Source organism: Thalassotalea sp. Y01, from assembly GCF_012932945.1.
GTDB lineage: Bacteria > Pseudomonadota > Gammaproteobacteria > Enterobacterales > Alteromonadaceae > Thalassotalea_A.
Window position 1 is genome coordinate 57,672 of the sequence record NZ_JABBXG010000004.1, and the last position, 57,671, is coordinate 115,342.

The 57,671-nt window shown below is 44.0% G+C and carries 54 protein-coding genes (2 of these 54 cut by a window edge); 36 read left to right on the forward strand and 18 right to left on the reverse strand.

Annotated elements, in window-relative coordinates:
• Window positions 1–825, reverse strand: partial view of an alanine racemase gene (locus HII16_RS06815; protein WP_169128682.1) — the 5' portion only. It extends 393 nt beyond the left edge of the window; the window shows 825 of its 1,218 coding nt (coding positions 1–825); it begins with the start codon at window positions 823–825; its stop codon lies off the left edge, out of view.
• Between the two features lie 277 nt (window positions 826–1,102).
• Between HII16_RS06815 and HII16_RS06820 the strand changes: the two genes are divergently transcribed.
• From HII16_RS06820 to HII16_RS06835, 5 genes are all read left to right on the forward strand, one after another.
• A complete protein-coding gene (locus tag HII16_RS06820; RefSeq protein WP_169128684.1) occupies window positions 1,103–2,629 on the forward strand; it encodes an aspartate aminotransferase family protein in 1,527 nt (508 codons plus the stop codon).
• A gap of 15 nt (window positions 2,630–2,644) precedes the next feature.
• A complete protein-coding gene (locus HII16_RS06825; RefSeq protein WP_169128686.1) occupies window positions 2,645–3,886 on the forward strand; it encodes an MFS transporter in 1,242 nt (413 codons plus the stop codon).
• 9 nt (window positions 3,887–3,895) lie between these two features.
• The gene (locus HII16_RS16885; RefSeq protein WP_248289532.1) at window positions 3,896–4,471 is read left to right on the forward strand and encodes an aminotransferase class III-fold pyridoxal phosphate-dependent enzyme; all 576 of its coding nucleotides are present in this window, start codon (window positions 3,896–3,898) and stop codon (window positions 4,469–4,471) included.
• Window positions 4,434–5,000, forward strand: a complete 567-nt coding sequence (locus HII16_RS16890; RefSeq protein ID WP_248289533.1) for an aminotransferase class III-fold pyridoxal phosphate-dependent enzyme — start codon at window positions 4,434–4,436, stop codon at window positions 4,998–5,000. Before HII16_RS16885 ends, HII16_RS16890 begins: the two co-directional genes overlap by 38 nt.
• Window positions 5,001–5,063: 63 nt before the next feature.
• Complete coding sequence (locus HII16_RS06835; RefSeq protein WP_169128688.1) at window positions 5,064–7,409, forward strand: penicillin acylase family protein; 2,346 nt, start codon at window positions 5,064–5,066, stop codon at window positions 7,407–7,409.
• Between the two features lie 30 nt (window positions 7,410–7,439).
• On the opposite strand, the gene HII16_RS06840 is transcribed toward HII16_RS06835, so the two are convergent.
• From HII16_RS06840 to HII16_RS06880, 9 genes are all read right to left on the reverse strand, one after another.
• Complete coding sequence (locus HII16_RS06840; RefSeq protein ID WP_169128689.1) at window positions 7,440–8,495, reverse strand: M48 family metallopeptidase; 1,056 nt, start codon at window positions 8,493–8,495, stop codon at window positions 7,440–7,442.
• 2 nt (window positions 8,496–8,497) lie between these two features.
• Complete coding sequence (locus HII16_RS06845) at window positions 8,498–9,574, reverse strand: YjgN family protein (RefSeq protein ID WP_169128691.1); 1,077 nt, start codon at window positions 9,572–9,574, stop codon at window positions 8,498–8,500.
• Window positions 9,575–9,740: 166 nt separating this feature from the next.
• Window positions 9,741–11,909 carry a DNA helicase II gene (gene uvrD / locus HII16_RS06850; protein ID WP_169128693.1) on the reverse strand — a complete coding sequence of 723 codons (2,169 nt, stop codon included), beginning with the start codon at window positions 11,907–11,909 and terminating at the stop codon, window positions 9,741–9,743.
• A gap of 147 nt (window positions 11,910–12,056) precedes the next feature.
• On the reverse strand, window positions 12,057–13,571 hold the full coding sequence (locus tag HII16_RS06855) for a carboxypeptidase (RefSeq protein WP_169128695.1): 1,515 nt from the start codon (window positions 13,569–13,571) through the stop codon (window positions 12,057–12,059).
• A 141-nt stretch (window positions 13,572–13,712) separates the two neighbouring features.
• Window positions 13,713–14,426 (reverse strand): HAD-IA family hydrolase, encoded by a 714-nt coding sequence (locus tag HII16_RS06860; RefSeq protein ID WP_169128697.1) that lies wholly within the window; start codon window positions 14,424–14,426, stop codon window positions 13,713–13,715.
• Between the two features lie 2 nt (window positions 14,427–14,428).
• Complete coding sequence (locus HII16_RS06865) at window positions 14,429–15,136, reverse strand: DUF484 family protein (RefSeq protein WP_211183438.1); 708 nt, start codon at window positions 15,134–15,136, stop codon at window positions 14,429–14,431.
• Between the two features lie 21 nt (window positions 15,137–15,157).
• Complete coding sequence (gene dapF, locus HII16_RS06870; RefSeq protein WP_169128699.1) at window positions 15,158–15,988, reverse strand: diaminopimelate epimerase; 831 nt, start codon at window positions 15,986–15,988, stop codon at window positions 15,158–15,160.
• Between the two features lie 25 nt (window positions 15,989–16,013).
• On the reverse strand, window positions 16,014–17,261 hold the full coding sequence (gene lysA, locus HII16_RS06875) for a diaminopimelate decarboxylase (protein WP_169128701.1): 1,248 nt from the start codon (window positions 17,259–17,261) through the stop codon (window positions 16,014–16,016).
• A gap of 67 nt (window positions 17,262–17,328) precedes the next feature.
• Window positions 17,329–17,475 (reverse strand): lipoprotein, encoded by a 147-nt coding sequence (locus HII16_RS06880; protein ID WP_169128703.1) that lies wholly within the window; start codon window positions 17,473–17,475, stop codon window positions 17,329–17,331.
• Window positions 17,476–17,637: 162 nt separating this feature from the next.
• Here HII16_RS06880 and cyaY point away from each other — a divergent pair, with 162 nt between their 5' ends.
• Genes cyaY through HII16_RS06910 form a run of 6 tightly spaced genes read left to right on the forward strand, consistent with a single transcriptional unit; the run spans window position 17,638 to window position 23,351 of the window.
• Window positions 17,638–17,958, forward strand: a complete 321-nt coding sequence (gene cyaY / locus HII16_RS06885; protein WP_169128705.1) for an iron donor protein CyaY — start codon at window positions 17,638–17,640, stop codon at window positions 17,956–17,958.
• A 25-nt stretch (window positions 17,959–17,983) separates the two neighbouring features.
• On the forward strand, window positions 17,984–18,913 hold the full coding sequence (gene hemC, locus HII16_RS06890; protein ID WP_169128707.1) for a hydroxymethylbilane synthase: 930 nt from the start codon (window positions 17,984–17,986) through the stop codon (window positions 18,911–18,913).
• Window positions 18,914–18,968: 55 nt separating this feature from the next.
• On the forward strand, window positions 18,969–19,652 hold the full coding sequence (locus HII16_RS06895; RefSeq protein WP_169128709.1) for a uroporphyrinogen-III synthase: 684 nt from the start codon (window positions 18,969–18,971) through the stop codon (window positions 19,650–19,652).
• Window position 19,653: 1 nt separating this feature from the next.
• Window positions 19,654–21,051 (forward strand): uroporphyrinogen-III C-methyltransferase, encoded by a 1,398-nt coding sequence (locus HII16_RS06900; protein ID WP_169128711.1) that lies wholly within the window; start codon window positions 19,654–19,656, stop codon window positions 21,049–21,051.
• A complete protein-coding gene (locus HII16_RS06905; protein ID WP_169128713.1) occupies window positions 21,051–22,223 on the forward strand; it encodes a heme biosynthesis HemY N-terminal domain-containing protein in 1,173 nt (390 codons plus the stop codon). The genes HII16_RS06900 and HII16_RS06905 overlap by 1 nt, the downstream gene beginning before the upstream one ends.
• Entirely contained in the window at window positions 22,224–23,351 is a 1,128-nt protein-coding gene (locus tag HII16_RS06910) for an MltA domain-containing protein (RefSeq protein ID WP_169128715.1), read from the forward strand. It abuts the gene before it with no gap.
• A gap of 443 nt (window positions 23,352–23,794) precedes the next feature.
• Here the strand turns inward: HII16_RS06910 and HII16_RS06915 are convergent, their stop codons facing one another.
• A complete protein-coding gene (locus HII16_RS06915; protein ID WP_169128717.1) occupies window positions 23,795–24,727 on the reverse strand; it encodes a hydrogen peroxide-inducible genes activator in 933 nt (310 codons plus the stop codon).
• 306 nt (window positions 24,728–25,033) lie between these two features.
• On the opposite strand from HII16_RS06915, the gene HII16_RS17115 reads away from it, so the two are divergent.
• From HII16_RS17115 to HII16_RS06965, 10 genes are all read left to right on the forward strand, one after another.
• A complete protein-coding gene (locus tag HII16_RS17115) occupies window positions 25,034–25,903 on the forward strand; it encodes a universal stress protein (protein ID WP_169128718.1) in 870 nt (289 codons plus the stop codon).
• Window positions 25,904–26,059: 156 nt separating this feature from the next.
• A complete protein-coding gene (locus HII16_RS06925) occupies window positions 26,060–26,503 on the forward strand; it encodes a Na+/H+ antiporter subunit E (RefSeq protein ID WP_169128720.1) in 444 nt (147 codons plus the stop codon).
• Complete coding sequence (locus HII16_RS06930) at window positions 26,500–26,766, forward strand: monovalent cation/H+ antiporter complex subunit F (RefSeq protein ID WP_169128722.1); 267 nt, start codon at window positions 26,500–26,502, stop codon at window positions 26,764–26,766. Before HII16_RS06925 ends, HII16_RS06930 begins: the two co-directional genes overlap by 4 nt.
• A 23-nt stretch (window positions 26,767–26,789) precedes the next feature.
• Window positions 26,790–27,119 (forward strand): monovalent cation/H(+) antiporter subunit G, encoded by a 330-nt coding sequence (gene mnhG / locus HII16_RS06935; protein WP_169128724.1) that lies wholly within the window; start codon window positions 26,790–26,792, stop codon window positions 27,117–27,119.
• Complete coding sequence (locus HII16_RS06940) at window positions 27,119–28,099, forward strand: DUF4040 domain-containing protein (RefSeq protein ID WP_169128726.1); 981 nt, start codon at window positions 27,119–27,121, stop codon at window positions 28,097–28,099. Before mnhG ends, HII16_RS06940 begins: the two co-directional genes overlap by 1 nt.
• Window positions 28,096–28,452 carry a cation:proton antiporter subunit C gene (locus tag HII16_RS06945; RefSeq protein ID WP_135438338.1) on the forward strand — a complete coding sequence of 119 codons (357 nt, stop codon included), beginning with the start codon at window positions 28,096–28,098 and terminating at the stop codon, window positions 28,450–28,452. Before HII16_RS06940 ends, HII16_RS06945 begins: the two co-directional genes overlap by 4 nt.
• Complete coding sequence (locus tag HII16_RS06950; protein ID WP_169128728.1) at window positions 28,452–29,969, forward strand: monovalent cation/H+ antiporter subunit D family protein; 1,518 nt, start codon at window positions 28,452–28,454, stop codon at window positions 29,967–29,969. The genes HII16_RS06945 and HII16_RS06950 overlap by 1 nt, the downstream gene beginning before the upstream one ends.
• Window positions 29,966–31,498 (forward strand): monovalent cation/H+ antiporter subunit D family protein, encoded by a 1,533-nt coding sequence (locus HII16_RS06955; RefSeq protein ID WP_169128730.1) that lies wholly within the window; start codon window positions 29,966–29,968, stop codon window positions 31,496–31,498. The genes HII16_RS06950 and HII16_RS06955 overlap by 4 nt, the downstream gene beginning before the upstream one ends.
• On the forward strand, window positions 31,499–31,753 hold the full coding sequence (locus HII16_RS06960) for a hypothetical protein (RefSeq protein WP_169128732.1): 255 nt from the start codon (window positions 31,499–31,501) through the stop codon (window positions 31,751–31,753).
• Window positions 31,746–33,470: a Na(+)/H(+) antiporter subunit D gene (locus HII16_RS06965; RefSeq protein ID WP_169128734.1), complete on the forward strand. Its 1,725-nt coding sequence runs from the start codon at window positions 31,746–31,748 to the stop codon at window positions 33,468–33,470. The genes HII16_RS06960 and HII16_RS06965 overlap by 8 nt, the downstream gene beginning before the upstream one ends.
• 164 nt (window positions 33,471–33,634) lie before the next feature.
• Here HII16_RS06965 and HII16_RS06970 read toward each other — a convergent pair whose 3' ends face one another.
• The 3 genes from HII16_RS06970 to plsB form a co-directional block, all read right to left on the reverse strand.
• On the reverse strand, window positions 33,635–35,659 hold the full coding sequence (locus HII16_RS06970; protein ID WP_169128736.1) for an alpha/beta hydrolase domain-containing protein: 2,025 nt from the start codon (window positions 35,657–35,659) through the stop codon (window positions 33,635–33,637).
• Between the two features lie 472 nt (window positions 35,660–36,131).
• Window positions 36,132–37,232 (reverse strand): galactose oxidase, encoded by a 1,101-nt coding sequence (locus HII16_RS06975; protein ID WP_169128738.1) that lies wholly within the window; start codon window positions 37,230–37,232, stop codon window positions 36,132–36,134.
• 94 nt (window positions 37,233–37,326) lie between these two features.
• Window positions 37,327–39,753, reverse strand: a complete 2,427-nt coding sequence (gene plsB, locus HII16_RS06980) for a glycerol-3-phosphate 1-O-acyltransferase PlsB (RefSeq protein ID WP_169128740.1) — start codon at window positions 39,751–39,753, stop codon at window positions 37,327–37,329.
• Window positions 39,754–40,209: 456 nt separating this feature from the next.
• On the opposite strand from plsB, the gene HII16_RS06985 reads away from it, so the two are divergent.
• From HII16_RS06985 to HII16_RS07015, 7 genes are all read left to right on the forward strand, one after another.
• A complete protein-coding gene (locus HII16_RS06985) occupies window positions 40,210–41,736 on the forward strand; it encodes a hypothetical protein (RefSeq protein ID WP_169128742.1) in 1,527 nt (508 codons plus the stop codon).
• A 169-nt stretch (window positions 41,737–41,905) separates the two neighbouring features.
• Window positions 41,906–42,469 (forward strand): fasciclin domain-containing protein, encoded by a 564-nt coding sequence (locus HII16_RS06990; protein ID WP_211183439.1) that lies wholly within the window; start codon window positions 41,906–41,908, stop codon window positions 42,467–42,469.
• Window positions 42,470–42,872: 403 nt separating this feature from the next.
• The gene (gene lexA / locus HII16_RS06995; protein ID WP_169128744.1) at window positions 42,873–43,487 is read left to right on the forward strand and encodes a transcriptional repressor LexA; all 615 of its coding nucleotides are present in this window, start codon (window positions 42,873–42,875) and stop codon (window positions 43,485–43,487) included.
• Window positions 43,488–43,964: 477 nt separating this feature from the next.
• Window positions 43,965–45,518, forward strand: a complete 1,554-nt coding sequence (gene coxB / locus HII16_RS07000; protein ID WP_169128746.1) for a cytochrome c oxidase subunit II — start codon at window positions 43,965–43,967, stop codon at window positions 45,516–45,518.
• 12 nt (window positions 45,519–45,530) lie between these two features.
• Complete coding sequence (ctaD, locus tag HII16_RS07005; RefSeq protein ID WP_135438350.1) at window positions 45,531–47,120, forward strand: cytochrome c oxidase subunit I; 1,590 nt, start codon at window positions 45,531–45,533, stop codon at window positions 47,118–47,120.
• A gap of 12 nt (window positions 47,121–47,132) precedes the next feature.
• Window positions 47,133–47,717 (forward strand): cytochrome c oxidase assembly protein, encoded by a 585-nt coding sequence (locus HII16_RS07010; RefSeq protein WP_169128748.1) that lies wholly within the window; start codon window positions 47,133–47,135, stop codon window positions 47,715–47,717.
• A 52-nt stretch (window positions 47,718–47,769) separates the two neighbouring features.
• Window positions 47,770–48,651, forward strand: coding sequence for a cytochrome c oxidase subunit 3 (locus HII16_RS07015; RefSeq protein ID WP_169128750.1), 882 nt, complete (start codon window positions 47,770–47,772; stop codon window positions 48,649–48,651).
• 117 nt (window positions 48,652–48,768) lie between these two features.
• Here HII16_RS07015 and HII16_RS07020 read toward each other — a convergent pair whose 3' ends face one another.
• Window positions 48,769–48,978, reverse strand: coding sequence for a DUF2909 domain-containing protein (locus HII16_RS07020; protein ID WP_135440425.1), 210 nt, complete (start codon window positions 48,976–48,978; stop codon window positions 48,769–48,771).
• A 50-nt stretch (window positions 48,979–49,028) separates the two neighbouring features.
• Between HII16_RS07020 and HII16_RS07025 the strand changes: the two genes are divergently transcribed.
• The 6 genes from HII16_RS07025 to HII16_RS07050 all read left to right on the forward strand — a co-directional run bounded on the left by HII16_RS07025 (window position 49,029) and on the right by HII16_RS07050 (window position 53,873).
• Window positions 49,029–49,856, forward strand: coding sequence for an SURF1 family protein (locus tag HII16_RS07025; RefSeq protein ID WP_169128752.1), 828 nt, complete (start codon window positions 49,029–49,031; stop codon window positions 49,854–49,856).
• The gene (locus HII16_RS07030) at window positions 49,853–50,419 is read left to right on the forward strand and encodes a hypothetical protein (RefSeq protein WP_169128754.1); all 567 of its coding nucleotides are present in this window, start codon (window positions 49,853–49,855) and stop codon (window positions 50,417–50,419) included. The genes HII16_RS07025 and HII16_RS07030 overlap by 4 nt, the downstream gene beginning before the upstream one ends.
• Window positions 50,419–51,411 (forward strand): COX15/CtaA family protein, encoded by a 993-nt coding sequence (locus HII16_RS07035; protein WP_169128755.1) that lies wholly within the window; start codon window positions 50,419–50,421, stop codon window positions 51,409–51,411. Before HII16_RS07030 ends, HII16_RS07035 begins: the two co-directional genes overlap by 1 nt.
• Window positions 51,412–51,420: 9 nt before the next feature.
• Window positions 51,421–52,335 carry a heme o synthase gene (gene cyoE, locus HII16_RS07040; protein WP_135438356.1) on the forward strand — a complete coding sequence of 305 codons (915 nt, stop codon included), beginning with the start codon at window positions 51,421–51,423 and terminating at the stop codon, window positions 52,333–52,335.
• Between the two features lie 29 nt (window positions 52,336–52,364).
• Window positions 52,365–53,000 carry an SCO family protein gene (locus HII16_RS07045; RefSeq protein ID WP_169128756.1) on the forward strand — a complete coding sequence of 212 codons (636 nt, stop codon included), beginning with the start codon at window positions 52,365–52,367 and terminating at the stop codon, window positions 52,998–53,000.
• Between the two features lie 147 nt (window positions 53,001–53,147).
• Window positions 53,148–53,873 carry a YebC/PmpR family DNA-binding transcriptional regulator gene (locus HII16_RS07050; protein ID WP_135438358.1) on the forward strand — a complete coding sequence of 242 codons (726 nt, stop codon included), beginning with the start codon at window positions 53,148–53,150 and terminating at the stop codon, window positions 53,871–53,873.
• A gap of 69 nt (window positions 53,874–53,942) precedes the next feature.
• Here the strand turns inward: HII16_RS07050 and HII16_RS07055 are convergent, their stop codons facing one another.
• From HII16_RS07055 to HII16_RS07065, 3 genes are read right to left on the reverse strand one after another with little or no spacing between them, the layout of a single operon-like run.
• Window positions 53,943–54,458, reverse strand: coding sequence for an NUDIX hydrolase (locus tag HII16_RS07055; RefSeq protein WP_169128757.1), 516 nt, complete (start codon window positions 54,456–54,458; stop codon window positions 53,943–53,945).
• 59 nt (window positions 54,459–54,517) lie between these two features.
• Window positions 54,518–55,186 carry a glutathione S-transferase family protein gene (locus HII16_RS07060; protein WP_169128758.1) on the reverse strand — a complete coding sequence of 223 codons (669 nt, stop codon included), beginning with the start codon at window positions 55,184–55,186 and terminating at the stop codon, window positions 54,518–54,520.
• 10 nt (window positions 55,187–55,196) lie between these two features.
• A complete protein-coding gene (locus HII16_RS07065) occupies window positions 55,197–56,252 on the reverse strand; it encodes a polysaccharide deacetylase family protein (protein ID WP_169128759.1) in 1,056 nt (351 codons plus the stop codon).
• A 125-nt stretch (window positions 56,253–56,377) separates the two neighbouring features.
• On the opposite strand from HII16_RS07065, the gene HII16_RS07070 reads away from it, so the two are divergent.
• Window positions 56,378–57,667, forward strand: a complete 1,290-nt coding sequence (locus HII16_RS07070; protein ID WP_169128760.1) for an MATE family efflux transporter — start codon at window positions 56,378–56,380, stop codon at window positions 57,665–57,667.
• A 3-nt stretch (window positions 57,668–57,670) separates the two neighbouring features.
• Window position 57,671, forward strand: a 1-nt sliver of a protein-coding gene (locus HII16_RS07075) for an MFS transporter (RefSeq protein ID WP_169128761.1). 1,247 nt of this gene lie beyond the right edge of the window; a 1-nt sliver of its 1,248-nt coding sequence is all that appears in the window; only part of the start codon is in view: it crosses the right edge, with 1 base visible at window position 57,671; the stop codon falls past the right edge of the window.

The window sequence follows — 57,671 nt, forward strand, 5'->3', positions numbered from 1 at the left end:
AGTAGCAATAAAACAGGCACATTGATACTGGCGCAGTCCAGCCAAATCAAAGTCTGTCGGTTTCAAAAAAATCGAACCAACCGATATTTCATTGGTACACGATTGTTGATGCATAGCATGAGTGGTACTGCCGCCGCCATTGAATATCAGCTCTTCGCCATTGAGCTGCAAGGCATCAATAAATTGTTGATATCGTTGTTCTGCTTGAGCGAATGCTTTTTCTACAGACATAAACGGTCGAGGCGCTTTTACCACATGCGCATCATAGCCCATCAAGGCGGTGAGTTTGACGTGCTTCTTATTTTGATTCACAAACGCCTGCAATTGTTGCAGTTGCTCAGGTTCACCAAGACCACCACGATGCATGCCAACATCAATTTCGATGGCAATTTTAAAGCACACATTGTACTTACGACCTAGCATCAATAGCTGATCAAGACGCTGCTTACTGTCTATCAACCATTGGATTTGCGCCAGCTTTGACAACTGCTCATGTTGTGCCAAGTATTTAATGATGTGCTCGACACTATTACTTGGCAATGGCTTACCCATCAAGATATCGGCATTTTCAAAAGCGTCGAGAACTTCCAATACAAATGGGGTGTGAAAACACATAAAGCGGCGACACTCGAGTTGTTCACTCAAATACGCTAACAAATCCAGACATGGTAATGACTTAACCACCAATCGTAAATCTTTGCCATAAGTGGCGGCACGTACTTTTTCAACGTTAGCATCAAGGACATCCAAATCAATGAACAAACTCGGGCTATTTACCGCCGCCACTTTAAGACATTTTTCATACTGTTGATATTGATTACTCATACCCACTCTTCTCAGGCCAACAACATATCATTGGTTCACTGGTTAAATATTAGACCACACATAATTGCACATATATACAATTTAAGATTGACTTATCTCGAACAATAGTTCAATTTACTTTGCAACAGCTTAGCCTTCTTACTTATAACAGACGAGCTTTTTGTTGAAGCAAAAAGTTATAAAAATTGGGCTTGTGTACAAATTCATATTCGGTCACTATGCGCCAATCACCACCGTTAACATTTTATTAACATAGCGGAAATTTACGGAGTTTTAAATGAAGTTTCCAGAACAAGGTCAAGACACAGGAACAGTACTTACTAAATTAGAGTTAATGAAGAGTGAAGACCTGCCTTGGGAAGAAGGCAAAGTATTCGCCTATGTATATGACGCTGGCCCGCAAGCGATGAAGCTTATAAAAAACTCGTTTAGCCTGTTTTTAACCGAAAATGGTCTAGACCCAACGGCGTTTCCAAGCGCTATGCAACTAGAGAAAGAAGTTATCGGTATGGCCATTGATTTGATTAATGGTGGCGATAAAGCCGAGGGCAGTTTTACCTCCGGTGGTACTGAATCAATTATATTAGCGATCAAATCTGCGCGAGACTTTGCCAACGCAGAACGCAACATTAGCGAACCGGAGTTGCTATTACCGGAAACCGCTCACCCAGCCTTCACTAAGGCCTGTCAGTACCTAAAAATTAAGCCGGTCGTTGTTAAAGTTAATGAGCAAAACTTTCAAGCCATTGGCTGCGAAATGGAACAAGCAATTAACGATAACACCATCATGATGGTGGCGTCGGCACCGGGTTATGGTCATGGTATTATTGATCCCATAAGTGAGTTAGGTCAGATCGCTCTCAAGCACGACATTCTATTTCACGTCGACAGCTGCGTTGGCGGTATGTACTTACCGTTTGCTAAACAATTAGGCTTCGATATTCCCGACTTTGATTTATCGGTGCCAGGAGTAACGTCAATTTCCATGGATTTTCATAAGTGGGGATATGCGGCAAAAGGTGCATCCGCGGTGATCTACAAAGACGGTGCCAAGATGCGCAGCTATCAAATTTTTGCTTGGTCAGGCTGGACCGGTTACTCGGTGATAAATCCAACGGTGATGTCAACCAAATCCGCCGGACCGATCGCTGCGTGTTGGGCAATTCTCAACCATATGGGCAAGCAAGGTTACTTAGATTTAGTGCAAAAGAGCCAAACCGCTGCCAACAAAATCATGGACGCCATTACCAACGACATTGAACCACTGCGACTTATGGGTGAGCCGAAAGCAAATTTATTTGCCATCACATCGGACACTGTCGATATATTCGCTCTCGCAGATGAAATGAAAACTCGAGGTTGGTACATTCAACCCCAGTTTGGTTTCTCATCATCTAAGGGCAACGTACACCTGTCGGTAGGCGCGCATAATGCAGATAAAGCCGATGAATTTATTAGCGATCTGAAAATGATGACAGCCAAGCTGGTGACCGAACAAAAAGGCCCATCAATGCAACAGTTACCCGATGACATCGCCGAGCTGGTGGCTAACCCTGATGAAAGATTACTGGAAAAGCTTAGTGAACTTCTTGGCTCAGACGGCACCAACTTACCGGAGCGCATGGATGCGGTAAATAACGTGCTAAACCTTATGGAGCCAAAGCTTAGAGATAAACTGCTGGCAGACTTTCTTAACCAACTGTATTCAAGCGCCGACAAGAGTGTATTTGAAGGAGTGAAAATTCCTAAGATTTATCGCCTTTACCGTTATTTCAAAAAACTGTTAGGCTACAGTGATAAATAATAACAAGACGTCATCATGCAATATTTGAAAGAAAACTATCGTTGGCGAATATGTCTGGTGCTGTTCGTCACCGTGTTGGTTGGTTTTTACGACCGCTTAAATATCACCTTTGCCATTCCCTTAATGGCGCAAGAATATGGATGGAGCGATCAGCAAGTTCGCGATAACGGCTCTTTGCTTATGGGCATATTCTATTTAGGTTATGGCTTAGCCAATATCTTTTTAACCCCAATTGCCAGCCGTTTCGGCCCACGCAAAACCCTACTGGTGGTTATTGTTTTATGGAGCCTGTTTACTGCGTTGGGCGCGTGGGTAAGCCAATTTATGATGCTGCTCATCGCCACTCGAGTATTGCTTGGCCTCAGTGAAGGTGTGCATTTTCCGATGATGGCGCAACTCACCAAAAACTGGTTCACGTTGCATGAGCGTGCCAAGGCGAACAGCATATGGGTCAGTGGTATATTCGTCGCGGTATTGACCGCACCGCTGTTATTGGTTCCCATGATGGCCAATTTTGGCTGGCGTTCGGGCTTTGTCGTCTTGGCCTTAATCGGCCTAGTGGTTTCCTTACCATTGGTTTACCTAACCATACATGACAAACCCGAGCAACATAACAAAGTCTCATCACAAGAACGGCAATACCTTGCCGACCACCATGATTACGAAGGTGGACTAACCGACAATTCGCTGCTCTGGCAGGTCATGACCAAACCTGGTTTTTTGTTATTGATGGCGATAGGTATCTGCAACAATATTGTCGCGCTCGGCGTCTCAAGTTGGTTACCGACCTATTTTGCCACCGAAAAAGGCATCCCATATAATGACATCGCTTGGTTAGTTGCCACCCCCTATGTATTTTCATTGTTCGGTATTGCGCTATGGTCTTACCTTGGCGACAAGCACAATAAACGCACCATAGTAGCCGGTGTTGGTTATTTTATGTGTGGAATCATGCTGTCTTTGGCCTTAGACAGTGACACCATATGGCAAGTGGCGTTATTGTTTTCTGCTGCGGTATTTTTTATCTCGTCGTACAACGCCTGCGAATTTGCCATGGTACAACGGCTGTTACCTAAACATAAGGTTGCCACAGGCGCTGGTATTTATAACGGCTTAACCACCATGATTGGTGGTGGCTTAGGACCGGTCATTGTCTCGCCAATCATAGGCGATGGCGAAGGCACTTGGATTGTATCTGTGGTGTGTGCCATTAACGCCTTGATGCTCATCGCCGTTTATCGCACAGTGAAATATTAAGGCACAGCCATGCCACGTATCATCTATCCACAAACCAACCCTAATGAAACCGAACAATTAATCATTAGCCGCGGCCAAGGTGCGTATGTCTATGATGATAAAGGCAAGCAATACATCGAAGGACTTGCTGGTTTATGGTCAACATCTTTGGGTTATGGCAACGAAGAGCTTATTGAGGTTGCCAATCAACAAATGCGCGAGATAGCCTATACGCCGATGTTTGCCGGAAAAAGCCATATCATAGGCATTGAGCTCGCTGAAACACTCTCAGACATGCTACCGATGGACGATGCGCGGATATTTTTTGGTAACAGCGGAAGCGATACCAATGACACTCATTTAAAATTATTACGATATTATTTTAATGTCATCGGCAAGCCAGAAAAGAAAAAGGTGATATCACGGCATCGTGCCTATCATGGTGTCACTATGGCCGCCTCATGTTTAACCGGCTTACCGGCGTTTCATCAGCATTTTAATTTGCCCATTGACGAGCTCAATATCTTGCACATCGATTGCCCACATTATTATCGTAATGGCTTGCCCGATGAATCCGAAGCTCAATTTTGCCAGTCGTGCCTTTGACATTGATGCTGACATGATGACCTTTGCCAAAGCCTTATCCTCGTCATACTTACCTATTAGCGCCGCTTCCGTGAGCGCTAATATTCACGAAACAATTCGCGAGCCGGCTAGCAAAGTTGGCGCATTTGCCCATGGATATACCTATTCTGGTCACCCTGTTTGTGCAGCAGTTGCATTAAAAACCTTGCAAATTTACGAACGTGATCAATTATTTATACATGCAGGACAATTAGGGTGCTATTTTCAACAACGCCTAAACGAGCTCATAAAATTTGAGTGTGTTGGCGAAATCCGTGGTATGGGATTAATCGCCGGGCTAGAAATTGTCAGTGACAAAGCGAACAAAACTGCCTGTGCAGAACTCGCCGCTAACATCGCTGCCAGATGTCTTGAAAATGGTCTGATCCTGCGACAAGTATACGGTAATACGCTGGCTTTATGCCCGCCTTTGATCATCAACAAATCACAGGCGGATGAGATTGTCGATAAGTTAACGTTGTCAATTGAACAAACGTTAATTCATCGCTAACTGGCCAGCATGGTATAACGCTACCGTACAAAAATAATTGGTATCAGACATAAAGGAATTGTCATGAAAACCTTGTTAAAGTTACTGCTTGCGATCATGATCATGTTGGTCATCAGCACCTTATCAGTATCGAACGTGAAACTTGACGGTATCGAATTAGTAAAAGGTGCAAAGCAGGATATTGAGATCCAATTTGATGCGGCGCAACGACCATTCGTTTACGCTGACTCTCTCGACGACGCCCTGTTTGCAGAGGGGTACTTGCATGCTGCCAATCGCCTTTGGCAAATGGAGATGTTTCGCCGCGCAGGCTCTGGTCGTCTAAGCGAACTGTTTGGTAAGGATATGATCGCCACCGACATCGAATTGTGGCGCCTTGGTATTCCTAAATTAGCACAAAAATTACAAGCCAACGCCAGTGATGTGATGCAACAGCGTGTGCAAGATTACATCAGCGGTATCAACAACTTTATTTATGCTAACCCAATTCTGCCACCCGAGCTTTTATTGCTTGGCTCAAAGGTATCTCCATGGCAAGCGGAAGATGTCTATGCAGTCGGCGCGTTAATGGCATTTCAAAGCGGTAATAATTTTCGCAACGAGTTGTTGCGCATGGCCATATACAATGAAGTGCAACCCGAGCTTGCGCGGATGTTCCTCACCCATGACGGCAACAAGCAAGAATTCCCATATGTTATGCCATTACCCGCAGCCAATCATAACATCGTAGATACGGTCGCCAGACTTGATAACACTGATGCCAACGAAAACCACTTAATGCCAAGGTTTGCTTTTGGCTCAAATGGCTGGGTGGTTAGTCCCGAGAAAACCGAAAATAAACGAGCATTATTTGCCTTTGATTCTCATGATGCCTTGGGGCTACCGAACTTATTTTATGAAGTGCATTTATTTTTTAACCTCAATAACCAGCCTCGACAAATACGGGGTTGGTCTGTAGCAGGGCTGCCAGGGGTGATTAATGGCTTTAATGAACACATCGCTTGGGGCTTTACTAATATTGGTGATACCCAAGACGTATTTGTCGAAACTCCGCATCCAGAACAAGCCTTTACCTACAAAGATGGAGAAACTTGGTATAAAGCCGACACCGAGCAAGTCAGTATCAAGGTCAAAGGCGAACAGAAGCCAACCAAGGTGACGTTAGTCAATACCTTAAACGGCGTGTTAATCGCCGAAAACCCGTCGTTGTCATTACGCTGGACCATACAAGATATTGGTGACAAAGGCTTGGACGCTATTTTACAGTTTAACCTTGCTCGTGACTGGCAGGAGTTTAACAAGGCCTTAGATCAGTTAGCCGCACCATCGTTAAATGCCACGTATGCCGATACCAAGGGCAACATAGGTTTTCGTACCGCTGGTGTATTGCCACTTAGAGGCGAAGGGGTTGGCTTAGTGCCACTCGCTGGCGACATCGCCGAAAATCGCTGGCAAGGCATGGTAAACGAACGCGATATGCCACGTATTTATAACCCCAAAGCCGGATTTATTGCGGCCGCCAATGCTAGGGTTAATGCCGAAGGTCAAGGTGTCTTAGTATCAGCAGATAACGCCGCACCGTATCGCATTCAGCGTATACAATCGGTATTGCAGGATAAACAGCAGCTCACTTTAACCGATATGCAAACACTGCAAGTTGATTACTTTGATACGCAAGCACAATTATTGTTACCAACCATGCTTGCCGACCTCACACCGAGTAGGTCTACCGCTCATATTGGCGCGCAACGGCTATTAAAACGATGGCTAGAACAGCCCATTGCTGATAAAAACAGTGGCGCCGCATTGGTGTTTCAGCTTTGGTATAAGCAACTCGCTAACGATTTATTAGCAAGCCGATTACCAAAACCACTACTCAATAAAGTATTAAAGAAAAGTTATTTGGTAAATCACACTCTGGATCAATTGCTACTATCTGAGACAGAGCATTTATGGTGGCAAGATAAGCGTAAAAAGTTTATATCTGATGCATTCACTAAAGCGGTTAAAAGCCTAGTCAAGACACAGGGCCAAGATCCACTTAAGTGGCGTTTGGGTAATATGCATACCGTAAAGCTTAACCACGAATTAGGTAAAGCGATATCCGTTTTAGACCCCATGTTTAATTCTGACAGCCAGCCAATGTCCGGCTCAACCAGTACCGTTGGCCGAGCCAATTATGATTATTTAGGCGACCTTAAAGTCAAGCATGGTGCCACCGTCCGGGTTATTGCCGAAATGACTGATGACATTACCGTCAAATCAATCATGCCCGGTGGCCAAAACGGTCATCCCATGTCAGCACATTATGATGATCAATTTACTTCATGGTTGAATGGCAAGTTGACGGTTATTGAAGAGCCTCAGCAACAAGCATCAATGAGCTTATTGCTTAAGGCATACAACTAATTTAATCCATTAGACGGTAAAGACTAAACGCTAATAGGTTTGTTTTTCAGCGGCGCGTTTGGCCTTATTAATACGTTCGATTAATGCTGGGTGAGTACTGAAGTACTTGCCCAAGTTATCCTCATCAGCAGCATCGCCCTGTTGCTCAAATAAGCCTTGCATCGCTTTAGCAAAATCATCCGCCGAGCGATCCAGTCGGTCTAGTCCTTCAAGGGCAAAGTCATCGGCTTCGGCTTCTAAGTCACGAGAAAAGTTATTCTGAATTACCGTTAATGCGGTACCCGAGAATAATTCAGCCATGCCTTGTAGATCACCAAAGAAATACGATAACAACAAGGTGGTCGCTAACGATTCAGCCATCGCTTGCATACCATGACGATGTTCAACATGAGCAATTTCATGCAACAATATCGCCGAGATAACTTGCGGTTGTTCTGCAAATAAATTAACCAAGTCATCAGTAACAACGATGGTGCCACCAGGTAAAGCAAAGGCATTTGCACCAAACGCTTCACTTTTGTAAAAGCGCAAATCATAAGGGTATTGATTCAGCTGCAATCGCTGCAACATATAATCAAAATCATCGCTTATAAGCCGCTGTGTTTGCTCGCTGATTTCAGTTTCATCAAGAACGTGTTCGGCAATAAACTCTATCGACTCTTGGTCAACATTGTGTAAGAACGACACCGGTAAAATATGCGCCACCGAACGCGCCGCGCCTGGTACCACAACATTTATCAACAGATAAAATAATATCGGCACCAAAACAAGCGCCGGCAGCCAATATCGCTTGCTACGTTCGAGTTTATCAACCAGGTGAAATACGCTGTTTTTTTGCTCGAGTAAAAAACGGCACACTGGATCGTCTCTATCCAAGCTAATGTGATTGCCATCACTCAACAGCACATCACAAGGAATGCTGCCAAGCGGCTGTGATACCTTCAGGTTTTGATATTCGCTTTGATAAATCGTCTCGCTATTGTTCGCATCTAAGATAAATAATTGCTCATCTTCAATGCGTACCTTAACGTCGCGCACAGCATCCTGTCCGCGACTCATTAATTTACCGTTGCCGTGCAATTGCATCGTTAACCTAACGCAACATCAACATCAAAAACATTGGCAACTTCATCACCAATAGCGGTGGTTTGTTCGCCAATTTCATCAATGACTTCGCTACGGTTGTCTACCGCCATGATGCCGGTGTTATCGATGGCATAGTTAACCATACGGATTTTGGTCCAAGGATAAGCCAAGCCAAAGCTACAGATTAAAGCAATGATATTGGTTAGATAGATATAGCACAGGCCATTAAAGCTAAAAGTAGAGCTAAAGTTAGCAACGCCTTGCAAGAAGGTACTTTCAAAAATATGGTTACGTACACGAGCCTTATAGAAGGCACGCACAATGGTAAACGCCAACAGGTATACGGCAAACGTAGCAAACGTCATGATACTCATCGCTTGCTCGCTGACACTGGCATCTGGTGTCACGGTGCTAATCACAAACATTGCCACAGCAAAAATGATGGCAAATAAAATACCCGAGATAAAACTGGCGACAAAATATATTTCGCCAGACAATTCGGTACTAAATGCTTTGTTGCCGTATTTGGTGTTATTGACTATGTATTGATCCATATTCTTCAATACCCACGGCATTGCCAGATACAAGGTAAATATCGACGCAAATGGCAACACCACAAAATACAGCAAAGTTTGCCAATAGGTGCCGGTGTAATCGAAACGCACATTACGATAACTGGTCATGCGCATTTTAAAACGCAAACTTGAGCAAATTAGAAACGGCGTTAAAAACACCATCACCGCCATAAAACCAAACATAAATTCAGGTGACTGCATACTTAGCCAGTAATACGCGGCGAACAAAATCACCGCCAGTATGCGCCCTTTAAGGATCTGCATTGGCTCAGCTAAGTAGTTAAAACGATGACCATCTAATTCGGTACTACCATACAGGTAACGAAAGGTACGAACTTTGGCCCAAGCAGAATATATCCCCAAAGTAATAATACTGAGCAGGACATTGACGATCCAAATGCCGAAAAATTCTTTTGATTTGCCGTGAAAACGAAAGTCCACCGGTGACAGGCTCATTAACGCAGGTGACGAAGACTTAGTCTCGTCCTTGTGTTCGTGTTCCATATTTTATCCTTGTTTTAAAACCTAATTATTATTATTCCTAGTGAGATCAGAATGCCAATAAATTGAGTTCTGATCCATCAGAGGCTCATTATGTTAATAAAACAATAAGGATTGCAAGTGGGTAATAACAAAGGCTAAACACTGCTAGGTGCTTAGCCCTAATTGACTATATCGCTTGTAGGTTTGCGTAGGCGACAACCAACCATTTACTGCCCGATTGCTCAAAGTTAACCTGCACTCGAGCTTGCTTACCTGCGCCTTCAAAATTCAATACCACCCCTTCACCAAACTTGTTGTGCTTTACACGTTGGCCAAGTTTAAAGCCGGTATTTTCAAATGTTTCTAAGCTAATGGTATTGCTAAAACGGCCGGTGGTTTTCGGCTTACTGACTTGGTTGCGCATACGAATTTCTTGCAGAAATTGATCCGGTATTTCTTTTAAGAATCGACTTTGGCGATGATACTTTTCTTGACCGTATAAGCGACGTGTTTCCGCATGGGTTAAAAACAGCTTTTGCATGGCACGGGTCATCCCGACATAACATAAACGGCGCTCTTCCTCGAGACGGACAATGTCTTCAGCCGATTGTTGTGACGGAAACATGCCCTCTTCCATACCCACCATAAACACCATTGGAAACTCCAAGCCTTTGGCGGAGTGTAAAGTCATTAGTTGCACCGCGGCTTCGTATTCATCGGCTTGCGACTCACCCGCTTCCAACGCTGCATGGGTTAAAAACGCTGTTAAAGGCGTCATGTCTTCAACCTCATCGTTCACCTCAAATGTTGAGCAAGCGGTCACCAGTTCATTAAGGTTTTCGATACGCGCGGCAGCACGTTCACCTTTTTCCGCCTGATACATTGCATGCAAGCCAGTATAGTGAATGACTTTTTTCGCCTGCTCATCAAGGTTAAGCTCGATAATGTCGTCTTCGAGTTGGTCAATTAACTCAACAAAGCCTTGTACGGCGTTCTTTGCTCGACCACTTAATTCATCGTGTTTCAACAAATGGCGACAGGCATCCCAGAGCGTCGCACCATGACTGCGCGCCGCATCACGAATGTAGGTCAACGCCTTATTACCAATGCCGCGGGTTGGGGTATTAATAATTCGCTCAAATGAGGCATCGTCATTACGATTGTTGATCAGTCGCAGATAGGCCAATGCATCTTTAATTTCTTGGCGTTCGAAGAAGCGCAAACCGCCGTAAATGCGATATGGGATCTGCCCCTGCAATAACGCTTCTTCAAGTAAGCGCGATTGCGCATTTGAACGATACAGTAAGGCGACGTCATCTAGGCTATTGCCCTCTTCAACCCATTGTTTTATGCGTGAGGCAACAAATCGAGCTTCATCTAATTCATTAAAAGCGGTGTACACAGAAATGGCTTCACCATCAACGCCGTCAGTCCACAAATCTTTACCTAAGCGATTGTTATTGTTATCGATTAGTGCATTAGCGGCATTAAGAATATTTTTTGTCGAACGATAATTTTGCTCAAGACGAATGGTTTCGGCGTCAAAGTCTTTACTGAAGCTTTGGATGTTCTCAATACGTGCACCACGCCAACCGTAAATGGATTGGTCATCATCGCCAACAATCATCATGTTGCCGTGTTTTTGCCCAAGCAAACTTAACCAGGCATATTGAATGGCATTGGTATCTTGGAATTCGTCGACCAAGATACGGGTGAATCGTTGTTGATAATGCTCAAGCAAAATTGGGTTATTTAACCATAACTCATGAGCGCGTAATAGTAACTCAGCGAAATCAACTAAACCGGCGCGATCACAGGTCTCTTGATACACTTGATAAATCTTAATGTAGGTGGCTTCTGTTGGATCATATTGGTTATCAATGTGCTTAGGACGTAAGCCTTCATCTTTTTTGCCATTGATGTACCACATTGCTTGTTTCGCCGGCCACTTCTTCTCATCGAGCTGTAACGAACGAATCACTCGCTTGATCAATCTCAGCTGATCATCAGAATCAAGTACCTGAAAGCTTTGTGGTAATTTTGCTTCTTGAAAGTGCATGCGCAATAAACGATGAGCCAAACCATGGAAAGTACCAACCCACATGCCATGAACATTACCGCCAACCGCTTGCTCAACACGACCACGCATTTCTGCTGCGGCTTTGTTGGTAAAGGTTACTGCCAATATACTGTGTGAGGATACGTCTTCGACTTGCATTAACCAAGCGATACGATGCACTAATACTCGAGTTTTACCCGACCCGGCACCGGCCAATACCAATAAGTTTTTACTCGGTGCAGCAACCGCTTCCCGTTGCTTATCATTTAACGAATCGAGGAGTTCTGATACATCCATAGTGCTGATATTTTGCCAATGCCAATAAGATTTTGCTTTAGTATAACGCAGTCACTGTATGTAAAAACAGTAAAAAATTAAAAATCATTAAAAAGGGGAGCTAATGCTCCCTTATCATTGTTTTATTAGACTGCAAACCATGGCCATTTAGTACTTAGCGGCCTGCTCTTTCGCTGGAATGGAGTCTTTAATAAATTGACGTAAGTCGTCATTAGATTGCTTTAAGTCATCATGACGCAAGTACATCATGTGACCGCTGCGGTAGCCTTTAAAGCTCAAACGCTGCTTCATCTTAGAACTTGGGTCGAGCTGCCACATGGTATATTTGGCATCAAAGTAATTGGTCGCGCCATCGTAATAGCCAGCTTGCACCATAACATTTAGATATGGGTTTTGTGCCATCGCTTGGCGCAAGTTTTCACCGGTGTTATTGTTGTTACGATCCCAAGGGTGAACATTACCAAACATATTGTATTTAACGTCGGTTTTATAGTTCAACTCTTCGCGGATATAGTAATTAATAGCAGGCGTAAATGAGTGCAACCATGAAGTCAGCTCGGCGTTGTAATCTGGGCTGTCACCAACATCTTTCTTGTCGATACCTAAGTAACGAGAATCAAGTCGGCCAACGGTTTGACCGCGATCGCGCAATAACTCTTTCCAGAAAAAGCGAGTATCGACATCTAAGTTAGAGCGCAATACTACTTGCTCACTAAGACCGGCGTATTCGGCAACTTTCGCGGCAATACGCGCTTTATGTTCAGGCGAGATAAAACCGCCCATCGCCAATGCCGGTAAATATTCATTAATGGTGAAGTCTTCAACTTCAGGTAAGAACTCCAATAAGTCCATGTTTTGATACTTGTCAGCTAAGGCTTTGTGATACCACGCCGTTGCCGCAAAGTAAGGTAAACGGTTGGCTGCTTTGACCGGACCTTTACGGTCGATACCAATGTCAGTCGGTGATACCAACACCACACCATTTAGGTACATCCATTGGCGATTCTGCAGCTCTAGTGCCAAACCTGATACACGGGTTGTACCATAGCTTTCACCAATCAGATATTTAGGTGAGCGCCAGCGATTATTGCGGGTAACAAAGGTATTTACCCAATCAGCCAAATATTTAACATCGGCATTAACGCCAAAGAACATTTTCTGTTGTTCTTCTTTTGTCGGCATTTTACCGTCTTTATTTGGTAGCACGCGCGAATAGCCCGTATTAACTGGGTTCACAAACACGATATCTGCGGTATCTAGTACTGAATATGGGTTGGTTTTCACCCCATACGGTTGTAACGGATAACCTTCATCATCGACATTTAACACGCGTGGACCGGTATATGCGACGTGCATCCATACCGACGCTGAGCCTGGACCACCATTAAAAGAGATTAATAAAGGTCTTGATGCTCTGTCTTTAACGTCATCACGTTGATAATAGGTGTAGTACAAGGTGGCAACAGCGTCACCATTGTCATTCCATACCGGCTGTGTACCTGTGGTTGCGGTGTACTCAAAACGCTCACCATTAACCTTGGTTTTATGTTCACTAACAACGCTTGAGTCGATGTCAATTTTACGACCAAAATCTTGGTCTGCGGCAATTGATGCATGACTAACAAGGGCCATTACAGTAAAAATTAGGCTTGTTATTTTCATTTAATTATCTGATTTTGTATGCAAAGAGTAATCAAACCATTAAAAATCGTTTGCCTTTAAGGCGCAACATAAATTGGTTGATTAACCGGAATTATAGGTTAAATGGAAGTATAGCTGTAGATAAGATGAACAATTGGCCAATTAATAAAACATCGCCAGCTGTTCAACATGGTCGAATTCGGCATTTGGTAACACTTTCAATGGCTTTTTACGAATGCCAAATTCATCGTTGTTGATCCAAATTGTTTGGCAACCCGCTGACAGCGCACCGTAAATATCGGCATGGGTGCAATCACCAATATGCAGCAAATCTTTGCGCTCAATCGACAAGGCTTGACTCGCCTGCTCAAACATATCCGCTTCTGGTTTTTGCAAATTACCGTCACCGGCAAAAAAGCTGTGACTGAAATAGTCACTGATACCGATCTCTTCGATACTGACATTACCGTTTGAGATGGCCACTAATGGGTACTTTTCGCTTAAGCCGTGCAACAGTGCTTTTACTCGATCTGGCACTTGCAGATTATTACGATGACTTAAAAAGTAATCAAACGCACTTTGCGCTTTTTGCTTTGCCTCTAGCTCACTGTAACCAAGGGCTTCAATACCCGCTTGCATACAGGCTAAGCGCAGCGCAGTGACGTCGTGACATAACTCAGGCTGATTGGTTAAACAGACGTTCCGATGTTGCCACCAAAACTCACGGCCCAAATTGGCACACTCTGGCGCAATCTGTTGCAAATGCGACTGCAGTTCAGCCTCAGCTTTGGTTATTACAGGATGGTTGTCATAAAGAGTGTCATCTAAATCAAAGCTAATCGCCTTGAACGATGACAACCTTTTGTAGAATCGCACCGTTATAAACCTACTTTTAATAACTGTTGTATTAATAGTTTAGCAATCAATGTGCGAAATTGGTTTAATAACAGGGTATCCATTGTTGGATGAAAATGTTCGGCATCTTGTGAACTGATGGCGATAAAACCAAGCACCTTTTCACGCTCCGTTAATTTCACCAATACTACTGAGCCGACGTCTGTTGATGCAAACACGCTCTCTTGTTCTGATTTTTGGATACGACCAAAGTAATATTCTTTATCACCAAGGCGATTTTCAAGGATGTCAGAGCAGTCGGTTTTAACGATAGTTGGATGACCAATCTCAAAATCTTTGTTGGTCAAATACAGTTTAAAGCCAGCAAGATTAAGTAGTTGCGTCGTGGTTAATTGCAGTTTACTTAGAAAGTCAGACAAATCTGGGCTTTCAATCAAACTCAAATACAAGTCGTTATAGACCGTGAATAATTGCTCGTTGTAATTGGCAACCGTCAACAATTGGGTAATTTCTTCTTCTAACGCATGAATTTTTTGGCGCTGAATTTGTTGTTGGCGCTCTACTAATGAGACCACGCCACGCTTGTTATCGCTAAAACGAATTGACGCCAGCAATTGCGGATTGCGTGCGAAAAAATCTGGGTTATCTTGTAAGTAAGTGGCGATCAACTCATCATTAAGCAGTTGGGTTTCTTCGTTCACATTGATATCAGTATTATTGTTGTTATTCAAAATGGTATCCAAGATTCGGTTTTAAAGATGTAAATGGCCGTCAAAAACATGATCTGCAGGACCGGTCATTTTTACCGGGTGGCCTGGGCCTTTCCAGAATATTTTAAGTTTGCCACCAGGCAGTTCAACGGTCACGTTATTAGCAAGTTTCTTTTGCGTTATGCCAACAACGACAGCACCACATGCACCACTACCACAGGCTAATGTCTCTGCCGCACCACGTTCGTATACGCGCAATTTAATGTGCTTTGGTGAGACAACTTCCATGAAACCAATATTCGCGCCTTCGGGGAAACGTTCATGCACTGCCAACTCAGCACCTAAGGTGCCAACCGGCGCATCTTGCACCGAATCGACGGTAAGTACGCAATGAGGGTTGCCCATAGAAACAGTGCCGCATAATACGGTTTGCTGCTCTGTGCGAATAATATAAGTGCCTTCAACTTTTTGCGCATTGAAGGGGATTTTTGCCGGCTCAAGTTCTGGCACAGGCATGGTCACCGTCACTTGTCCATCACGCTCAATGTGCAAGGTCATTTTACCGGAAGCGGTTGATACTTTGACTTTGTTTTTATTGGTTAGGCCTTTCATTTTCACGAAGCGGGCAAAACAACGGGCACCGTTACCACATTGATTCACTTCACTGCCATCGGCATTATAAATGCGATAATGAAAGTCTAAATCCGGGTCATATGGTGGCTCAACAATCAACAGTTGATCAAAGCCTACGCCAAAATTGCGATCCGCCAGACGGCGAATTTGCTCATTCGACAAAAAGATGTTTTGGGTAACGTTATCCAATACTAAGAAGTCGTTACCTAAACCGTGCATTTTAGAAAAATTCATTAACATGTAAAGGTCTACTCGTCAGCTTGCTCTATGGCAAGACCTGTTCACCCATCCAAAGGGACTCAATGCTTTCTCGTTGGCGAATCAAGTGATGTTGATCACCGTCGACCATGACTTCAGCCACGCGCGGACGAGAATTATAATTCGAGCTCATGGTAAAACCATAAGCACCAGCGCTGCGAACAGCAAGCAGGTCGCCGGCAGAAATTGCCAAGCTACGCTCTTTACCAAGAAAATCACCGGTTTCACAAACCGGACCAACCACATCATACAATTTTTCTTCTACCGAGTGATTGTTTTGTACTGGCACGATTTCCTGCCACGCCTGATATAACGAAGGACGTATTAAATCATTCATCGCACCATCGACGATAGCAAAATGTTTGTCTTCATTGGTTTTTAAAAATTCAACTTCGGTAACCAGAATGCCGGCATTGGCCATAATTGCTCGTCCTGGTTCATAAATCAGCTGCAAATCATAGCCTTGCATCTTATCAGCAATGGCTTTGGCATATTCACTCGGATGTGGTGGTGTTTCACCTTGATAAGGCACACCTAAACCACCACCAACATCAAGATGGCTTAATTTAATACCGTGCTGCGCTAGGCTATCAACCAATAACAATACTCGGTCAAGTGCATCAAGGAATGGCTGCACTTCGGTAAGCTGTGAACCAATATGGCAATCGACACCTTTGATAACTAAATGTGGCATCGCCGCAGCTTTTTGATAGACCTCGATGGCAGAATCAATGGCAATACCAAACTTGTTGTCTTTTAAGCCTGTCGAGATATACGGGTGCGTGCCCGCATCGACATCTGGATTAACGCGCAATGAAATTGGCGCTTTCAAGCCCATTTTCCCAGCAACGTCATTAATACGAGATAACTCTGCTTCCGATTCTACATTGAAGCAATGGATGCCCTTTTCTAACGCATAGGCTATTTCATCGGCTTTTTTACCAACACCAGAAAACACCACTTTAGCGGGATCGCCACCAGCTTGTATGACTCGCGCCAACTCACCTTTAGAGACGATATCAAAACCGCTTCCTAAACGAGCTAACACATTTAGAATAGCAATATTAGAGCTGGCTTTTACCGCATAACAAATTAAGTGTTCTGTTGCCGCAGCAGCTTGATCAAAGGCGTGCCAATGACGCTCTATGGTTGCTCGAGAATAGACATATAAGGGAGTTTGATATTTGCCAGCCAAGTCTTTGACTGAACATTGTTCCGCATACAAAACATCGTCTTGACGATTGAAAAAATCCACGCTTTAAATCCTGAAAATTAACTGCTTGTAATAACTGTTGAGAGCCGCCGTGTGTGTCACAAAACCGTTAGGATTTTGCTTCCGGTTGCTCTTGTTCTTGCTGTTTATTGCTCGCTTCTGGCTGTTCTTCATACAATGGCCCTTTCTGGCCACAAGCCGCCAAGGTAAATGTAAGCGAGGTTAATACAATAACTAACAGTTTTTTATTAAGCATTTTATTGATCGCATTGATGAGATAATAGCATTATAATCGCACTTAACCGCTAAAATACCAAGCCAAAAAAGCGTTAAAAATTGTGATTTTAGCGTTCAATTACCAAATTAATCATTGGTATAATGAAAATATGTCCGACTTGACAATAAATAAGGTTTCCAGATGAACGACAGCCAGTACAACCTAATGGCCGATGAACTCTTGCTCGCGGTAGAAGAAGCCATAGATGAATGTGATCATGATATCGATTACGAGTCTGCCGGTGGGCTGTTAACTTTAGCCTTTGTAAATGGCACAAAAATTATCATTAACAAACAAGCACCGCTGCATGAAATTTGGGTCGCGACCAAATTTAATGGTCACCATTTTGCTTATACTGACGAGCAATGGGTAGACAAACGTGGCGGTGATGAATTCTGGCAATTCTTATCAAACGCGGTCAGCGTTCAAGCGGATGCAACCGTCACTCTGGCTGCACAATAATTGCCACAACATAAAGACCAAGGTCATGACTGAACAAACGTTAAAAATTGCCACTCGTAAAAGTGCTTTAGCCATGTGGCAGGCAGAATATGTAAAAGCACGACTGGAACACTTTCACCCAGAGCTTACCGTCGAACTGTTGCCTATGGTGACCAAGGGCGACATTATTCTTGACTCGCCACTGTCAAAAGTGGGCGGCAAAGGCTTGTTTGTCAAAGAACTCGAAGTGGCCATGCTCGAAGGCCGTGCCGACATCGCCGTGCACTCCATGAAAGATGTGCCGGTTGAGTTCCCTGAAGGTTTAGGCCTAAACGTTATCTGTGAACGTGAAGATCCACGTGATGCTTTTGTTTCTAACAGCATCAACAGTTTTGCCGAGCTACCACAAGGTGCCGTCGTTGGCACCTCAAGTTTGCGTCGCCAATGCCAAATCAAAGCCATGCGTCCAGATCTGCAAGTGCGCGATCTGCGCGGTAACGTAAATACTCGCTTAGCAAAGCTTGATGATGGTCAATATGATGCCATCATTCTTGCAGCAGCAGGCTTAATTCGCTTAGAGATGCCAGAGCGTATCCGTGAGTTTATTGAACCAGAAGTGATGTTGCCTGCCAATGGTCAAGGTGCCGTTGGTATCGAATGTCGCAACCAAGATGAACGTGTCAAAGCGTTGTTGGCACCACTTGAGCACAGCGAAACGCGTCACCGCGTTATTGCCGAACGCGCCATGAATAGAAAACTTCAAGGTGGTTGTCAGGTACCGATTGGCAGTTACGCAACGATAGAAGGCGAGCACTTGTATTTGCGTGGCCTTGTCGGCGCCACTGACGGTAGCACGATTTTACACGATGAAATATCGGGTCATATCGAGCAAGGCGAAGTATTAGGCCAACAATTGGCGCAACGTCTGCTTGATAAAGGCGCTGAGAAAATCCTCAAGCAGGTTTATGGCGACTAATCCGCTTAATATCCTGCTTACCAGGCCTCAACCCAAATCTCAGGAGCTAGCGACTGTGCTAGCTCCGATCGTCAACCACATCGAAATTTGCCCTTTATTTGAATACGCTGCGTCTGAGCAGGCGTTGACTTATCATAGCCAGTTTAGTGACATCGCCGCTGATATTATTATTTTTGTCAGCCCAGCGGCTGTTGAGTACGCCTTAAAAACCATAACCATTGAGATGCTGAGCTGCACACAGGTATTTGCCGTCGGTTACGCAACAGCCAAGCAATTGCAGCACCGTGGTTTTAGCAATATTGGCGTGCCTGAGCGAGAAACCAGTGAAGGTTTACTGCAGCTTGTGGCACTGCAACACGTTAAAGATAAACGGGTTATGATTGTGCGTGGTAATGGTGGTCGAGAGCATCTTGCGCAAGAGTTGACTAATCGCGGCGCAATTGTCACCTATAATGAAGTATATAAACGCCATTGGTTGCCGCTAAATGCAGAGCAAACCATTGAAAAATGGCGAAAACAACAAATTAATTGTATTGTAGTGACATCCACTCAAATTCTTGAAAAGCTGTTTGCGCTCATTGATGATTTGCACTTTGCCAATCAATGTACCTGGTTGGTAGTCAGTGAACGCACACGACAAAATGCCCATGCCCTTGGTTTAACCAAGGTCATCAATTGCCAGGGAGCAAGTCATCAACACATTCTGGCGAGCATAAAAGCACAGTTAATGGAAAACTAGCATGACTGAAAAAGACGACAAAAAGCAGCCTACAGCCGATAACAAACAACAAAATAAGACGGTTAGCGCAGCAGACGCGGCAAAAATAGCAGCACAGGCAAAATCAAACCTGAGCAGCAATAATGATGCAAAACCTGCTGAACAGACGAGTCCGAAAGCTGCAGATAAAACAACGGCGAAAAAGGCCAGCAAAGCAAGCGAGAAATTGACTGCAAAAGAAACTGAGCAAGCTGCTAGCGCAGGCAAAACAAAAGTAACATCGCCGCCAGTTAAAAAATCACCGACTCGACCTACAGCAAGCAATAGCAATGCTGGCAAGCCAGGCATTTCCAAAACGGCGGTATTAGCCTTGCTACTGGCCATTGGCGCCGGTGCGGCGGTAGGCTATTTATATCAATATCAAAACACCACATTGGCACAACAAGGCCAACAACTGAATCAACAAACCAAACAAAGTTTGGCTGAATTGGATCAGCACCTGCAAAAACAAATTTCCGATTTACAAAGCACACAGCAAAAGCGTGTCAGCGAAGTCATTGAGCAATTTGAACAACGCAATAAAAGTAAAATTGCCGAGCTTGAAGGCGAAATAAAACAACTGCTTGAGCGTCAACCACAAAACTGGCAGATAACCGAAGCAGAGTATTTGACTCGCATGGCTGGACGCGTACTTTGGTTAGAGAAAGATACACAAACAGCGATCAGCCTATTACACGATGCCGATGCCCGTATTAAAGAATTAAAAGACCCACGACTACTGGCTATTCGTGAGATGATCCACCAAGACATTGAATCACTGAAAACATTGCCGAAATTAGAACGCCAAGACATTATTTTGTCGCTTATGGCGCTCAGTCAACAAGTCGACAAATTGCCATTATCCTCCGTGCAAATCCCGGAGCCAATTGAAGTGACCGAAAGTAACGCACTGAGTGAAGACATTGGCGACTGGAAACAAAACTTGGCCAAATCATGGCGCAAATTCAAAGACGAATTTATAACGGTGCGCTATCGCACAGCAAACGTCGAACCTTTAATGGCCCCAGATCAGGAGCAAAACTTACTGCAAAATATGCGTCTTAAGTTTCAACTGGCACAGTGGGCAGTAAGCAAGGGTGAAAGCGAGCTATACGTTGAAAGCATGAACGATATTAGCCAATGGCTAAACGATTATTTTGATATGACTGAGGCTGCGACGCAGAAGTTTAATATGCGTTTGTCCCAGCTGCGTATAAAGCCGGTTGATGTTGACTACCCTCAGCAAATGCAATCGCAACAAGCGTTACGAAAAATGCTTGATAATAAAAGCTATGATCAACGACCGTCAACAAAGTCGCCAAGCCAGCCAAAGGATGAACCGAAAGATAACGCGTCGGAGACAACAGAGGGTAACGTTTAATGAAAAAAACTCTGTTAGTTATCGCGGTATTGATTAGTATCGCTATAGCGCCTTTTCTTATTGACGAAAAAGGCTACATACTGATCGCCATGGGCGACCTAACCCTGGAAATGACGGTTGTAAGTGCCTTGCTGATGTTAGTCATCGCCGGCTTTATTGGTATCTTGATATATTGGATGGTGCGCCTTGGATTTCGCCTAACCTCTAGCACTTGGCGCAAAATGTTGTTTGCCAGTAAAGCCAGAGCCAAACGGGAATTCCAACAAGGTTTGGGGGCATTTTTGCTTGGTGATTACCAGCGTGCAGAAAAACTTTTGGCCAGCAGCGCCGAAAACAGCGAACTAAGCAACAGCGCTTGGTTGCTCGCGGCAAAAGCTAGTCACCAAATTGGCGACAGCGCCAGCACGCAAAACTTTCTGCAATTGGTTGATGAGCATCCAGCGGCCAAACAAAACTTTAGTTTTGAAACCCTATTACTCGCCGCTCGATTGCAAATGCAAACTGGTCATTTAGATAAAGCCCGTCGTTTGCTTGATGATCATCACACCTTGATTGGCCATGACGCGCGATTAATAGCCCTAGATTGCGAAGTGAATATCGACTTAGATAAATATGATGCCGCTATCGAAGGCCTTAAACGTTTACGTAAACAAAAAAACGCTGATGCCGATGTATTATATACGCTAGAGTTTGACGCCTACCGTGGCCTATACCAACAGCTGGCGCGCAGCAAAAGCATCGATGCGGTTGGTAAGCATTACAAAGGTCTGTCTCGTAAAGAGAAGCAAAGCGAAGGCCTTATTATCGCCTACGCCGACACATTAATGGCCAATGGCTTGACCGAAAACTTTGAGAACTTGGTTTTGCCACGCATTAATGCCAAGTCATCAGCAAGCTTTATCAATGCCGTTAAGCAGTTACCGATAAGTAATGCGCAACATATTATTGACGCTATTCAAAAAATATTACAAAAAGACCCGCAAAATATCATGTGGTTGAGTGCCTTGGCGCATATTTGTTATGCAGACAATCAAACGGAAAAAGCCCACAAAGCCTTTATCAGTTTGTTTAAAATTGAAAAGCACAAGGATGACTTACTAACCTACGCACACCTATTAGAAGACATGGGTGAATACCAACAAGCAAACCGGGTTTATCAGGAAATCGTATAAGTGTTAAAGTTTTTCGCAACGGCACTGTGTCTATTCAGTGCCAGCTGTTTTGCCAGCTCCGCCAAGTTTGTCTTAGAAGCGAATCCACAGCTTGGACAAATGCAACTGCAAAAAACCAGTGACCTGTGTTACGTCGCTGAAAACACCCACAAATATCTCAGCGATCCGCAGCTAAGTCAGACTGATAAACAAGCTATTCAAGCCGGTAAGGTGTTTGATAAAAGCATCACGCTGGATAGAGTTAAGCAAACCTTAACGTTTCTCTGCAAGGTCTACCGCGAAGACGTGCGAGCAAACAGACAAAGCCGTTTACACGACAGTGACTTTGTAAAACAGCACTTTGATTTTTATCGCTGGTCCCCAGACAAACTCAAAGCTGACAGCATTGCCGACAACAGCAGCAATGAAGTCAAACAAAGACTCCTAAAACAAATCCCAGAAGAAAAGCTGTTTATCACCAAATACTATACCAAGCGATTACAGGCCAGCACGGTAAAAACTGCGCAGCATAATCAAGCCTTGTATGCATTACCCTTTGATGAGCAAGGGATGACTAAAGAGCAGGCGTTAGAAAAGAAAAACTTACTGACCCGTTTCAAATATACCCGTCAAGACATCATCAATGGTGCCTTAGATAAACAAAATTTAGCCAAGCCATTGGTATGGTTAAGCGAAGATGCTTTGCATGACGTGTTACTGCAAGGCACTGGAGTACTCGACGTCGATGGCAAAATCCGCTATTTCAATGTTCATCGTAACAATGGTATTAGCTATGATTATGCGTTAGGGAAAACCGAACAAAAACGTTATTGGTACTTTGCTGAAGTGCCGGGCATCATGGGCTACGGAGAGAAAATTGAGCAAAAAATCGCGGTTCGCCCACACGTGACCTTTGCTGGCAACGTCAACGATTTAGGCTTAGGCAAGCTTATTATGATCAGCTACCCGCTCAACCAACAACAGACCAGTCAATTAGCGATATTAGCCGATACCGGTGGCGCCTTTGATAACAACTTATTCCAACTCGACTTGTTGGTTGACAGTTACTTTGGTTGGCAAGATTACCACGCCGCCAACAAACACTTACCGGATTACGCAAACGCCTGGATCATGCTGCTTAAGCAGTAGTCTTTGTACAGTAGTTAATACACACCGTTACAAATATACAACCTTGATCAGCTTTAAGATGAAATTGAAGGGCAGCTTTGTGCCATTCTCAGAAGTAGAAAAAGAGCGCCGTGCTTCAAGGGGTCAGATCACTTGAAAATAGTTATTTCCGTTTAGTGCCAAAATAGGTCATTCACTTTACCTATTATTTTTTACCGTCATTGCGGCAAAGGCCCCACCCCCTATGACTATTCTATAAGTAAAACATTTATTCGCACAAAGCGTATGTTATTTCATTTTAGTAAAGTTTGTATTCTATTTGTTAAAAACACCTGTCAGTTTTAAGCTAAATGAATTTAATAAAGACATTTTAAATGCCCGTTACAACTTCTCTGCATTAGGTGTACTTATATGTGACAACTGAAACATTGACAGGTAAAAATATTTTGCCGAAATCCATGTCCTCAGAAATCCAAATTGACTTTACTTAGATTGGTTTTTACTAATGAGCGTATCTGCTCTGCTAATTGTCTATAAAAACTGCGATTGGGCGAATTTATTCGCCATGCCAAGACATGAGTGCGATAGAGTTGTAATTGCTCTACTTTTCTAACGCTCAGATTTTGTAGGTGGTGTATTTCAGAATGGATGTAAAGCTCGGGTAGAAAGGTTATTCCCATTTTCATCATCACCATTTGACGTAAAGCATCCAGGCTGGTGCCCTCGTAATCTCTGGCAATATTGGCGCCTAACTCTCTGCACAAAAACTCTATTTGGTGGTAGCTACTATATTCTTCTTCCAGCGTCAGTATATTCTGCCCGTTGAGGTGGTGGGTTTGGATTTTCTTTAACTTAGCCAGTTGATGATCCTCAGGGATAGTTAATTGAAGCGGTTCATGAAATAGCACTTCGGTCGTCAAGCGGGAGTTGCTAAAAGGCAGAGGAATCATTACCAAATCCAGACGCCCTTCCAATAGGTCGAGTTCTAATTTTTTTGGCATATTTTCCCGGACATAGAGTTTCAATGATGAGTAGGCATCTTGTAGGCCGGGCAAAATATGTGGCAGCAAGTAGGGCCCAACCGTGGGGGATACACCAACACGGAATGTGCCTCCTGGCCCGCGATTAATCATATCCGCTTGATCCATAAATCCACGCATTTGCTCAATAACTTGTCGAGCATTACTCAATAAATCTTTACCTGCTGGGGTTAAGGTCGCGCCGCTGCGACTACGCTCAATCAAGGTTAGATTTAGCGTTTTTTCCAAGCTATAGATTTGAGCTGTCAGAGTCGGCTGGCTGATATTCAGGCGCTCTGCTGCACCACGGAAAGTAGTCGATTCTGCCAGGCTGACAAAGTATTTCAGCTGCTTAATTGTCGGGGTGTTGAGCGCCATTCTAATACCTATTCCACGTAAATTTCACCTACAGGTGATAGATAAATACTATCAATAAAATGTAATAAGTTCTATTGTCCTATCATAGCTTGCTCTTCATAGTAAACTTTGTACTAACTTTGAAGATGATTAGGAAACGACCATTATTCAACTGGTTAAAGGCGTTCAGAAGTTCCTGCATTAAGCCTTTGCCCAGTACTATAGAACTGAGTAATTTTACTTTTTATTGTTATTGTTATTGTTATTGTTTGGGAGTGTGATTATGAGCCAATTATTTGTCGTCATCCTAATTAAGGGGCTTTGCACGTGAGCAAATCAATACTTGTCGTTGCAGACGAACATGACAACTTACCTATCAAAAAAGCTAAGAGTATAGCTGATTCACTAGATGTAACATTAGAAATCGTGCGTTTCTTAACCGACCTAGATCCTGAAGACGAAAGCCAACGTCAGCAAGCTCTAAGTGAAGCTAAACAAATTCTGATTGATGACACTTCCAACATTTGTGGTGAACACACTAAAGTAACTTGTGATGTAATCGCCACCGATGATATTGCCGATTGGATGGTGAACGCATGTAAGCAAAAGAAGTATGAATTTGTAGTCAAAGCTAGGCATCAAACAGAAAGCCTTTTTGACACTTCATTGGATTCGCTCCTGATGCAAAAACTTCCATGTCCTATATTTATAGCAAGCGATCGCAAATGGAAAAGCAAACCAGTGATCGTAGCAGCCGTTGACTTGTCAACAAAAGCAAAGCTGAAAAAAGATTACAATAATATAGTATTAAAGTGGACAGCACTGCTGTCTAATGTTTTTAATTATGAAGCACATATTATTTATAGCATTCCCGTTGCAAGGCCCTTATTAGAATTTGACGTTGTTGATAAACAAGAAGTTCTAATAAATAAACAGCCTGAAGCAGAACAAAACCTGTTATCGCTGACAACGAATTTTAATTTAGGTGATGCTCATACCCACATCACAATAGGCCCTGCGGAAAAAAACATTCCATCTATTGCTAACAAAGTAAAAGCTGATTTAGTCATCATGGGGTGTGTTGGACAAAAAGGGCTGAAAGATTTTCTATTCGGTAAAACCGCAGAAAATACCTTACATCATTTACGCACCGACATCCTAATATGTAGAGGCCGACGAGCCAAAACGAGAAAATAGATTTTGGCATCGTATGCTAGGAGTATTTATGAAACAAAGTCAAAAGCGCGTTACTAAAGGCTTTGCAGGTCTATTAATCCCTGCTAGCCATAATTTGCATGATAATGAAATCGGTTCTTATTAATGTATCTGACTAAATGGGCAATATTACTGTCAATGTTCTGGCTGTTGCTTTCAGGCTACATCCAACCTTTGATGCTTGGTTTCGGCGCCGCATCGGTCGCTGTCGTACTTGTGATCTTAAAGCGCATGGATGACATTGATAAAGAGACACAGCAAAACGGTACAGGCCTGCAAATTATTCGCTACCTTCCGTTCTTGATCGGACAAATTATTCGCTCTAGCATTCAGGTAACTCAACTCATTTGGAGATCACCAGTGACGTTGACGCCAGCCTTGGCCAAAGTAAAAACGAAACATGTTCCTCGACACAAGCGTGTTCTCTATGCAAATTCCATAACACTGACTCCCGGCACATTGGCCGTGGATTTGGTTGATGACGAATTAACAGTTCATGCGCTGCAAGAGTCATCGATTGATGAACTAACGGAAGGCGAGATGGAAAAGAAGATCGCTAGCATATGGGGTAAAAACAAATGACTATAGTTTATGCCGTGGTATGTATTGCCATTTTGGTTGTTATGGCAATAGCGCTAGCAAGAGCGTTTATCGCGCCAACCGTGTATGACCGTATTTTAGGTGTCAATATGTTTGGCACAAAAACAGTGTTGTTTATCGCTGCTCTTGGTTACCTGATGGGACGCCCTGAATTTCTCGATATTGCTATTGTTTATGCACTTATCAACTTTATAGGAATGGTCGCGGTACTGCGTTTTTTTGAGGATACGACACCTGTTGAATAGGTACCTTACTAATAAGGATGAATATGCTTTTTTTAGACATTGTCAGTAGTATCCTGCTAATTGCAGGCGTATTTTTTGGCTTGAGTGGAGCGATGGGGATTTTCAAATTCCCTGATTTTTTCACGCGCATTCACGCTGCAAGTATTACTGACTCGATCGCCACTATATTGATTATTAGCGGATTACTGCTGCAAACCTCTTTCGACTTAAACACGGCAAAGCTTTTGTTTATTTTAGTGTTTCTAATGATCACTAGCCCTACTGCTTCTCATGCTCTTGCTAAATCCGCCCGCCATGGAGGTTTACTCACACTTGCGGAAGCTAAAGAGAAACAACAGGAGAAAACGCGTTAATGGATGAGCTGATTAATTTAGTGTTGCTAGCAATGCTGGCACTGACCGCTTTACGGATTATATTCTTAAAAGATTTATTTGCCGTAGTCATGCTGTTCGGTATTTTTAGCTTTTTATCTGCGTTGATATTCATAAACCTTGATGCTGTTGATGTTGCCTTTACCGAAGCGGCAGTGGGAGCAGGCATTTCGACCGTTTTGATGATAGGGACTTTGACCCTAACTGGCCGGAAGGAAAAAGAAAACTCTCACTCTTCGATATTACCTTTACTGGTTGTATGTGTCACTGGCGCCGCACTGATATACGGCACACTCGACATGCCCGCTTTCGGCGACTTTGATAACCCCATACATCAACATGTTGCCCCTCGATATATCGAAGAATCACCAAAAGAAGTTGGATTACCCAATATGGTGACCTCCGTTTTAGCCAGTTACCGTGGTTTTGATACCCTTGGCGAAGTAGTGGTTGTATTTGCCGCCCTCATTGCCGTACTTTCTTTGTTAAGCGTTAGAAGGGAAAATAAGAAAGATGCTGCTGAGTCGGGCTTAACGAGCCATCACGTACTGCACGTCGTCGCCAAACTGATTATTCCCCTTATCATTCTTTTCGCGCTTTATGTACAGTTTCATGGTGATTTTGGTCCCGGTGGCGGCTTCCAGGCTGGAGTAATAGCGGCTGCCGCACTTATTTTATACGCCCTTGTTTTCGGCTTACCCAATGCATTCGCCGTGATCGGACCCAAATTTTTGCATTTTATGGCCTCCGCGGGCGTTTTACTGTACGCAAGCGTGGGGTTGTTCAGCATGTACAAAGGCGGCAACTTTTTGGATTACGACAAACTCTCAACGCAGCCATTAGCGGGTCAACACTACGGCATTATCATTATTGAGCTAGGGGTTGGTATTACAGTTTTTGCCGTTATGCTAAGTATTTTCTATGCCTTTAGTAGCCAGGTAGAGAGGTCAAACATCAAGTGAATTTTATTCTCGATCATTATAACTACTGGATCGTCGTGTTTTTAATGATGACTGGTTTTTACATCGTTATTTCTGCAAGTAACCTTGTTAAAAAAATTGTTGGTTTGAATGTATTTCAAGTTTCTGTGTTCATGTTTTATATCACTATGGGCAACGTCAGTGATGGCACAGCGCCTATTGTTGTTGACGGGGCAACACATTATTCCAACCCGCTACCTCATGTACTTATTCTTACTGCGATTGTTGTAGGTGTAGCCACAACCGCGGTCGGACTAGCACTCATTGTTAGAATCAAACGCGCTTATGGCACCGTTGAAGAAAATGAATTTAAAGATCAGAGTGACACCATATAATGCTTGAACAACATTTAGCTGCACTACCTATAATAATTCCATTAATTGCAGCACCTATCACATTAGTTATGGGTCGCTCATTGTTTACGTGGCTTTTTGCAACGTCAATCAGTGCATTAGCCTGTTTTTTCTCTTGGCAATTGTTAGTTACTGCGTTATCTGATGGCGTGCTAAGTTATGCACTTGGTGGTTGGCCGCCGCCATGGGGTATCGAGTTACGTGTCGACGCTGCCAATGCCTTTGTGCTGTTAGCTGTGTCTGCACTTTCAACGCTGGTATTGCTTTATTCAAAAGACAGCATTGAAAAAGAAATCGAGTCATCCAAACATACCTTGTACTACACGGCACATTTACTTTGTCTTGCAGGCCTTTCAGGAATGTTGTTAACAGGCGATGCTTTTAATCTTTTCGTTTTCTTAGAGATTTCCTCACTAGCAACTTACACGCTGGTTAGCCTAGCATCTGATCGTCGTTGTCTAACTGCTGCATTCCGTTATCTGGTGATGGGGACCATTGGCGCCACCTTTATTTTGATTGGTGTCGGCATGCTCTACATGATGACTGGAACTCTAAATATGCTCGATCTGGCGAGCAGAATAGATATCTACGAAAGCAGCCGCACGATCAACACTGGCTTGGCGTTTATTATGGTTGGCGTCAGTATTAAGCTTGCATTATTCCCCCTACATATGTGGCTACCCTCTGCTTATACCCACGCACCGTCTGCCGTTACGGCTTTTTTAGCCAGTACTGCGACTAAGGTTGCTGTATACGTAATGATTCGTTTTGTCTTCACGGTCTTTGGGGTGGAACATGTGTTTGAAGAAATGAGGATGGACCTGATTTTGATGGTGTTGGCCATTGTTGCTATCTTCAAATCTTCATATACGGCAATCGTACAAAGTAACATCAAAACCTTGCTTGCCTACAGTAGTGTCGCTCAGATTGGTTACATGATTCTCGGCCTTAGTCTCGTCAGCGTAACAGGGCTGATGGCTAGCTTTATCCATATATTTAACCACGCACTTATGAAAGGCGCGTTGTTTATGGCCGTTGGCGCGGTGTTTTATCGTGTTGGCTCCGTTGATATAAAAGCATTCAGGGGATTAGGGAAGCAAATGCCCCTCACTATGGCAGCATTTACCATCGCTGGTCTCAGTATTATAGGTGTACCTCTGACTGTTGGTTTTGTGAGTAAATGGTACTTAGTCACCGCAGCACTAGAGCAAAACCATTGGGTGGTAGCGGCTCTAGTTTTGGCAGGTTCACTATTGGCAGTCGTTTATATCGGTCGCGTGTTAGAGGCAGCCTATTTTCAGAAGTTACCTGAATCGCAAGCCCCAGATAAGGTCAAGGAAGTCTCTTGGCTTATGCTGGCTCCAATGTGGATATTGGTGTTAGCCAACATTTATTTTGGCATTGACACAAGCCTGACTACCGAAGCCGCTAGTACTGCATCTAAGTGGCTCTTCCAAAACACAGACCTGGTAACTAGCAGCCAGGAGATGCTCAAATGAATCTCTGGCAGGGCGTAGAACCTTCACAACTGATCAGTCTGTCCATTTTGGTGCCGTTGGTAGGTGCATTACTTGTTATCTCGACTGGCAAGATACCGAACCTAAGAGAAGCCGTAACCTTAACAACGGCAACTATCTTATTTACTATTGTATTGGCCATCACAGACTTTACCTTCCAGGGTGTAGAGATGCATTTGCAGTTGGTAGAGATATTTCCGGGGCTAGGCATTAGCTTTGATGTTGAGCCCCTTGGCGTGCTGTTCGCGCTGGTGGCGAGTTTCTTGTGGATTATTACCAGCATCTACGCCATTGGCTACATGCGGGGACACAATGAGCAAAATCAAACACGATTTTTCTGTTGCTTTGCACTGGCGATTAGCTCCGTTATGGCGATTTGTTTTTCAGGCAACTTGCTAACCCTATTCATATTTTATGAAGTGCTGACCCTTTCGACTTACCCACTTGTGACCCATGCCGGAAACGAGGCAGCGAAAAAAGGTGGTCGAGTTTATCTGGGTATTTTACTCGGTACGTCAATCGCTTTTTTACTCTTTGCGGTACTCGCTACCTACAGTCTAACTGGAACCTTAGATTTTCGTGCTGGTGGAATTTTTGATGACTCCCACAACAAAGTCATTCTTGGTGCCCTGCTTGTTTTATTTTGCTACGGCATTGGTAAGGCAGCAATTATGCCCTTCCATCGTTGGTTACCTGCGGCGATGGTTGCACCGACCCCAGTGAGCGCACTGTTGCATGCGGTAGCGGTGGTCAAAGCCGGCGTGTTTAGTATCTTAAAAGTTGTTATCTATATCTTTGGTTTGGATGAGCTTAAAAACCTCGCGACAACTGATATCATGCTTTATATCGGCGCCGCGACCATACTACTCTCTTCTTGCATTGCAATGACCAAAGATAACCTTAAGGCGCGCCTAGCGTACTCTACCGTCAGTCAGTTGAGCTATATTGTTGTTGGCGCATTGCTGGCGTCTTCGGTGGCGAGTGCTGGTGCGGCATTACACATCGCAACGCACGCTGTGGGTAAAATCACGCTGTTCTTTTGTGCTGGCGCGATCATGGTTGCAAGTCACAAAAAAAATATCAGTGAGATGGTTGGTTTGGGAAGACAGATGCCGATCACCATGATTGCTTTTGCTATCGGCGCCATCAGTATCATTGGCTTACCCCCGATGGCCGGAACCTGGAGTAAGTGGTACCTCACCATAGGCGCACTTGAAGCAGATAAACTATTTATTGTCGCCACATTGATGATCAGCTCGCTGCTTAATATTGCTTATCTGCTACCCATTCCTATCAAAGGTTTTTTCATTACCTCGGCTGGAGAATCAAAACCCTGGTCATGGGCAGATACCAAGGAAGCTCCTCTGCCAATGTTGATTGCACTTAGTGTGACTTCTCTGGGTTGCCTTGTGTTGTTTTTCTATCCTCAGCCCTTGATCGACTTAATTAATCTGATTCCGGGTGTTTCGACCGAAGTTGAGATTGCTAACAATTTAAATGGAGAGGGCTAAATGGCTGAACAGCATGAACCCAGCGGCTTCTTCGACAAGCCTGAAAACATTAAGAAAATGCTAATCGTTTTCTATGTAATCTGCGGCCTTTTAGTTGTCGCCGACTTTATTGTCCATCGCCATATTTATCATGACTGGGAAAATATTCCCGCTTTCTACGCTATCTATGGCTTTGTGGGCTGTGTCGTTCTGGTTTTAATCGCCAAAGAAATGCGAAAAGTGATAATGCGTGGGGAAGATTATTACGATGAATAGTGTCATACCATTTCTTCCTTTGATGGTCGGAGCTTTTGCTGCGATTCTGTTACGAGGTTGGGCGCGTAATATCATCATGTTGGTTGCTCCCATAGCCGGCGCTTTAAACCTATTAGGCATAGAGCATGGTGTGTTTTGGGGCATGGAGTTTATGAGCTACAGCCTTGAACCAGTGAAGGTAGATAAGCTCAGCTTGATGTTTGGTTATCTCTTCCATCTAGCAGCTTTGATCGCCGTCATATACGCCTTACATGTTAAAGATACGGTTCAACATGTGGCGGGCTTGGCTTACGCAGGCAGCGCGGTAGGCGCCGTGTTTGCGGGAGATTTACTGAGCTTATTTGTTTTTTGGGAGCTGTTAGCCCTAACTTCAGTATTCCTCATTTGGGCTCGTCGAACTGATCGAGCTTATGCCGCGGGCCTGCGCTACTTGATCATTCAGGTGCTGTCTGGGGTGCTATTACTGGCAGGTTTACTGATATTTGCCCAAGTGAATAACAGCCTGCTATTCACCCATATTGGCTTGGCCCATGATGGTCTTGCTGAAGTTGGCGCATGGTTAATATTTGCCGCTTTTGGTATCAAGTGTGCCTTCCCATTTGTGCATAACTGGCTTACCGATTCGTATCCAGAATCAACCCCATCAGGCACCATCTTCTTAGCGTCCTTCACGACTAAAGTTGCTGTCTACGCATTTGCTCGAGGTTTCCCGGGTGAAGAAATCCTTGTTTGGATTGGCGTGACCATGGCGTGTTTCCCAATTTTCTTTGCGGTTATCGAAAACGACCTTCGTCGAGTGTTGGCTTACAGTTTGATTAACCAAATCGGATTTATGATCGTTGGTATAGGTATTGGTACCGCTATCGCATTAAATGGTGCCGTTGCTCATGCCTTTAACGACGTTATATTTAAAGGCCTGCTGATGATGACAATGGGAGCCGTGTTGCACATGACCGGCAAGATTAATGGATCCGAGCTCGGTGGGTTGTATAAGAGTATGCCCAAAACCACCATACTCTGTATTGTCGGCGCCGCTTCCATCTCAGCATTCCCTCTTTTCAGCGGCTTTGTATCGAAGTCGATGATCATGGCTGCCGCGGTTGCAGAAGGCTATGACGTCGTTTGGTTATTATTACTGTTTGCTGCCGCAGGTGTATTCCACCACGCCGGTATTAAAATTCCGTTTTTCGCATTTTTCGCCCATGATTCTGGCATTCGCACAACAGAGCCTCCTAAGAACATGCTTATTGCCATGACCTTAGCTGCAATTGCGTGCGTTGTAATAGGTAGTTTCCCAGCACAAACGGTTTACGCCCTATTGCCTTGGGAGCATAACTATCAACCCTATGATGTCACTCACATTTTAACCCAGCTGCAGTTGCTATTCTTCTCAGCACTCGCTTTTGTGTGGCTAAACCAACGCAATATGTACCCACCTGAGTTGCCATCAACTAATCTCGATGCTGACTGGTTCTATCGTAAGCTAGCGCCTAACATTGTGCGAAATATTGCCTGTAAAACCTACGGCGCCTACGAGAAACTGGAGATGTTTGCGATTATTTCGATCAAGCAAATGATCCAGAATTCATATGATTCGGAGTTAGGTAAACCAAAAGGGTACTTCGCAAAACTTTGGCCTATCGAAACCATGGTCGTTTGGGTGGCGGGATTACTAGCGATCTATTTAATGCTCTACTACATGCTTGATCTGCTTTGATCACACGGAGTAATGCATTAGCTAATGTTCGCTACACTGTTTAGTCATTTACAGACTAATATCTACAAGTCAAAGCAAATGCATTGAGCGACAATCTAACTAAACAGCACTAGAAAAAAGGAGGCTTAGCGCCTCCTTTTTTGTTTATCGTCGTAAGGTTATTGCTATTCGCTCTGTTGCTTGTCTTGCGTGTCTTGTTTGTCTTGTTTGTCTTGTATTAGTGTCGTTGCAACTTTCTTCTTAGGTTGTTGCATACTCCACTGCCACAGCCATTTACCTTGCTGTAATACGCGACTAACGTCTCGTGGTAACAACCAGCCACTTTTTACACTCTTATCAGACATATTTTTAAGGTGATTTTGATACGCTTTTTCGTCGCTGTAGCGTTGCAAGATCTTGTCCTTACTCCAACGTAAAGTTGCACCACGAAAATCACTGATTTCATTACTGGCGAACTTATTGTATCGCAAGCTCCATGGCATAAAGGTCGCAATCGGTGCTTGAATCAAAGGGTGCTTAATACCGCCCAGCTCATGACCGTTATTATCGACCTTAGGCACCGCTGGCATGATTTCAGCCAATATCACCGGTGGTTGATTATCGATAATGCCTTGTTGCCAATGATCGCCGTAATCGACTTCATAGGCGGTATGAGGCTTATATGGTTTATCAATAGGTAACCAAGGTGGTAATTGAAAGTGTGAAAACGTGATAAGGGTTTGGTTGGCAAACCTTGGAAACGCACTACGCGGTGGCGCGTTTTCTTTTACAACCCAATTAGCAAGGTGCGCCAACAAGGCACGTAATTGCACGCGAAAATCGATTGGATTGCCTTGAAATAAGTTATCAACCTGACTTATTGCATTTAAATTTTGATGACCCTCTACATAGTGTTGCGCAGAGGCTAAGTGATAAATACGTTCGTTTTTCTTTGGTTCAACATCATAAATATCATGGGTATGAATTAGCGCTGCAGCTCGGCCCCAATACTCATAGCCCGTATTGGTATAAAAGATGTTCGGGTAAAAGTCTTCGTGATGACGTTTTAACAAGCCCTCTTTCTTATTGGTAATCGACGAGCGCACACGTTCACTGGTAAACGGGAATATATCGGTTGGGTAAAAGAAGGCGGTCATGCGATGGCCGTCGCGAGACGGTTGGGCAAATCGGTGATTAAAACTGCCTCGGCCGGCGCCAGCGGTATGGATAAACATACCATCAAAAGCTTTTTCTCCGCCCTCTGTTTCATTGAAACCTTGGTATAAGAAATGACGTAAAAAGCGGCCAGTTTGTGATACCCCAAAGGCGATGGTTTTATCAACTTGATATGGGCTGTCGGCTTGTTTTACGTAATCGGCGGTATCACGCAATATCGCTAAACCAACACCAGCAACGAGTGGGTCTTTGGTTGGGTATACTAATTCATAAATGCCTGGCTCAAAGTTGCCCGCAATCGACTTGCCGTCGGAACTAAATTGCCAACTGTCGCGTGGCACCACGCTTTTCAAACTGTCACGCCCCATACGACGCGTCAGCCACGCTTGAGATTCTTTACTAAATTCGACGGGATAAACTGTATCTATTTGTGGGCGATGAGCAAGGGACAATAACGATTTTGGCGTATCTACCGTCCAGTCGCTGCGAGCCCAACCGGCTTGGCCTAATGCTTTGGGTAATTGCGCACGTAAAACATGCTCACCGGCATTCAAATCGCCTTGCCAACCAACCCAGATCATCGACATTCCCATCTCTTGAATCAAACCATCACCAAGATGTGATGCTTGAGTTGGCATGGCGCTGCGGGGGGCAAAATTGAAATAGCGTAGCGAGGCTTTCGAGCCACGGTTAGACACTTCAATTAATGCGCCGTTGCGCAGTTTAGGATCTTGGTGCTGAATGACCACGTAGTTGGCTTTCGCACGCACCATACCGTCGCTGTCTTTGCTGGCATGCTGCAAATCAACAATCGCTGTATTGGCAGCATTTAATGGGTCGAGCGCAAATTCAAATTCACCACTGATGATCTCCAGCGATTGACCTTTGAAATTGATTTGTTTGGTCGTTTTTACGGAGTTGGCAACAATTTTTGCCTGAGCCGTTAATGGTAGCACCACCAAAAGTGTCGCTACAGCTAGCCTGGTCACATTCGCCGTCGCTTTAATAAGCCCGGCATACAATTGCCCTAACATAAACCCTTACCCTTTTTCTTGTTATCAATTCGATATTAACCTTGCGACAGCGAAATGCAAGGAATAAGCCGATATGTTGCGTATATCGCGGCTATTTTAGAAGGGTTTGCTGCAAATATTGATTAACATAAGAAAAAGCGATGCCACAAAGCCTTTAGAGAAAGGTCATGCATTGACATCGCCAAAAATTAATTTACCCGAGGGAGATAAATTATGTGTTAATAAGAGAATTACAAATCACTGTTTATGTGTTTTATAAAAAAGTACACGTAGTAGCTGCAAATAACCAATACGGTTGTTAATCCAATAGCTGAGATCCAGACGATAGGATCGTTTAGTAGAAAGCTTAAATTGTCCATGACTCTCTCCTGTGTTATCCCGTTTATTTAAACTAACTAAAGCATAGGAGATGGCCACAGGATTGATACTGATCCAGATCAACAAATATTTAAAAAATGTTAGATGATGTTGTTTACGGTAATGGAGTGTTATCTGACCATATCGTGACTTGATTTAAGACTTGCTGATTGGTTGTCATACCGCCAATGGTAAGCAATTGATCATTAAGCTTAATTAAGCCTCGATGGTCCATTGTTAGGTACTCTGTTGATATTACCTGCCAGCTATTATCGCTTGGCTCAAACAACCATAATTTAGCGTCAGGCTCAGATGGCTCGCCATTATAACCAACACCATTGTAGTTATATGGGTTACTTGAACCACCAACAAAGGCAATTTTACCAGCCACATCTATGGCCGCCATTCGATAGCGCCCTTGACCGGTAGGATGTGCAACCAATTGCCAATCAATCTTAGCTGGGTTTTTCTCATCTATACTGCCTTTAAGACATTGTGTTGCCATGGCATAGCTGCGTCTTTTTAACAGGTTAGCCTGAACTTTTACGCCATCACACACCAGCATAACGTTATCGACCAAGCCCGCCGCTTGACCAAAAACAGGCTCTCCTAAAAATGGTGCGCCTTGTTGCCAGCTATCGGTCTTGGTGTCGTAAATTTGCACTAAGTTGACATTGCCCGCGTTGTGCCAGCCACTGATCAGATAAATATAACGCTGCTGATACACCAACGCGACACTGTCATCGACTGGCACCGGCATAGGTGCGATCGATTCATAACGGTCGTGAATAACGTCATAGCGAAAGCTATCAGGTGAGGAGATTTCCGAATGGTCTTTAGCAACTGTATAGCCACCAAAGATATAAGCCTTATCGTTAATACCAACCGCAATTGCCGCCAAACGCCCTTTTAGCGGTAAGCTTGAAGGTACTGGTGTTTTCGCTTGCCAAGCGTCACTACCCACTTGCCATGCCCATACCTTGTTGTGCACATCTTGATATGTCTTACCGGCCGCCAAGCCCATAAAGCTAATAATAAACTCACCTTGCTTGGTTTGCACTTTAGCGACGGCATTATTGCTGACCGGCTCCGGCAGCGCAGGAACATCAACAGACGGCTGTGCTGCCTGAGCAACAAGTGGCAAAAATAAAGTAAATAATAAGGCTAAACGCATAACAATGGCTTTAATAAAGTGATTTGCCACAAACGTTAGCATGTTGACAAAAAGATACCAAAATTTAATGGCTAATTAAGCTGCAAACGGACACAAAAAAGGCCGGTATCTACCAGCCTTTTGTCATTTGCTTCCATTAGGTATGCAAAATACTTTGCAATACATCTGGCTCAATCAAATGCTCTAGGGTTTCATCTAGGCTGGCCAATTTATCGGTTTTGATAAAGCTACCAGTATCATCGGTTTCAATATAACCATAATCACGTAAGGCATTAACCACGGCGGTTTGCGCCTTGCGATCGATAAACTCAGGTGCATTGATGTTATGCAACTTGGACATGCGCTCTGCCAACGTTGTGGCATCGCTTTCTAACGCTGAGCGAGCAATTGGTGACGAGCTATTGACGATATTCAAAACAATAGTGTAACGCTGTACCGTTTCACTGATGCACGATGACATTAGGTTAAGCATATGGCTGCTTTTGTTCTCGGCATTAATGCTCCAGTAACCCGCTTTACTTTGCTTAATCAATTGCTGCTGTTCAAAGTACTTAAGTATCGTCTCTGTTTGTTCAACAATGTCATCATGGCTATGCCATAAGAACAACTCAGCCTTAATTAGCTGCATTAATTGTTCTACTTTAGTGTCAATTTCTTCGGTGGTTAATTTGTCGTAGGTGTTTAATAAACGACAGACCACTGACGGCAACATATAGGTGTGCAAGATATTGTTACGGTAATAACTCATCTCTAAACAAGCTTGATCAGTTAACGAGATTAATTGCCCCATTTTATCGTCAGTCACATCAACTTTATTAAGGCTGATAACCGAGTCGACTAACTCTTTACCGGATTCATGCGGAATATACACTTCCTTACTGAAAGGTGCGGCTTTTTGCACCTCAATAAAGAAATCTAGTTGCGCTTCTAACTCTTTACGCGTGAGCGCTTTGTTCTCAGACGTTAATAAAATAAGCGCCGTTAAGGTTACCGAATTCAATGCCGCGGCTTTGTTAATTTCGGTCATGACTTGATCTGCTAAGCCATTTACCGTTGGTGTTAACCATTTTGGTTTAGGCGGGTCGATAGGATCGATGCTTTCTTTCCATTCCGGCACATTGCTGTCTAAGTAATCATTGATACTGATCGGCTCACCAAAGTTGACGTAACCTTTACCATAGTTACGCAACTTGCGAATCGCTTTAATAATACCGAATATCGACTCTTTCTGTTTGCCGCTGCCTTTCAGTTCCTTGTGGTAACTGGCAACTTCCATAACGTGCTCATAACCAAGATAAACAGGCACCAAGGTTAATGGACGTTCGATGCCTTTAAGCATACTTTGCACCGTCATCGCGATCATACCGGTTTTTGGTTGCAGTAAACGACCGGTGCGGCTGCGACCACCTTCGGTGTAGTACTTAACGGGGTAACCAAGGGTAAACAGTAAGCCTAAATATTCACGAAAAATCGTTGAATATAAGCGGTTGCCACGAAAACTACGACGAATAAAGAATGCCCCCGCTTTACGGAAAATAGGCCCTGCTGGCCAAAAGTTAAGATTGATACCCGCGGCGATTCGCGGTGTAGCGACTGCCTGATGATAGATTACATAGGTCAGTAATAAGTAATCCATATGTGAGCGATGACACGGTACATAAATGATTTCATGGCCGGCTTGTGATAACTCACGCAAACGGTCGCCATTTTTCACTTCGATACCGTTGTATAAACGATTCCATAACCAGGTCAAAACACGGTCACCAAGTCGTATGGTTACCGGACGATAATCCGCGGCGATTTCTTTCATCATTCCGCGCGCCTGTTTTTTGATCTCTTCTTCGCTCTTACCTTTGGATTTTGCTTCCTCTTTAATCAAACGCTTGATCGCCGGATTGGCAAACAAGGCGGTAAACTTTTGGTGCAAATCCATTAAACGTGGGCCGGTCGTCGCCACCGATTGGCGATGAAAATGAATACGCGCCATGCGTATCAATTTTCGTGCGGCGATGTCGTCACTGCCTTGCGTATCGACCACTTGACGTAATGATACGGGCTCGCTAAAACGCACTAAGGCATCACGCCCCAAAAACAAAACGATAAAGAACTTACGTAAAAAGTTAGGAGAGGTCTCATCGGCAATCATGTCGCTGACATTGACTTTGGCTTTGCCCGGTTTACGTCCCCACAACAAGTTCGCTGGAATAAGCTTAGCGTTGCGCTCATGATCTTTTTGATGCGCCTTAAGTAACGCCGACCCTGAACTCATAGCGCGCGTTTTTCCAGGTTTCATCCAAGGAAAAATAGAGCTTGGTTTTTCCAAACAAATGCAACGATCCATTTGTTGGCCATCTACGACAACGCTTTCTAATGGATCAGGCATGTTTAGTGACTTACAGGCCATTTGCAATGCCAATAAGTCACTCGCCGATTGATGACGGACAATATAAAACACGTCTTTGTTGTCGCCCAACTCGAACGTTTCAGCGTTATCAGGAATTACCTTACACTTAACCAACAAGCGTACAGGTAAAGACAATAAAAAATAGAACAAGGCTCTCATTTTGTATTTAAAATCCTTGGCGGATTAATCACTTAAAAATTTGCGGCAATTCTACCATTATTATCGATGCTGTTGCTACATTCGCCACTATTTGAGCACAAATATCGCTAAAAAGACTGCAATATAGCGAATTAAAACGTGCGTGAAGCAACACAATTGCGACTCACTAGAGAAAAGCCAATCACTACATCGGCCAAAATCAGCAAATGCTTGCGAGTTATTAAACGCCAGTATTGGGCAATCCCAACAGCAGCAAAAACGCCCCCTTCCTTATTAGCACAAATAGCGAAAGTTCCGCCGCCAAATGTAAAGCAACGTAAAGTTTTAAGCTGCTTCGTAAAGTACTGTAAATACACGTTACCCAAGTGAACAATTTGTTAATACCGTTATCTATTTTGGGTGTTGCCATATCGACAATATGGCTTGTTCGTTTTTTAATTTAATAGGGTAGGAACCATGAATTTACATAATAAGACACTCTCTTTAAACACCATAAAACCTGTGCTTTGCGCCAGTGTATTCGCCAGTTTATTGACCGCGTGCAGTTCAGACGATGAACAGAGCGATTCTGACAATGCCTTTGTGCAGTTTTACAACGCCTCAAACAACGCACCTAGCATTTACTTTACCGTCGATGAAAACCTCGACGAAGATGACGATGACGACGATTTCGAAATCACCTTTTCACCGTTAGCATTTGCTGATGCAAACAACCGTTACGAGCTCGAAGCTGACGACTATTATGTGGAGCTTGCTTGGCAAGATGATGCTGATAGCAGCAGTCGCGAAGATCTACAAATCATCTATCAACAAAACCATAAATTCAGTAAAGACAGCATTCAATTTTTTGCCCTAACAGGTGACGTACAAGCGCCGCAAGTGATGTCCTTTGATATTCCAGTCATTGATGATGATAACGACAATGACGAAGAGCTGTTTAATATCCGCCTGCTCAACTTACATGAAGCAATGCAAGATATTGATGTCTACATGTCGAAAACCGATGAAACCTTTAATGAGGCGATTGCGCTTGAACAACTTAATTACGGGGTCATCAGTGATAATCAAAAACACGATCAAGACGATTATACCTTTTATATTACCCAAGCTGGCAGTGACCAAGTGTTATTTCAATCGACCCAAGCGCCTATGCAATACACCTCGCAATATATCGTCGTGGTACGACAAAACCAAGGTGCAGGCTCTTCGCCGTTTGCCATCGACATGATTTCAAAATACGACTTTATGACATTACAAAGTGAAGGGGATGATTCAAAACTGCGACTGTTCAACAGCATTACAGAGCACGATTTATTACCTGATTATGACCATTCTATAGATGCCACCTTACGTTCAATTAAGGAAACCATTGCTATCGACAACATCAGTTTTGGTCAATACAGTGACACCTATATTGTCAGCCAAGGCGACTACAGCATTGATTTGCTCAGCTCGTCGCAACAACACCCCTTGCTATCCAATCATTTGTTGACCCTAGCTGAAAACGAAGAGAAAACCATCTTCTTTTACCTCAGCGAAGAAAACGTTGATCATGATGGCGACGGCGATGTGGATGAAGATGGCGATGGACTGGTCGATGAAGTTGAAATAAAAATCAATTCATTAGCGGTTAAAACCAGCCAAAGTAACAGTATTTATAGTCACAAAATTGAAATCATAAACCTTGTTGAAGATGACAATTTCAATAGCGTCAGTGTCTACTTTGTGCAAAATGATGAGTTGATCGAAACTTCAACTAATTATCGCCATATCAGTTACGCAAACGCCAGTAATATCGAGCTGTTAAACAATACCTACACAGTATATGCCGTTGCCAAGCGCGACAGCAGCGAGATACTGCTCGCCTCACAAGCAATTAACTTAGACGAGTCCAGCCAAGCCATGTTCTTGTTACTGCAACAAAATGAGCAATCGGCTAGCGGCTACGACATGACATTTGCAAACCAAAAAGAAAGCAACTAACCACACACATTGCTGCCACTCTAGAGAGTTGGATCACGGTAGTTTGTCGTGACTTTTTTGCAGATAACCAGTCATAGCTCGGTGGTAGCAATGTATTAAGTGATCTTCTGGCAACGAATTACCGTAAGAACTCCATCACTATCAACGTCAAAATAAACAGAGGAACACTATGATGAATACGGTAATGAGTTCATTAACAAAAACCATTGCAACACTATCTGTTGCGACTTTTTTAAGTGCATCGGCTTACGCAGCAAAACCCAAGTGGGCGGAAAAATCCGATGTAAGTATCGTCGATTTTGCTGTTGCCGCGTCTGGCGAACCATTTGATTTTGACAGCAATGGCGAAGATTTTGACGTATTAGTCGCCGCGCTGATCGCAACCGGCACCGTCGCCGCGTTCGATGGCAGCGATTTGACCGTATTTGCGCCTAATGACAACGCCTTCTACATGCTCACCAACACCACCAATGATGCCGATGCGTTTAATGCCGCTGTGAGTTTACTGGGCGCTGATGGCGTTGCTGATGTATTGAAATACCATGTTACCGAAGGCGTGCGCAATTCACGCTCTGTGACCCGTGCGAAAATGGTTGAGATGCTTGATGGCAACAGCATTTATTACGACGATGGCCTGATTATTGCCGAAAAATCAGAAGCGAAGATCATCAGCGAAGATAATCGCTTATCAGATGGCATGGTGCATATCATCGATACAGTATTAGAACCTTAATCACAACCGTACCTGAACAACATAATGCTCGTTTAAACGCCCTTAATGAGGGCGTTTTTTATGTGCAAAAAAATATCTAGGTTAGTTTTGTCGATTCAATACGGATTCATGCTTTAAGTATTAGCTGGCGCTTGAAACACAGGGTCAACACTCAAGAAACGACCAAGGTTATAGTCATACACCCGTCCGTTCATATGAATCAATTCAGCGTCATCCACTAAAACCATCATATCTAGAATCAAAAAAAAGCGAATTTATTTCATAATTTATTTGCGTTGGAACGAATTTAGTTTTGAACTGGAACCTACACATATCTTGTAAAACAATAATTTATTGGTTGCGATTCTTATCAAGCTGTATATACTGACAGTTACTGTACAGATAAACAGGCTGTAAAAATATCATGCGAGCATTGACTGCCAGACAACAACAAATCTTTGATTTGATAAAAGAAAAAATAAACGAAACCGGCATGCCACCGACACGAGCGGAAATTGCCAACTTTTTTGGTTTTAAATCAGCAAATGCTGCGGAAGAGCATTTAAAAGCGCTGGCCAAAAAGGGCTTTATTGAAATGCTACCGGGCACCTCCCGTGGTATCAAATTAGCCGAAGAGCATGTTGAAGAAGAAGGCTTGCCATTAATTGGTCGAGTTGCGGCAGGTGAACCTATTCTTGCCCAAGAGCACGTTGAAGACAGATACAAGATCGATGGTAGTTTGTTTCACCCTGCTGCCGATTACTTATTGCGCGTTAATGGCGATAGCATGAAAGACATCGGTATTCTCGATGGAGATTTGCTGGCTGTGCACCAATCGACAGACATTCATAACGGTCAGGTTGTGGTGGCACGAGTAGAGGATGACGTCACCGTCAAACGCTATAAACGAGAAGGTAACGTTGTCTATTTACACGCTGAAAACGAAGCATTCTCGCCGATTGTTGTCGATTTAACCAATACACCTTTTAATATTGAAGGAATCGCCGTCGGTGTGGTTCGCAATGCTGACTGGATGTAGCCCAGCAAAACTGTACAAACTTTAAGCAGCCAAATATCCTCTAGAAAGCGCCCAAGTTAGGGCGTTTTTTGTATCATAAAAAAACCTCCATCGCCTTGTCTTGTCTATAACCCATTAAAACACAAGAGTATTTACTCTAGTCCCATTTGTAATCTGGATTGTAAAAAAGATTTACAAATTTCTAACAAAGCGCTTTACCTTGTATAAAAATTAGGTAATTCTAGAGCATGAAATAAACAAAAACAGGCCGATTGTTTGCCACCTGGTGACACCAGCCGATTACAACAATAAGAGAATACGCTAAATCTACCACGTCAAAACTAAACGTAGATTTGCAGTACGTAAATGGCCGAGTTAATCATTTAACCGGTATAAAACAATAACAATAATTTACGGAAATTTGCGACATCGAATGAAGATGTATCTTGTCCCTTTTTCTGTATTTTCTTTGGCTTAGCAAGCAGAAGGAGATGTCGAGTGAAAAGACGTAACCTGGGTTGGCTGTTGTTGGCAAGTACGTTTGCCAGTTCAGCTTGGGCAGAATCGCAATTGAATTTGACTAAAGGTGTGACGGATGTCAGCCAAAATGTCTATGATTTGCATATGTTGGTTCTATGGATTTGTACCGTCATTGGTATCGTAGTATTCGGTGCTATGTTCTGGTCCATGATCTTCCACCGTAAATCGAAAGGCGTAAAGCCAGCCGATTTTCATGAAAGCACTAAAGTAGAAATACTTTGGACCGCTATTCCTATTCTTATTCTGATTGGTATGGCATGGCCAGCAACCACGGCCTTGATTGATATGGAGGATAACTCCAATTCCGACATAACCATTCAGGTCACCGGTTCCCAATGGAAGTGGCATTACAAATATTTTGATCAAGGCATCGAATATTACAGTGTGCTGTCTACCCCACGCGAACAATTTGATAATCGCGAAGGTGACGGTGAAGCAAAAGGTGAAAACTACTTACTTGAAGTAGATAAGCCTTTAGTAATTCCGGTTAACCGTAAAGTACGCTTTCTAATTACCTCAGATGACGTAATTCACTCTTGGTGGGTTCCAGCGTTTGCCGTCAAGCAAGACGCAAACCCGGGCTTTATCAATGAAGCTTGGACCAATGTCAATGAGCCAGGTATTTACCGTGGCCGTTGTGCCGAGCTATGTGGTAAAGACCACGGCTACATGCCAATCGTTGTCGATGTGCGCAGTGAAGAAGACTATGAGCTTTGGATCAACGAACAGAAGATTGCCATGACCAAAGCCAAGCAAGCAGAAGCTGCCTCGCTTAATGCTGAAATGTCTATGGACGATTTGATGACATTGGGTGAAACAACCTATACCGCGCACTGTGCCGCTTGTCACCAACCAAATGGTCAAGGCCTACCGCCTGCATTCCCTGCACTCGCAGGTTCAGGTATCGCTGTGGATGCTGAAAAAATGGCTGAACACATCAGTGTGGTATTCAATGGTCGTGCTGGAACCGGTATGCAAGGTTACGGCAAGCAACTTAGCTTGAAAGAGATAGCTGCTGTTGTTACCTATGAGCGTAATGCTTGGGGCAATAATATGGGTCAAACCGTACAAGCCAAAGACGTTCAAGAAATTGGTCAAGGTGTAAGTGGCGCCAGTACTGAACCGGTTGCACCAGATGGCGCAAGCGACAGTGCAGCAACCACACCTGAAGCAGAACCTGTACCAGCGGCTGAAGTGAACATGGACGATTTGGACATGGCTCAACTTATGGAGCTCGGCGAGCAAGTATATGTTGCTAAATGTGCCGCTTGTCATCAAGTAAATGGTGAAGGTATGCCGCCAGCATTCCCTGGTCTAAAAGGCAGCGCTATGGCCACCGGTGATATCGCCGCTCATATTGACATGGTTGCTAACGGCAAACCAGGTACCGCTATGCTAGGTTTTGCCGCTCAGCTAACGCCACAAGAGATGGCCGCAGTGGTTACCTACGAGCGCAACGCCTGGGGTAACGATACCGGCGATGCTGTGCAAGCCAAAGATGTAGTCAAATAAGGGGGAATGATTATGAGTACAGCTACAGAAACATTAGATCATCATGATGATCACCATGATCATAAAATGACCGGCCTGAAGCGCTGGTTATACACCACTAACCATAAGGATATTGGTACCCTTTATCTTTGGTTCAGTTTCATCATGCTACTTACCGGTGGTGCGATGGCTATGGTCATTCGCGCCGAGCTATTCCAGCCAGGTTTGCAAATTGTTGAACCAGACTTCTTCAACCAAATGACCACAGTACACGGTCTTATCATGGTATTTGGTGCCATCATGCCTGCCTTTACGGGTTTGGCAAACTGGATGATACCGATGATGGTCGGTGCACCAGATATGGCGCTACCACGATTGAATAACTGGTCATTCTGGATTTTGCCATTTGCGTTCAGCATCTTATTGGCATCATTGTTTATGGAAGGCGGTGGTCCTAACTTCGGTTGGACATTCTATGCGCCATTATCGACAACCTACTCAAATGGTAGTACTGCATTCTTCGTGTTTGCCGTCCATATTATGGGTATTTCATCGATTATGGGTGCGATTAATATCATCGTTACCATCATGAACATGCGTGCACCGGGTATGACCTACATGAAGATGCCATTATTTGTATGGACATTCTTCATCACCGCTTACCTGTTGATTGCGGTTATGCCGGTTCTCGCCGGTGCGGTTACCATGGTGTTAACCGATACCTATTTTGGTACCTCATTCTTTAATGCCGCCGGTGGTGGTGACCCGGTCATGTTCCAGCATATATTCTGGTTCTTCGGTCACCCTGAAGTGTACATTATGATCTTACCGGCATTCGGTATTGTATCAACCACCATCCCAGCCTTTACCCGTAAAAAACTGTTTGGTTACAGCTCTATGGTTTACGCGACCGCATCTATAGCGTTCTTATCGTTTATCGTTTGGGCGCACCACATGTTTACCACGGGCATGCCGTTAGCGGGTGAGTTGTTCTTTATGTACTGCACCATGCTAATAGCCGTACCAACAGGGGTTAAGGTGTTTAACTGGGTTGCAACCATGTGGCAAGGAGCAATGACCTTTGAGACACCAATGTTGTTCTCAATTGCCTTTGTTATTTTGTTTACCATTGGTGGGTTCAGTGGTCTGATGCTGGCGATGACGCCGGTTGATTTCCAATATCATGATACCTACTTTGTTGTTGCTCACTTCCATTATGTACTGGTTACCGGTTCGCTGTTCTCATTATTCGCAGCCGCCTATTACTGGTTACCAAAATGGACTGGCCACATGTATGACGAGAAAATCGGTAAGATACACTTTTGGTGTTCACTGATTTCTGTCAACGTTCTGTTCTTCCCTATGCACTTTATCGGTCTAGCTGGTATGCCGCGTCGAGTACCGGATTATGCCCTACAGTTTGCCGACTTTAATAAGTGGATCAGTATTGGTGGTTTCGCCTTTGGTTTATCACAGCTGATTTTCTTATACGTGGTTATCAAGTGTATTCGCGGTGGCGAAAAAGCCGAAGCGAAATGTTGGGAAGGTGCCGAAGGATTAGAATGGACTGTGCCGTCGCCAGCGCCATATCACACCTTTGAAACACCACCAGAAATAAAATAGGCAGCACACCATATGAGTACAGAGCAACAACAAAACGAGCCGCAAACTCAAACAGCAGAAGCAAACACCAATCACCAAAAAAAGGTGAAAAAAAGTGTCGGCAAGTTGGTGTTTACCGTGTTTGCCATGTTCGCCTTTGGATTTGCTCTAGTGCCTCTTTATGACGTGTTTTGTGATATCACCGGGTTAAATGGCAAAACGGCCAATACCGCTGCCGAGGTTAATGACAGCGGCATCGATACCTCACGTACCATTAAGGTTCAATTTCTTAGTCGCACCGCACAAGGTGCGCCATGGAAGTTTGAACCTGAGATGAACTTTATTGAGGTTCACCCGGGAGAAATGAAGTTTGTAAAATTTTACGCCAAGAATCAATCAGGCCGCTATGCTGTTGCCCAAGCTGTACCTTCGGTATCGCCTGGACAAGCGGCAAATTACTTTCAAAAGATTGAGTGTTTTTGCTTTAACCAGCAGCCGCTGGAAGCAGACAATGATGTTTGGATGCCATTGCAGTTTTATGTCGATGTCGATTTACCCGAACACATTGAAGAGCTGACATTGTCATATACCTTGTATGACATCACTGACAACAGCTAAGCACAAAGAAAGATTGGCCTTGAGTTAAGAATCAGGTGTAGAGGAAAACACTATGAGTACAACAAAAGAATACGAAACCTATTATGTGCCAGCGCAAAGTCACTGGCCAATAGTCGGCGCGATTGCGCTGTTTATGATTGCCGTTGGCGCTGGTAGCTATGTGGCAAATCTTGATACTGGAGAAGGCTTTGGTGGCTGGGTGTTACTGGCTGGTATTGCGCTGATCATCTATATGGTGATTGGTTGGTTTTCCAATGTTATTGACGAGTCAATGGCTGGCAAATACTCCGGGCAAATGGACAATTCATTCCGCCAAGGTATGAGCTGGTTTATTTTCTCTGAGGTGATGTTTTTCGCCGCCTTCTTCGGTGCCCTGCTATACGCTCGCGTATTTTCCGTGCCGTGGTTAGGAGGTGAAGGTAATAATCTCGAGACGATGCAAGTATTGTGGCCTCAGTTTCAGGCGGCATGGCCATTAACGGTTACCCCAGATAACACCGAAACTACCGCTATGGGTTGGTATGGTTTACCTCTTATCAACACCTTGTTGCTTTTAACCTCTTCGTTTACAGCGCATTTTGCTCACGTAGCATTAGAGCAAAACAAACGTAAAGCATTAAAAGTTTGGTTGGCAGTTACCATTCTACTTGGCTTGGTGTTCCTTGGCTTGCAGGTTGAAGAATACATCATTGCCTATACGCAAATGGGTTTGACCTTAGCAAGTGGTATCTACGGTAACACTTTCTTTATGCTGACCGGCTTTCACGGCTTACACGTAACCTTAGGTGCGATCATGCTTATCGTTATGTTCTTCCGCGTATTGAAAGGACATTTTAGCCCAGATAATCATTTCGCGTTCCAGGCAGCAAGTTGGTACTGGCACTTTGTTGATGTGGTTTGGGTACTGCTGTTTCTCTTTGTCTATATTTTGTAGCAAAAGATAGGAAATTTCGGTGTTGTCGGCTTTTAAGCACGCTTTAAAAGACGATAACACCAACTTCCGATTAATCCTTTAACGCTTTAATTAGTGTTAAGCAAAGGCGTTAAAGGATTAAAAAGGTTTCGGATTTGGGGTAATTAACCCAGTTAAGATGCCGATCGCCATAAGCAGTACAATCAAGCCTGAGATAATCACTCGGCGACCAATGTACTTAGACATGGGTGGTTTGTTTTTTTCGTTTTTATTCATCATATAACCGGCTCGAAACAAGTTATAGATCATTAAAAACGCCAACACCACCAAGACAACTTTAAAAATTATTTCAAACAAGGAACGCTCCGTTTTTACCAATTGTGTAGTACAGGTAATCGATGACCCGCGTTAATAAAAACACACATATTATTCAATACTTAGCCAGCTTTAAGTTGGCCTGGATAGTTATTACCTTGGCGGTATTTTGTGCATTAATCAAGCTAAGTTTTTGGCAATATGAACGTGGTGTTGAAAAACAGCTTCGCGTTGACCGCATTGCCGAATTGGGTAATCAACAAGCCATCCCTCTAGCCACCCTACTTAAGCAAGTAGGCGACAGTGACAACGGCTTTGTCGACGTTAATGATATTGCCGTTAGTGTAATTGGTGAGTTTGTCCAACCTATGGTGTTTTTATTAGATAACCAGGTCGACAGTGGCAAAACCGGTTACAAAGTGTTTGCGGTGTTCAACGACCAATCAAGTGGTCGTCAATTGCTAGTCAATTTAGGTTGGGTGGTCGGTTCGTTAGACCGCAGTTACATTCCCGAGATAAGCATACCAAAAGGCCAATTAGAGCTTAGCGGAAGAGTACGTTTAGATAGCCAAGGTATTGTATTACAACAACAAGTTTTCGATGAACTTAACTGGCCAATTCGAGTGCAACAAATAGACAGTGAAAAATTTTCACAACTAATTAACACTCCCCTCTTGCCCTTTAGTCTTATCTTGGATAAAAAAGAATCTATCGGTTATAAAAAAAGCTGGCAACCGATAGTGATGCCACCAGAGAAACACTTTGGTTATGCAACACAATGGGGACTACTAGCCCTTGCCTGGCTCAGCCTAATGCTAGTCGCCAGTTATACGTCTTTTAAGCGCCAAAATAATAATAATTTTCAAGACGCCAACAGCCAACACAATACAGATAATAAAGGCATGTTATGACAAGTGAAGTAAACAAAAACCGCCGTAGCCTTATCCTGCTGCTACTCGTATTCGTTGTTCCGGTAATTCTCGCCAAACTGGCTCTGGACAATCAATGGTTTAATTATGGGGTAACCAATCAAGGGCAATTGCTTAACAATAAGCTCACCTTGGCAGATATTGGTCTGAGTAAAGATGACAACAAACAATGGTTGGTGATCTATTCGATGCCAGACAATTGCGATCAGCAATGCCAATTCACCTTATCGGGCATTGAAAGTACCTATATGGCATTGGGCAAAGAAACACCACGAGTGACGCCTGTAGCCATTAGCATATCGCCATTTAATGCCGAACAATTAAAGTTAGTAAATGAAAACCATTGGCGCATCGTCAGCAAAGCGGAACAAGCAGCAGACGACTCGGCTTCTTTTTTATCGCCGTTAAAAATCTATATTGCCGACCCACTTGGAAATATCGTCTTAACCTATGACCAACCACATCAAGCAGACGCGGTGCCAGCCTTTGGCAAATCCATGTTGAGTGACTTGAAGAAGATGTTGAAGTACTCGAGGATTGGCTAATGAACAGTACCCGTAGACTGGTTTTTATTGCCATTTTATTGGCTATTACGGTTATTACCCTAGGTGCGTATACCCGATTAACCCATGCTGGTTTGGGCTGCCCAGACTGGCCTGGTTGCTATGGCTTTATTGATGTACCACAAACATCAACCGAAATTGAAAAAGCCGAAGCCGCGTTTCCACAGCGCCCTGTCGAAGTACAAAAAGCTTGGAACGAAATGATCCATCGCTACTTCGCCGGCACACTGGGTTTATTGATTGCGGCAATTTTTATTCTCGCCTTTAAAAATCGCGACAAAGGCATGCCACTGTTTTTACCGATAATACTGGTCGCGACGGTGATATTTCAGGCCGCGCTGGGAGCATGGACAGTCACCATGAAACTTATGCCAGTGGTGGTTATGGGGCACTTATTAGGTGGCTTTGTGACCTTATGTCTGCTCTATTTATTGTATTTGCGGCTTACCCCCTATCGCGTACCCGGCGGTGATTTTAGTCTACGCAAATACCGCGCCTATGCGTTATTTGGTATTTTCATCCTGACCCTACAGATTGCACTGGGTGGATGGACATCAAGTAACTATGCGGCGCTAGTATGTACTGAGTTGCCAATATGTCAGGACGGTTGGGCTGCACAGTTAACTTTTAGCAATTCATTTGATTTGATCCCGCCAGAGCGAGAGACTTACGAGTTTGGTTTCTTAACCCATGCCGAACGCGTCACCATTCATGCGGTTCACCGTATCGGTGCCATCGTCACTGCCTTGTACTTAGGCTGGTTAGCGATATCGATAATGATGAAAGCACAATCAAAGTTTTTCCGTCGCAATGCAAGCCTGATATTGGTCATTCTTGGCGTTCAGGTTGGTTTAGGCGTAAGCAACATCGTGTTTAACTTACCTTTACCTGTCGCGGTTGCCCACAACGTCGTCGCCGCGGTGTTAATGCTTTCTCTTATCACCCTCACATACAGCTTGCGCCGCAAGATTTAGGAGACTGTTATGGCCAAATCTTCAGCACCATCTATCGCTCTTGAGCAAGACTCACCGGTTAGTTGGCGAGAATATTATGAAATCACCAAGCCAAGAGTCGTCGCGTTACTGGTACTCACCGCACTGGTTGGCATGAGCTTATCCGTGCCTGGCGCGATTCCATGGCAGATATTGATTCCAGCCATGCTAGGTATCGGTTTACTATCGTCGGCGTCGGCCGCCATTAATCATATTGTTGACCAACGTATCGATGCGGTTATGGCTCGAACCCATAATCGCCCATTACCTAACGGTCGCATTAGTAACAGTAAAGCCATCGCCTTTGCTGCATCATTAGCACTGATAGGCTTCGTGATGTTGTATGGGTTAGTTAACCCGCTTACCGCGTGGTTAACCCTATCAGGCTTGGTTGGTTACTCGGTGGTTTACACCATGTACCTTAAACGCGCAACACCGCAAAACATTACCATAGGCGGCTTAGCCGGTGCCATTCCACCATTGCTTGGTTGGACGGCGATGACCAATGAAATTCATCCTCATGCATTGTTATTGGTATTGCTGGTCTTTACCTGGACACCACCGCACTTTTGGGCGCTGGCTATTCATCGTCGTGACGATTACGCTAAAGTAAATATCCCAATGCTGCCGGTTACCCATGGTATCGAGTTCACTAAAACGCAAATCCTGTTGTATACCATCTTGTTATTTGTAGTCGGCTTGATCCCATATTTGGTAGGTATGAGTGGTTGGATTTATCTAATTGGCGCTTGTGCATTAAATATTATTTTCTTTGCTTATAGCTGGAAATTGAAGTTTAATGCCGACAAACAAACGGCGATGCAAACATTTCGCTTTTCCATCGTCCACTTAATGTTGTTGTTTATAGTGTTATTGGTTGATCACTACGCCCTTCCGGCGGTGTGATCATCATTTGCAGATAAGAAGTAGCAAAGATGAATAAAGTTTTAGTCGTTATAATTGCCGTTATTGCTGCTGCAATGGGGGCATTTCTCTACCAAAGTCAACGCCAAATGGCAGAGCCTAAACACGCCCTGTTGTATCAGCAGCCGCGATCTATCGCTAACTTTAATCTTACCGATCATAACGGTGAGCAATTTGATAACAGCAATTTGCAAGGCAAATGGAGCTTATTCTTCTTTGGCTATACCTCGTGTCCTGATGTATGCCCGATGACATTGCAAGAGCTTAACTACATCTATCCACAGATGCAGGAAATAACCGGCAATCGAGTACAAGTTGCCATGGTCACCGCCGATCCAAAACGCGATACCGTTGAACAGTTAAATAATTACATTAATTATTTTAATGATGACTTTATTGCGTTGCGCGGTGGTCACGATACGCTGTTTCCGTTTTCCCGCAGTCTTGGCTTGATGTATGCCATTACTGAGGATACCAACCAAGAGTTTTACTTGGTTAATCACAGTGCGTCTATTGTTATGACCAATCCGCAAGGGCAAATCCAAGCCATTTTTAAGCCAATTCAAGGTGAGCCCGGCACCGTGCCGGCGATTGATTCTGAGCGAATGCTGGAAGATTTTAAGCTTATTTATTCGCAAGTTAATTAGTCTCATTTGTGGCTAAGCATTGAAATTATACAAAATACCCTCATTTAATTGATATCGAACAAGTAGAGTCACAATTGTGGCTCTACACAGCAACGTCAATCCTTGCTAAAATTGGCGCAAATGAATTCAAACGAAGAGACATGACTAATGGGTAGAGCGTTCCAAAACCGTAAAGAGTCTATGGCGAAAACCGCCGGCCAAAAGACCAAAGTGTATTCAAAATACGGTAAAGAAATCTATGTGTGTGCAAAAAACGGTGGTCTTGACCCTGATGGCAACCTAGCATTGCGTCGTCTGATCGATAAAGCCAAAAAAGATCAAGTACCAACACACGTTATCGACAAAGCAATCGACAAAGCCAGTGGTGCCGGTGGTGAAAACTACGAACCAGCTCGCTACGAAGGTTTTGGCCCTGGCGGCTTTATGGTGATTGTTGACTGTCTAACCGACAACCCAAACCGTACCATCAAAGATGTGCGTATTGCGTTCACTAAGACCGACTCAAAAATTGGTGCTCAAGGCTCTGCTGCGTTCATGTTTGACCACGTTGCGCTATTCTGTTTCGCCGGTGATGACGATGAAGCCATTTTCGAAGCCCTAATGATGGCTGACGTAGATGTGACTAACGTTGAGAAAGAAGACGGTATCATTACCGTAACCGCGCCACATACTGAATACTTCAATACTAAAAATGCATTAGCTGAAGAACTTGGTGATGTTGAATTTGAAGTCGATGAGATCACGTGGATCCCGCAAGATTACAAAGAAATCAGCGAAGAAGACGACATCAAGATGTTCGACAAGTTTATGGACATGCTGAACGACAGCGATGATGTGCAAAACATCTACCATAACGCAGAAGTTAAACGCTAACGACTCTTCAAGGGGTCAGATCACTTGAAATGACATTGAACTTTCAAGTGATCTGACCCCTTGAAAAGGTTACAGCAATTCTTTTACTATCAGCTTCAGTAAAAACGTTTCCCGTTCAATCGACATCCCCTTTTTCTCACTGTTGGCCATGGTATGTTCATTGTGGGCAATGGCTTGATGAATATTGATCCACACCGGATGCATACCATTGGCGATTTCGTGGGCTTCCAGTTCGGTGTTCGCTAACTCATCGTCAATCTCACAGGTATAACAAAACGATTCCATATGCATGATGTCATAGTCGGCTTTGTACCAAGGTCGGAACTCTTCATAACGGCCAAACGCTTGCACATTGCGAATATTTTGCGCACCGGTTTCTTCTTTTAGTTCGCGCACTAAGCCTTGCTCTAAATCTTCACCTTCATCAACCCCACCGCCTGGCAAGGTGTAGTCATGATAGCGTTCGGTATACAGCAATAAAATCTGCTCACCACGAACAATAATGGCGCGTGCCGCTTGGCGATGAAAACGGCTAGCACAAAGGTTGTTGATATCAGGATGAGTGGTACTTCGTAAAAGACGCATGAGGATAAGTTGAACGTTAAAAGTGGGGCAAGCCTACTGACTTTGCCCCGAAATAGCAATTAAATTGGTAAGCCCCAGTCACGCAATATTTGCTCTTCTTCAGCAATCAGCGTGGCGAATATATCGCTGGCGAATACTCGGCCAATATAGGCCGCGGTTTTCGGCCATTTGCTGGCATCGCAACTGACTTTACAATGACGCATTAAGACAAACATCGAGCACACAGACAAATCGCCATAGCTCATAGTATTCCCCACCAAGTAATCATCATTTAACTCAGATTCGAGGTAATCAAATATCGCGGGGATCTCTTTGCTGATCGCCAAATCAATTTCATCTTGTGCCGGCGGGCGATTAAAAAATGCTTCGGCGAGATACATCTCTGCAAATAAGTGACCACCAATCGCTGCCACCATCACCGTGGTTGAATAGGTCGCAAACCATTCACTGCGGGCTGCTAATAAGTTGTCTTCGGGCAATAGTGCTGGCTGTGGGTACTGGCGGTCGAGAAATCGTATGATCACTTCAGAGTCACTAATATAATCTCCGTCATGACATAACAAAGGGATTTTCCCGGTCGGACTGTTATCGACAAATTCCGCTGGTTTTTCGGGTGCAAATGGAAATACCACCTGCTGTGTATACTCAAGCCCTTTAAATGCTAACGCCAAACGTACGCGGCGCACGTATGGCGATGGTTGGGCACCATAAAGTGTTATCTCTGCCATATCAAATTCCTTAATTGTTATACCAACTACCGTCTTTTTTCGGTACAAACCAAGCGCGTGAGTACCAGTAAAAACGACCAGGTTTGGAAATACTCGGTGCCGTACAATTGGCGCGGTTTCGTCCCGGATTGAAGTTACTATCAAAAACCATAGTAAAGCTTTTCTTGTCTTGCCATTGTATTTGCGCCTTACCTTTGCCCGCAATAAAGCACGCTAGCATGTTGGCGTAAAAGTCGGTGCTGTTTAATGTGACTAAAGTGTCAGGCTGTGCCGCAAACGGCACAATTGTCTCGGCGCGTTGACTGCTCGTGGTTAAATCAAAAGCCAAGGCATTAAGCTTATCCTTTAATGCCGCGAGTTTATCGTATGGCATAGACGCCGGAAATCTGGGCACGGCAGTCAAGTCCGTGCTCGCACCAACCGCGCCAGATTGCTGGGTAAAGACCACAAAGCCTAGCTTTTCTAATTTTTGCTGTGCTTGCGGCGTATATTCGCCATATGGCAAAGCAAAGTAGCGCCAGCTCTGGCCGGTGTGTTGTTCGATAACTTTTTCAGATTTGACCAGCTCCGCCAATTTATTGTCAAGCCACGTATTTTCGCTCACACCTTTAGGCACCTTAACCAGTGAATCATGCAGATAGCCATGATTGCCAATAAGCACACCGTCATCGGACATCGCCTTAATTTGCAGCCAAGTTAAATACATACCGGCTTTGTTCGGTACCGTGGCGGGATTAATAAACATGGTATACGGGTAACCGTACCTTTTTAGCAGCGGATGGCCATTTTCAAGAATATCGCTGTAGCCATCATCAAAGGTAATCACCACGGTTTTATCGATCAGTGGTTGGTTGTTCTTAATACGCTCAACCACCTCATTTAAAGCCACGACTTTGTAGTCATTTTGTTGTAAATATTGCAGATGTTTTTCAAACTGTTGCGGTGTTATGGAAGTACTTTTTGGCGTTTTTTCAGAGACATGATGATAGACCAAAATCACCGTTGCAAAACTTGGTAAAGAGCAACACATCAATATAACTGATAATAAAATAACGAGTTTTTTCATATCTCAGAGCTAAATAATCGGATATTATCTAAGATTATCACAGTGCTAAGTAACGAATAAAGGAAAGCCTCTCGTTGAACGCCCGCCTTAAAGAACGCAGTGCCCTTTTTGCCTTGGCATTGCCCATGATCTTATCCAATATCACTGTCCCATTATTGGGGCTGGTGGATACCGGCGTGATTGGCCATTTAGGTGAGCCTTATTACCTAGGCGCCACCGCCGTTGGCTCGATGATCATCACCTTTGTGACTTGGTTTTGTGGCTTTTTACGGATGTCGACTACCGGGCTTGCTGCCCAAGCCTTTGGCAGTCAAGACCAGCAACAAGTTTTACTGGTACTCAGTCGTGGCTTGCTCGTTGCCTTTGCCATAGGCATCAGTTTTGTGTTGCTGCAAAGCCTGTATGTAGATTCGGCGCTGTATTTAAGTGGCGGCAGTGAAAAGGTGCTCGAGTACGCCAAGCAATACTGTGAGATCCGCATATGGGGCTTACCTGCCGCGTTAGCGAATCTGGTGTTGCTCGGTTGGTTATTGGGTATGCACAAAGCCAAGTATGCGATGTGGCTACTGATCATTACCAACAGCGTTAACTTAAGTTTAGATTTGCTGTTCGTCTTAGTGTTTGAATGGGGCGTTGCCGGTGTGGCTTGGGCGACACTTATTGCCGAATATAGCTGCTTATTTATTGGTTTAGCGATGGCGGCAAGCACCTTACAAACCAGTAAAAGCGCGTTATTAAAACCGCTATTTGCGGCACCGAAGCAATTTTTTGCGCGCGAATCATTTTTCCCTTTCCTCGCCCTTAACCGCGATATCGTCATTCGCACCTTGTGTTTAGAAATCTGCTTCGTGTTTATCACATTTATGGGGGCGCGACTCGGTGATACTGTGGTTGCCGCCAACGCGATCTTATTAAACTTCTTGCTGCTTATTTCTTTCGGTTTAGATGGCATTGCCTATGGCGCCGAAGCGCGTGTCGGCAGAGCAAAAGGCGCTAAAGACAGCGACGCAATGCAATTATCGGTGAGTGTCGCTAATCGCTTCAACATCGTTTTAGCGATTGGTTACTCGCTGCTGTTTTTACTGTTTGGCCAATATTTCATTCAAATGCTGACCAATATCGATGCTATCGTCACCTATGCAACAGAATTCTTGCCTTGGATTATCGCTCTGCCTGTTATTGCTTGTTGGTGTTATCTCTACGACGGTGTCTATATAGGCCTGACGCAAGGGGCAACCATGCGCAACTCAATGGTCATATCCACCTTCTTAGTGTTCTTCCCTACCTGGTTTTTGCTTAAAGACTTTGGTAACCATGGCCTTTGGGCTGCGTTTTGCTTTTTTATGGCGGCGCGTGGCATCACCCTTTATTGGCATTACAAACGCAATTATGCCAACGCAAACTGGACCGATTAATCGA

Bases quoted from the DNA above. Each gene is read 5' to 3' on its own strand.
- HII16_RS06820 (WP_169128684.1), top strand. From the start codon at position 1,103: ATGAAGTTTCCAGAACAAGGTCAAGACACAGGAACAGTACTTACTAAA.
- HII16_RS06825 (WP_169128686.1), top strand. From the start codon at position 2,645: ATGCAATATTTGAAAGAAAACTATCGTTGGCGAATATGTCTGGTGCTG.
- HII16_RS16885 (WP_248289532.1), top strand. From the start codon at position 3,896: ATGCCACGTATCATCTATCCACAAACCAACCCTAATGAAACCGAACAA.
- HII16_RS16890 (WP_248289533.1), top strand. From the start codon at position 4,434: ATGAATCCGAAGCTCAATTTTGCCAGTCGTGCCTTTGACATTGATGCT.
- HII16_RS06835 (WP_169128688.1), top strand. From the start codon at position 5,064: ATGAAAACCTTGTTAAAGTTACTGCTTGCGATCATGATCATGTTGGTC.
- HII16_RS06840 (WP_169128689.1), bottom strand. From the start codon at position 8,495: ATGCAATTGCACGGCAACGGTAAATTAATGAGTCGCGGACAGGATGCT.
- HII16_RS06845 (WP_169128691.1), bottom strand. From the start codon at position 9,574: ATGGAACACGAACACAAGGACGAGACTAAGTCTTCGTCACCTGCGTTA.
- uvrD (WP_169128693.1), bottom strand. From the start codon at position 11,909: ATGGATGTATCAGAACTCCTCGATTCGTTAAATGATAAGCAACGGGAA.
- HII16_RS06855 (WP_169128695.1), bottom strand. From the start codon at position 13,571: ATGAAAATAACAAGCCTAATTTTTACTGTAATGGCCCTTGTTAGTCAT.
- dapF (WP_169128699.1), bottom strand. From the start codon at position 15,988: ATGTTAATGAATTTTTCTAAAATGCACGGTTTAGGTAACGACTTCTTA.
- HII16_RS06880 (WP_169128703.1), bottom strand. From the start codon at position 17,475: ATGCTTAATAAAAAACTGTTAGTTATTGTATTAACCTCGCTTACATTT.
- cyaY (WP_169128705.1), top strand. From the start codon at position 17,638: ATGAACGACAGCCAGTACAACCTAATGGCCGATGAACTCTTGCTCGCG.
- hemC (WP_169128707.1), top strand. From the start codon at position 17,984: ATGACTGAACAAACGTTAAAAATTGCCACTCGTAAAAGTGCTTTAGCC.
- HII16_RS06900 (WP_169128711.1), top strand. From the start codon at position 19,654: ATGACTGAAAAAGACGACAAAAAGCAGCCTACAGCCGATAACAAACAA.
- HII16_RS06905 (WP_169128713.1), top strand. From the start codon at position 21,051: ATGAAAAAAACTCTGTTAGTTATCGCGGTATTGATTAGTATCGCTATA.
- HII16_RS06915 (WP_169128717.1), bottom strand. From the start codon at position 24,727: ATGGCGCTCAACACCCCGACAATTAAGCAGCTGAAATACTTTGTCAGC.
- HII16_RS06925 (WP_169128720.1), top strand. From the start codon at position 26,060: ATGTTCTGGCTGTTGCTTTCAGGCTACATCCAACCTTTGATGCTTGGT.
- HII16_RS06930 (WP_169128722.1), top strand. From the start codon at position 26,500: ATGACTATAGTTTATGCCGTGGTATGTATTGCCATTTTGGTTGTTATG.
- mnhG (WP_169128724.1), top strand. From the start codon at position 26,790: ATGCTTTTTTTAGACATTGTCAGTAGTATCCTGCTAATTGCAGGCGTA.
- HII16_RS06940 (WP_169128726.1), top strand. From the start codon at position 27,119: ATGGATGAGCTGATTAATTTAGTGTTGCTAGCAATGCTGGCACTGACC.
- HII16_RS06950 (WP_169128728.1), top strand. From the start codon at position 28,452: ATGCTTGAACAACATTTAGCTGCACTACCTATAATAATTCCATTAATT.
- HII16_RS06955 (WP_169128730.1), top strand. From the start codon at position 29,966: ATGAATCTCTGGCAGGGCGTAGAACCTTCACAACTGATCAGTCTGTCC.
- HII16_RS06960 (WP_169128732.1), top strand. From the start codon at position 31,499: ATGGCTGAACAGCATGAACCCAGCGGCTTCTTCGACAAGCCTGAAAAC.
- HII16_RS06965 (WP_169128734.1), top strand. From the start codon at position 31,746: ATGAATAGTGTCATACCATTTCTTCCTTTGATGGTCGGAGCTTTTGCT.
- HII16_RS06970 (WP_169128736.1), bottom strand. From the start codon at position 35,659: ATGTTAGGGCAATTGTATGCCGGGCTTATTAAAGCGACGGCGAATGTG.
- HII16_RS06975 (WP_169128738.1), bottom strand. From the start codon at position 37,232: ATGCTAACGTTTGTGGCAAATCACTTTATTAAAGCCATTGTTATGCGT.
- plsB (WP_169128740.1), bottom strand. From the start codon at position 39,753: ATGAGAGCCTTGTTCTATTTTTTATTGTCTTTACCTGTACGCTTGTTG.
- HII16_RS06985 (WP_169128742.1), top strand. From the start codon at position 40,210: ATGAATTTACATAATAAGACACTCTCTTTAAACACCATAAAACCTGTG.
- HII16_RS06990 (WP_211183439.1), top strand. From the start codon at position 41,906: ATGATGAATACGGTAATGAGTTCATTAACAAAAACCATTGCAACACTA.
- lexA (WP_169128744.1), top strand. From the start codon at position 42,873: ATGCGAGCATTGACTGCCAGACAACAACAAATCTTTGATTTGATAAAA.
- ctaD (WP_135438350.1), top strand. From the start codon at position 45,531: ATGAGTACAGCTACAGAAACATTAGATCATCATGATGATCACCATGAT.
- HII16_RS07010 (WP_169128748.1), top strand. From the start codon at position 47,133: ATGAGTACAGAGCAACAACAAAACGAGCCGCAAACTCAAACAGCAGAA.
- HII16_RS07015 (WP_169128750.1), top strand. From the start codon at position 47,770: ATGAGTACAACAAAAGAATACGAAACCTATTATGTGCCAGCGCAAAGT.
- HII16_RS07025 (WP_169128752.1), top strand. From the start codon at position 49,029: ATGACCCGCGTTAATAAAAACACACATATTATTCAATACTTAGCCAGC.
- HII16_RS07030 (WP_169128754.1), top strand. From the start codon at position 49,853: ATGACAAGTGAAGTAAACAAAAACCGCCGTAGCCTTATCCTGCTGCTA.
- HII16_RS07035 (WP_169128755.1), top strand. From the start codon at position 50,419: ATGAACAGTACCCGTAGACTGGTTTTTATTGCCATTTTATTGGCTATT.
- cyoE (WP_135438356.1), top strand. From the start codon at position 51,421: ATGGCCAAATCTTCAGCACCATCTATCGCTCTTGAGCAAGACTCACCG.
- HII16_RS07045 (WP_169128756.1), top strand. From the start codon at position 52,365: ATGAATAAAGTTTTAGTCGTTATAATTGCCGTTATTGCTGCTGCAATG.
- HII16_RS07050 (WP_135438358.1), top strand. From the start codon at position 53,148: ATGGGTAGAGCGTTCCAAAACCGTAAAGAGTCTATGGCGAAAACCGCC.
- HII16_RS07055 (WP_169128757.1), bottom strand. From the start codon at position 54,458: ATGCGTCTTTTACGAAGTACCACTCATCCTGATATCAACAACCTTTGT.
- HII16_RS07060 (WP_169128758.1), bottom strand. From the start codon at position 55,186: ATGGCAGAGATAACACTTTATGGTGCCCAACCATCGCCATACGTGCGC.
- HII16_RS07065 (WP_169128759.1), bottom strand. From the start codon at position 56,252: ATGAAAAAACTCGTTATTTTATTATCAGTTATATTGATGTGTTGCTCT.
- HII16_RS07070 (WP_169128760.1), top strand. From the start codon at position 56,378: ATGATCTTATCCAATATCACTGTCCCATTATTGGGGCTGGTGGATACC.